Raw genomic sequence first — 57,671 nt, forward strand, 5'->3', positions numbered from 1 at the left:
CCGCCGGGGCGGCCGCGGGACGCGGCGCCCGCGGCGTCGACTGCGAGGCGCGGGAGCGCTGGGCGGTCGGCCGGCGCTTCTGCGACGGCGGCGGCACCGGGTGCAGCTCGACATAGACGGGGTTCGGCTCGAGCTGGACCACCGAGGTGGTGAACTCGCGCTCGCCGCCGCCGATCGACTCGGAGCGCATCGGGCGAACCGGCACGGTCTGCGGCTGGTAGCCGGGCAGCGAGAAGGCCACGGTCAGCTCGCCGTCGAGCGGCGCCGGCAGGGTGCACGGTGTGCGGCAGCTCGCGCCGCTCGGCAGCTTGGCCTCGGCGCCCGGCGGGTCGCTCTCGAGGTTGAGCGCCGTGGTGGCCGGGCCGCCAAGCCCGAAGCTCGGAATCTGCAAGGTCGACAACGACTCGCACCCCGCGAGCAGCATGCCCGCAGTTGCGACCGCCAGTACTCGATACGGTACGCTGCTCATGGTCGGCGTCCCCCAACGCCATCCCGGAGATTACGGAGGTGGGGCCGTCGACGCAACCTCCCCCGGCGCCGAAGGGCCCGGGGGCGGGGCAGGGTCGCGTCCGCCAGCGGCCTTTCAGGCCGGCGAACCAGCCGTCCAGGGCAGCCTCAGCAGCTCCGCGGCGGCGCCCGGCAGGTCGGCAAAGCGGCTGATCACCCGGTCGGGCCCGAGCGTCGCCACCGGCACCTCGGTGTAGCCGAAGTCGACCGCCACCACCGGAATCCCGGCAGCCCGGGCCGTGACGATGTCGGTCCGCGAGTCGCCGACCATCAGGGCGGCGGCGGGCGTGCCGCCGGCGGCCGCCACCGTCGCCAGCAGGACGCGGGGGTCCGGCTTCATCATCGCGAAGGTGTCCTGGCCGCAGATCACCGGGAAGCGGGGGGCGAGGCCGAGCGCCTCGAGCAACTGCACCGAGAGCCGTTCCAGCTTGTTGGTGCATACGGCGAAGCGGCAACCCTGGCCGGCGAGCGTGTCGAGCGCGTCCTCGAGCCCCGGAAACGGCCGCGACAGGTCGGCGATACGGGCGGCGTAGTCCTCGACATAGACGGCGTAGAGCCGGTCGATCTCGGCCGGCCCGCAGGCGCGGCCGTGCGCCATCAGGCCGCGTTCGATCAGCAGCCTGGCGCCGCCCCCGATGAACTGCCGCGCCTCCTCGAACGGCACCGTCGCAATCCCCTCGCGCCGCAACAGGGCGTTGAGCGTGTCGATCAGGTCCGGCGCGGTGTCGACCAGCGTGCCGTCGAGATCGAACACGACGAGGGGAGGCGGAGCGGGCTGATGCATGGTCTGGCTCAGGTCTGACCCGTCAAAGAGCGGCCTTAGCCGGGTGGGGGCCGTCGCGCAAGCCCGTGCGGCCCCCGAGGGGCCGGACCGCGGTTTCCGGAGGACCGGGGTTTCCGGAGGACCGGGGCCCTAGGCTAATCGGCGGATCGACGCTACATAACGGGCAACCGTCCGCTCACAGGCCACCCGAACGCACCGCCATGACACCCGATTCCCTCAAGCGCGAGGCTGCGGCCCGCGCCCTCGACTTCGTCGAGCCAGGCATGCGGCTCGGCCTCGGCACCGGCTCGACCGCCAAGCATTTCGTCGAGCTGCTCGGCGAGCGGGTGCGGGGCGGCCTGGACGTGCTCGGCGTGCCGACCTCGGAGGCCACCCGGGCCGACGCCGCGGCAGCCGGCATCCGCCTCTCGACGCTGGACGACACGCCGGCCCTCGACCTCACGGTCGACGGCGCCGACGAGATCGCCCCGGACCTCTCCGTCATCAAGGGCGGCGGCGGGGCGCTGCTGCGGGAGAAGATCGTGGCGGCCGCCTCGGCCCGCATGATCGTCATCGCCGACGAGTCGAAATGGGTCGAGATGCTCGGCCGCTTCCCGCTGCCCGTCGAGGTGGTGCCGTTCGGCCTGGCGCCGACCCGGCTCGCCGTCGAGGCGGCCGCCGAGGCGGTCGGCTGCCCCGGCCCGGCGCGGCTGCGGCGCACCCGCGAGGGCCACGCTTTCGTCACGGATGGCGGGCATCTGATCCTCGATCTCATGCTCGGCCGCATCCCGCAGCCCGCCGCGCTGGCAGCGCGGCTCGCCGCCGTTCCGGGCGTGGTCGAGCACGGGCTGTTTCTCGGGCTGGTGAGCGTCGCCATCATCGCGGGGGCCTCCGGCATCCGCATCGAAAACGTCTGAACACGCACAAAGCGTCCGCAACAGAGGGTTTCACCATGCAGCTCGTCCCGTTCCTTCGCGTCGCCGCCCTGGCGCTCGCCGTCGGCGCGCCCGGCCTCGCGCTCGCGCAGGCGCCCGCGCAGCCGTCGCCGTCCTCCCTCGCCATGGCGCGCGAGCTGATCGTCATCAAGGGCGGCAGCGCGATGTTCGACCCGATCGTCAGCGGCGTCATCGAGTTCGTGAAGAACACCTTCGTGCCGACCAATCCCCAGCTTTCCGGCGAGCTCAACGAGGTCGCCGTCAAGCTGCGCAAGGACTACGATTCCAAGCGCGCCGAGCTCCTCAACGAGGTCGCCACGGTCTATGCCCAGAAGTTCAGCGAGGCGGAGCTGAAGGAGCTCGTCGCCTTCTACAAGTCGCCGACCGGCAAGAAGATGGCGGCCGAGGAGCCCGTCGCGATCGACGAGGGCCTCAAGCGCGCCCAGGCCTGGGCCGACGCCTTCTCGGCCGAGGTGATGGGCAAGTTCCGCGACGAGATGAAGAAGAAGGGCCACGACCTGTGAGCGAGCCGGAGCGCCGCGTCGATCTGTTCGTGATCGGGGCGGGGTCGGGGGGCGTGCGCGCCGCCCGCATCGCCGCCGGCTACGGCGCCCGCGTGATGGTCGCCGAGGAGTACCGGGTCGGCGGCACCTGCGTGATCCGCGGCTGCGTGCCGAAGAAGCTTTTGGTCTATGCGGCGCGTTTCGGCGACGCCTTCGAGGATGCCGCCGGTTTCGGCTGGACCGCGGCCGCGCCGGTGTTCGACTGGGCGACCCTGATCGCCAACAAGGACCGCGAGATCGCCCGGCTCGAGGCGGCCTACATGGCGACGCTCGGCAAGGCCGGCGTCGAGATCGTCAAGAGCCGCGCCGTGCTGGAGGACGCCAAGACGGTCCGCCTCGAGGCGACCGGCGAGCGCATCCGCGCCGAGCACGTGCTGATCGCCACCGGCGCGACGCCGTCGCTCGGGCCGACGATCCCGGGCATCGAGCACGTGATCTCGTCGAACGAGGCGCTGCATCTCGAGGCGCTGCCGGCCCGCGTGCTGGTGCAGGGCGGCAGCTACATCGCGGTCGAGTTCGCCTCGATCTTCGCCGGGCTGGGATCGCAGGTGTCGCTGGTCTATCGCGGCGAGAACATTCTTCGCGGCTTCGACGACGAGGTGCGCCAGCATCTGCGCGCCGAGTTGGAGAAGCGCGGCATCCACGTGATCACGGGCAACACGGTCGCGGCCGTCGAGCCCTGCGGCAAGCATTTTACGGCGCATCTCTCCGGCGGCCTGCAGGTCGCCGCCGACGCCGTGATGTTCGCGATCGGCCGGCCGCCGAACGTGCGCGGCCTCGGGTTGGAGACGGCCGGCGTGCGGATCGCGGCGAACGGCGGCATCGCGGTCGACGACTATTCCCAGACCTCGGTGCCCGGCATCTTCGCGGTCGGCGACGTCACCAACCGCATCAACCTGACGCCGGTGGCGATCCGCGAGGGCCACGCCTTCGCCGACACGGTGTTCGGCGGCAAGCCGACCAGGGTCGACCACGCCAATGTGCCGACCGCGGTGTTCTCGGAACCCGAGGTCGGCACGGTCGGTCTGACCGAGGCGCAGGCGCTGGCCGAGATCGGCGACGTCGACGTCTACCGCACCAGCTTCCGCCCCATGAAGGCGACGCTGTCGGGCCGCGACACCACGATTTTGCTGAAGCTCCTGGTCGACGCCGCGACCGACCGGGTGGTCGGCTGCCACATCGTCGGCGAGGGGGCGGGCGAGATGATCCAGCTCGTCGGCATCGCGGTCCGGATGGGCGCCACCAAGGCCGACTTCGACACCACCATGGCGGTGCACCCGACCGCCGCCGAGGAGCTGGTCACCATGCGCCAGCCGAGCATGCGGCACCGCCGCAAGGCGGCCGAGTAGGGCAGGGAAGTCCGCCGCACCGGGGCACCCGCCACGGTCTGCAGCCCTTGATGGCGGTAGAATGGTTCCTTATCTTGGTAGAAAGGAACCATCGGAGGCGTCCATGGGCCTGAACATCAAGAACGCGGAGGCGCACCGCCTCGCCGAGGAGCTCGCGCGGCTCACCGGCGAGAGCATGACAGCGGCCGTGACGGTCGCGTTGCGCGAGCGCCTGGAGCGGGTTCGGAGCGCGCCGAAGGGCGGCCTGGCCGAGGAGCTGCTGGCCATCGGGCGCGACTGCGCGGCGCACATGACGGAGCCTTATCTGTCGATCGATCACGGCGACCTTCTCTACGACGAGAAGGGACTGCCCAAATGATCATCGACTCCTCGGCATTGGTCGCCATCCTGCGCGCCGAACCGGACGCGCCGACATGTGCGGCCGCGATCGAGGCCGCTTCGCCTCGTCGGATGTCGGCAGTGAGCTATCTCGAGGCTGCGATCGTGATCGACGGACCGCGCGATCCGGTCGCGAGCCGCCGCTTCGATCAATTCCTCGAAAGGGCCTCGGTGACGATCGAGCCGGTGACCGCGGAGCAGGCCCGCATCGCGCGCCAAGCTTATCGTGATTTCGGCAAGGGTAGCGGGCATCCGGCCAAACTGAATTTCGGCGACTGCTTCAGTTACGCGCTGGCGCGTGCGACCGGCGAGCCGCTGCTGTTCAAGGGCGAGGATTTCCGCCACACCGATATCGAGGCGGCCTTGCCGCTGCGATGAAGGGTCGTTGCGCGGTCGGCGTCACACCCCGACGCGACCTCGGCACCGGGCGTGGAGGTGCGACGGACATGCTGAAGCGCATTTGCTGGCGGGACATCTGCAAGTTTCTGGCGGTCGCCTTCTTCGTCAGCACGGGCGTGCTGTTCTATCTTTATCTCGCCGACGTCTCGGTGCCGCTTCTCGGCACGACCTTTATCGAGACACCGGACGTCAGCGGCGTGCGAGCGATCGTCCATGCGGCGATGTTCGTCGTGTTTTTCTACCTCGGCTTCTGTCGAAAGCGGAACGTTCGATCGGCCGACGAATGACCGGGAACGGAGGTCGGCGGGGCCCGTCCCCTGACGCCCGCCGCCCCCGCCCGCCGCTCTGGCCTGCCGGCGCCGGGCTCGTGTATAAGGCCCCGGCGCGACCCAAGAAGGCACCGGGACGAGACCCGGCCCGCGCGGAGAGGATGTGACATGCCTGAGCGGTGGACCCCCGAAAGCTGGCGCAGGAAGCCCGTCCAGCAGATGCCGGAGTATCCGGACCCGGACGCGCTCGCGGCCGTCGAGAAGCAGCTTTCGACCTTCCCGCCGCTGGTGTTCGCCGGCGAGGCGCGCAGCCTGAAGCGGCAGCTCGGCAAGGTCGCAGCGGGGGAGTGTTTCCTGCTGCAGGGCGGCGACTGTGCGGAAAGCTTCGCCGAGCACGGTGCCAACAACATCCGCGATTTCTTTCGCGTGTTCCTGCAGATGGCCGTGGTGCTCACCTATGCGGCCGCCTTGCCGGTCTTGAAGGTCGGCCGCATCGCCGGCCAGTTCGCCAAGCCGCGCTCCTCGCCGACCGAGACGCGCGACGGCGTCGCGCTGCCGAGCTATCGCGGCGACATCGTCAACGACAACGAGTTCACGGCCGAGGGGCGCCAGCCCGACCCGCGCCGCCAGATCGAGGCCTATCGGCAGTCCGCCGCCACCCTCAATCTGCTGCGCGCCTTCGCGCAGGGCGGCTACGCCAATCTCGGCAGCGTGCATCAGTGGATGCTCGGCTTCGTCAACGACTCGCCGCAGTCGCGCCGCTACATGGAGCTCGCCGATCGCATCTCCGAGGCGCTGGGCTTCATGCAGGCCTGCGGCCTCGACCTCGAGCGTCATCCCGAGCTGCGCGGCACCGAGCTCTACACCAGCCACGAGGCGCTGCTGCTCGGCTACGAGGAGGCGATGACCCGCGTCGATTCGACCAGCGGCGACTGGTACTGCACGTCCGGCCACATGCTGTGGATCGGCGACCGCACCCGCCAGCTCGACCATGCGCATGTCGAGTACTGCCGCGGCATCAAGAACCCGATCGGCCTGAAATGCGGGCCGTCGATGAAGCCGGACGATCTGATGCGGCTGATCGAGGTGCTCGATCCGGACGACGAGCCGGGCCGCCTGACGCTGATCTGCCGCATGGGCGCCGACCGGGTCGGCGAGCTGCTCACCCCGCTGGTGCGCGCCGTGAAGCGCGAGAACCGCCGCGTGCTGTGGTCGTGCGACCCGATGCACGCCAACACGATCTCGTCGGCGTCGGGTTTCAAGACCCGGCCGTTCGACCGCATTCTTCAGGAGGTGAAGGGCTTCTTCGCCGTGCATGCGGCCGAGGGCACGATCGCGGGCGGCGTCCATCTGGAGATGACCGGGCAGAACGTCACCGAATGCACGGGCGGCGCGCGGGCGATCTCCGACGAGGATCTCAACAACCGCTATCACACGTTCTGCGACCCCAGGCTCAATGCCGAGCAGTCGATCGACCTCGCCTTCCTGCTCGCAGAGCTGCTGAAGAAGGAGCGGCTGAGCCGCGCCACGCCGCTGCCCGCCGCCGCGAGCCTGTGAGCCGGCCGATACCGGCGGCAAGCGACTGACGGCCGTGCGCGCCTGCGTGCGGCCGTCTTCACATGGCGTTAACCCCCTCGACCAACTTGCCGCGACGGGGCGCGGAAAGCGGCAATGAATCGATAACAAGTCGGCTCAAATTGTCTTCATTCACGGCGGTGACGGGGGGCCGAGTGAAGAGGGACAGGAGCCTCTTTCTTCGCGCGACGACGGCGACCGCGGCACTGGCGGTCGGCATCGTCGTCGCGTCCGCCGCCGAATGGCCGAGCCTCTCCTCCGATTCGTCGGAGGGGGCGACGGTCTGGGATCCCGGTCCGCGCTGGCCGACCCTCGCGTCAGAACGACCCGAGGGCAGGCCGGCCGGGGCCGACGCGGAGCGGAGGCGGGCACAGCCGCCGCCGGCCGCCGCCGACCCCGACACCACCGGATCGATACGGCCGAGAACGCAGGCCCCGGCGCAGGACGCGGCGGAGACAGGCGATCTCGGTCCGCAATGGCCGAGCGTCGCGGCGGAGCGCACAGGCTCCGCGCCGGAGCGCCGCGCGACCACCGACATATCCGCCGTGTCGAGCCGTCCGGCGATGCCGGACGTGTCGGCTCCGGCGACCGTGCCGGCCGCGCCGGATCTCCCGGCGACGCCGGATCTGTCGGCCAGGCAGGGACGACGGGCACAGCCGTCATCCGCTGCCGACGCCGATACGACCGGATCGATCGGGACAGCCCAGTGGCCGACCTATGTCGCGCCGGCCCCGATCCGTCCGATCGTCGTCACGGTCGGCGGCCGCTACTGGTACTCGCGCGGCAAGACCGATTTCGGCTTCAGGAACGGAGTCTCCGGCTACGGCGATCCGACCTCGACGCTGGATTGGCGCGACACCACCGGCAATGCCGGCGAGGTGTTCGGCCGCATCGACCATCGGCCGACCGGCATTTTCGTCAAAGGGCTGATCGGTGGCGGCGTGCTCAACGGCGGCACCATCACGGATCGCGATTTCGTCGCCGGCCAGTATTCCTTCTCCGACACGTCGAGCGACATCAGGGGCGACAGCCTGCGCTACGGCATCGTCGATGCCGGCTGGTCCTTCGACGTGCCCAAGGCGGGATTCCGGGTCGGCGGCTTCGTCGGCTATCACTACTGGCACGAGAAGATGACGGCCTTCGGCCTGATCTGCAATCGCGACGACTTCGGCGGCGCCTTCTGCGGACCGGCCGGGTCCGTGCAGGTTCCCTATTCGACGGCCGTGCTCGCCTACGAGCCGACCTGGCACGCGCTGCGCCTCGGCATCGACGGGCGGTGGGAGTTCCTGCCCGGCTGGTCGGTGGCGGGAGAGGCGGCCTTTGTGCCGATCGCTCACCTCGAGAACAAGGACAGCCACCTGCTGCGCCAGAGCTACAGCGATCTCGGGCCAGTCCCCAACGTGATCTCGCGCTCGTCGAGCGGCTGGGGAGTCGAGGCGGAGGTGTTTCTCAACTACGCCGTCACGCCGAACATCGAGCTCGGCGTCGGCGGACGTTATTGGGGGCTGAACGCCAACGGCGGCACCGTGGCGTTCGGGCCGAGCTTCGTCGGCAGCTACGATCTGACCAAGTTCGAGCAGCAGCGTTACGGTCTGCTGCTCCAGGCGAAGGGGCGGTTCTGAGCCGCCGTGCCGCCGCCGCCGGTCGCGACCTCGCCTGTCTCACCGCCCGCGACCGCTGATCCGACGCCGCTCGCCGAAACGGATCGCTGCACTCGCGCACAAAAAAGGCCATACCGGCAGCGGCCGGTATGGCCCGAACCTGTTTCGCCATGGCCGGGCGTGCCCCGACCATTTCACGTCATTGCCGCGTGGACGAATGACCCGCTGATGCCCGACACAAGGCAGGGCCCGACGAGCGGGACGCCCGGACCGCGATCAGATCGCGTCCTTGAGCTCCTTGGCGGCGCGGAACGCGACCTTCTTGCTCGCCTTGATCTTGATCGGCTCGCCGGTGGCGGGGTTGCGGCCCATCCGGGCGGCGCGCTTCTTGACCTGCAGGATGCCGAGGCCGCCGATGCGGAGGCGGTCGCCCTTCTTCAGGTGCTTGACGACGAGGCCGACGAAGTCGTTGAGGATCGCCTCGGACTGCTTCTTCGCAATCTCGTGGTTGCCGGCGATGGTCGCCGCGATGTGCTTGAGCGTCACGGTCGGGGCCGTCGTCGTCGTCGCTGCCTTGGCCATCTGGAAATCCCTCCTCTGCTGGATCGATGGACGCGAAACTGCCCGTCACATATACGATTCTCGGCCCTTGGCCACCGGCAAATGTGAGAAACGCCCATGTTTTGTGGGTTTCTAAGGCGCGGCGCACCGATTCGGCCCGCCCGGCGGGCGTTTTTGGCAGCCGACGCGAGCGATTCTGCTCCTGGAGGTCGACAACAGGGCGGTTGGCCGGTCGGGAAGAGAGGGTGCGGCGGCGGTCGCCGGATGCCGCCGACGGGGGACGAATCCGCTGCTCCGAGGCGCGCTTGACTTCGTCCGGACAGGGCCTTATTGCAGCGGCTCCGAAGGTCCGGGGGCGTAGCTCAGTTGGTTAGAGCGTCGGCCTGTCACGCCGAAGGTCGCGGGTTCGAGTCCCGTCGCTCCCGCCAGTTATCAATGGGATAGCTGGCATTCCGGACACCGTTCCAACTTTCTGGACCGTCGCGTTCCAACTTTTGCGCATGGTCCGTTCTCTCACCGAAGCTTTGTTCGACCGGTGCGGCGCGCTTCGGTGACGCTCCGCAGGGTAGCCACGTTCACTGGCACGTAGGTGGCGAAGAGGGCATTGGACGACGACAGGGTGTTGCCCATCGCGTGGGACAGCGCCTCGGCACCGGCCCCGCCAACGATCGCCTCAACGGCGCCGCTGCGCCGGAAGTCGTGGCCGATCGTGCGTCGCTCGTTGATTCCGAACTCGATGATTCGCACGTCGCGGAAGTCGTCGCCAAGCGTATCGCTCGAATAGGGCGCGCCCGAGCGGTTCCGGAAGATGTAGGCGTCCCCGTGGAGCTCCACGCCGAGCCGCTCAAGGTAGGCCGTTAAGACTGCGATCGCGCGAATGCTGAGGACACCGCCAACTGGCTTTCCAGTCTTTCCTCGCTCAGTGAAGAACGCCTCTCCGGCGGCGCCGCGTGCGAGCTGAGAGGCTCTCAGATTGCGTACGTCACCGGGGCTCATCTGGGTGTCCCACGCCACGGCGATGACCGCCGCCAGCCCGTAGTAACCCGTCCTCCACGCTCGCTTTGCGACTCGGGCAATCTCGCCCTCGGCCCAGGTCGCCGATCGACCGGGCGCGGCGCGATTGCGGACGCCGAGCGAAGGGTCGGCGTCGCGAACGCAGTAGCCGAGCGCAGCCGAAACCTTCCAAAGGGCCCGCCAGATTTTGATGCACCGGTGCGCCTCTCGCAGCGAGACTGTGTCCTCGACCATGCGGCGGAAGGCCGAGATATCCTCCAGCGTCACCGTGCGCGGGTCGCAGTCGCCGAACACGGGTTTGATCCGGCGCCAGCACCGCCACCAGTCCTCCCGCGTCCGCGGCTTCTTGGTCGACCACTCGTCCGTGCGCCGATAGCGCCGGAAAGCCTCACCAAGCGAGCGCGGTGGGTAGACGGTCAGTTCCTCGGCCTGATCGGGGGACAAGTTCTCGGCCGACACCATCGCGGGGGAGGGCGCCTCGCCGCGGCGCGTCTGATCCCAGCGGCGATTCCATGCTTCGGCAATGGTCCACGCATCGGGCCCGTCCACGCCGCACGGCACCGCGTAGAAGCCCAGCCGCTTCATGGCTGCGGTCGGCTCCCAAAAGCCTCGGCGCGTCTTCCGCTTTACCCTGTAGTGCCGGATTTTGATGCGGGTCATCGTGCTGAGCCCCGCTGCATCGCCGCGATGCGATCTTGCACGACGGTGCTGGCATCGCGGGCCACCATGGCCGGGCCGCCGCTGAACAAGTGGGGATGTCGTGCGTCGCACCAACGGTCGATTGCGCTTAGGTCGAGATTGCCCGTGTCGGGATCAGGCCGCGGAAAGCCGCGAGCGACCAAGTTTGGGAGCGTCGCGCGGAACTTGTCCAGCGACATGCCGAGTCGCCGAGCGGCGATATCCGGAGGCACGTCGCGGGGGTCCACGCGAAAGCGCATGCCTTATAACCTCTCCGACGACCGGCTGATGGTCATCCGATTCGTCCTAAAATTCGGCTCTTCGGTCATCACCTCGTCGCCGGCCGGCTCCTCGGCGGATGCGAAGAACAGGATAATCTTGCCATGGTCGACCTCGACGCGATGCGGCATCACCCAGCTTTCATGGCCGCGCGCAGCATTCGGCCGAGGTCCGGCTTCCGATAGGCGGTTCACGACAGTAACGGTCATTTGGTCCTCCCGTTAGAAGACAGTTGAAAAATGCGTCCACTGTAACCAACCATAAGTTGTTATTTGGCGAGATGCTGATCTACCCAACGTCTTGCCGACCGGTTGGGTAGAGGCTATAAAAGACCATTGGTCTCTTTTGAACGATTCTGAAATATAAGGTAACTTGTGCAGTTCGTGCTGAAAACATTAATCTATTTCTCATTTGAGAAGCCCTTGAGGCAGTGGCTCTTTAGCGACATTGTTCCAGGAGGAGAGCGGTGAGCTGGGAGGGGTGCGAGACGCCACAGGCCCAGAATTTTTTTCAGCTCTCAAAGCTTGACGGCTACGCTTCGATCGGAACGTCGCGTAGCAAGCGCTGAGCCTCCCCACTTCCACAACCGGGAATGAGCGAAAGTACAATTTTTATAGAGTAGGGGTTTAGCTAGGCGGCGCCGAAACTCAAAAACCGGGAGCGATCGAAGCTCCACGCCTCACGCCGCCGCCAGCACTCGCTTCACCGACATCGCGTGCCACGCACCACCGCGGGGGGTCTCGACGCCATCCTGGTTGAGCTTGGCAGCGATGGCGCGCAGGCTGAGCCCCTGCTCGACCAGGGGCCGGATGGTCGGCGCGAGAGCGGCAGCGCGGGTTGCGGCCTCCGCCCGATACTTCGGCGCAAGCACCTCGGCGCCATGCCGGCCGAGCACCGTGCCACGATCCTTGGCGGCCCGCAGCGCCGCCTTCGTTCGTGCGGAAATCACGGAGCGCTCCTTCTCGGCAAGAGCGGCATATAGATGCAACAGGAACGGGTCTGTGTCGGCGCCGAGATCGGCGACGATGAACGGCACCTTGTGTGCCATTAATCCGCTGATGAAGTGCACGTCACGCGATAGCCGGTCGAGCTTGGCAACGACTACGGGGCATTTGCGCTTCCGCGCGTCCGCCAGCGCCGCGGCGAGTTGCTGGCGTCGGTCGAGCGCATCGGCGCCCTTGCCCGTCTCGATTTCGACGTAGCCGGCAACGATCTCGAATCCCTCGGTCTCGGCGAAACGCTTCAAGGCGGACTGCTGCGCCTCCATGCCTAGCCCAGACCTGCCCTGACGGGCGGTGCTGACCCGAACATACGCGACGAGTGGTTTGAGGTCGGTCGAATTGGGGTTCATGGCAGAGAGGTGTCACATGCATAGGAACGATTGCTTGTTACAGAACGCCGGATACCTGTCAACCGAGAAGTTATCCCCTCTCTGCCCGCCCCGGGTCCGACATGTGACTGTCATGCAGGTCACCTACGTTGGTGCCCTTGGTTTTCATGCCATGACGAGCGGGACAGGCTGTGATGCCGGATGCGCCTTGTCTTGCGCGGGGCCGGACGCGTTGGGTTTGTGGCTCGCTGGGTTTTGTTCTCGGACTGACCATGTTCGCACCCGGCGCCTTGTCACAGACGGCGATCCCGGTGCGATTATCGATCGCCGCCCAGCCGCTGCCTGCCGCTCTCGAGGCCTATAGCGCGGCATTCGGCCGTGAACTCTATTACGATGGTGCGTTGGCCGCCGGGCGAAAATCGAGCCCGGTCGAAGGGATGCTCGCCGCCGACGAGGCGTTGCGCGTGCTGCTCGGCGGAACCGGGTTGTTCGCCCGGGCGATTGGGCCGAACAGCGTGACGATCGCCCCCATCGCGCGCCGTCGCGCCGCGGAACCGACGCACCAGACCTATTTCGCCGTCGTCCAGACGACGGTCTCGCAGGCGCTGTGCGCACGGCCCGAAACCCGGCCGGGCGATGCCGACGTGCTGGTCCGGGTGTGGATCGGCCCGTCCGGACGGGTTCAGCGGGCGCAAATGTTCGACGGCTCGGATGTCCGTGGCAATTCGGCCGTGTACGAGGCGGCGCTCGAAGGCTTGCCGATTGCCGCGCCGCTCCCGGCGGATTTGCCGCAACCGATCTCCATCGCCATCCTGGCGCTGAGGCCCGGGCAACCGACCGGGTGCGCTCCCTCGGCAACCGCCGCTGCGCGCTGAAGGGCGCGGCTGCGACATGAGCAACTCCAGCCAGGATGTCTTGCGGCGGTTCTTCGTGCTCGGCTACGACGAACTGCGCGCCCGGCTGGCACGCCGCTTCGGGTCGACGGATCTGGCCGGCGACGCCTTGCACGAGACATGGTTGCGGATCGACGGCGCCGCGCCGGCGAAGGGGCTGCGCAGCCCGAAACATTACCTGCTCCGAATGGCCTATAATGCCGCGCTCAAGCGCCTGAACGCCGAGAGCGGACTCGTGACCCTGTCCGACGCCAAGGCGGCGATCGGCCTGATCGACGACGCGCCCGATCCCGAGCGCGCCGTCATCGCGCGTCTCGAGCTCGAAACGCTGGCGCAGGCTCTGAGGGAGTTGACGCCGCGCCGGCGGACCATCCTGATCGCGTCCCGCCTCGACGGCACGCCGCTCTGGCGGATCGCCGAGCAACTGGCAATCTCCCAGCGCCTGGTCGAGATCGAGCTCCGGCATGCGCTCGCCCATTGTGCTCTGCGGCTCGATCGCAAGGTGATACGGAGATTCGGTCCGAAGTCTTCAAAAGGATCTTCGGGGGGAGAGGATCTGGATCGATGGCAACGGGACGAGCCGTGAGCGACGAGCCGACAGCGGCGAGCGGCGAGTCTCCCGCCCATCCGGCCGGCTGTCTCGCCGAGATCGACCGACAGGCGCACGACTGGATGGTCTGTTTCTCGGTCGGCCGCGCCGGTCCGGCCGAGCTCGCGGCGTTCCAGGCCTGGTCGGCCCGCGACCCCGCCCATGTCGAGGCGTTCCGCCAGGCCTGCCGGGTGTGGGAAGGGATCGGGCCGGCGAGCGCGCGGCTGGCCGATCACGAGCGCGCGTCCCGGGCAGCGCCGGTCCGGCCTTTCGGGCGGCGCGCCTTCCTCGGCGGTGCGCTGGCGGCATCGGTCGGAGCAGGCGTGTTCCTGGCCGCCCGGCCGCCGCTGCGGCTCTGGCCGTCCTTGTCGGAGCTCGCCGCCGATCACCGGACCGCACCGGGCGAGCAGCGCCACGTCGCCCTCACCGGCGATGTCAGCGTCGCGCTGAACACGCGCACCAGCATCGCCGTGAAAGGGACGCCCGGCGGGGTGGAGACGATCGAGTTGATCAGCGGGGAAGCCACCGTGGCGGTTGGGCCGGCCCGGGGCGGCCCGGTCACGGTGCTGGCCGGCCGGGGCCGGGTCACGGCGCACGACGCCCATTTCAATCTGCGCTACGAGGACGGCACCGGGTGCGCCACCTGCATCGGCAACGTGCTCGAGGTCGCGCTGGAGGGACAGTCGGCGTGGCTGCGGGCCGGCGAGCAAGTCGTGTTCTCCTCGGTCGGGCTCGCCGCCGTGACGGCGGCGGATCTCGCGGCCGTGACGGCGTGGAACGACGGCATGCTGGTGTTTCATGCGACACCGCTCGCCGCGGCCGTAATTGAGATCAGCCGCTACCGCGCCGCCCCGATCATCCTCACGAATCCGGCGCTCGGTCGACGGCTGTTCAGCGCCCGGTTCCCGATCGCCAATGTCGAGGGCGTGGTGGCCCATATCCAGAGCGTCTTCGGCGCTACGGTGACGAGGCTGCCGGCCGGGATCGTGCTGCTCGGCTGATCCGGTCCGCGGCCGACAGCCGGCGGCGGCCGAGGTCGCATATTTTTTTTCGGTCTTCCGCGCTCCCACGGATCTACGGGCGGGCCGCGGACATCGGAACGGATGATCGCGCCAGAACATCCGCTGCCGTTCCCGTGCGAGGACCTCATGTCCGCCACCCTATGTTCCCGCCCCGAGCCGGTCCGGTGCCGATCCGTCCGCCGTGGTATCTTGCTGGCGGGCGTCAGCGCGGTGACGCTGCTGGCCGCGGGAGCCGTTCATGCGGGGGATCTTCGGTCCGGGTTTACCGGGGTGAGCCCGGTCGCGGCGGCGACGGCGGCCCAGGCGGCGACGTCGGCGCAAGCCTCGGCGGCGGCGCGGCAATCGATGGAATCGCTGGCGCGGGCCACGCAGGCGCTCAAGGCGATGCGCGACGCCCAGAGCGCGGCGAACGCGCTGGCACGCAGCGCCGCCGGCACGGTGCCGAACGGGCTCGTGCCCGGCGGGCTGATGCCGGTCGCGAACCCCAACAGCACCACAGACGGGCTGACCGCCTGGGTCGGCGCGGCGATGCCGACGCAGAGCACCGGCGCCGGCGGCGCCGTCGACGTGACGGTACGGCAGACGCAGAGCAACGCCATCCTGTCGTGGCAGAGTTTCAATGTCGGCAGAGCCACCACGTTGACCTTCGACCAGCAGGGCAATCCGAGCTGGATCGCGCTCAACCGCATAGTCGGCACGGCCGCGCCGAGCCAAATCCTCGGCTCGATCAAGGCCGACGGCACCGTGCTGGTCATCAACCAGAACGGCATCGTCTTCGGCGCCGGCGCGCAGGTGAACGTCAACGCGCTGATCGCCACCAGCCTCGACGTCGGCCGCGTGGCGGACTTCACCGCGAACACGGTGCGGACGATCGCCCAGCGCAACCAGGAGTTCCTCGACTACGGCCTGCTCGGTTACGCCGACTCCAACAGCGGCGCGGGCGTGACCTTCTCGACGACGAGCGCCGCCAAGATCGGAACGAACCCCTTCTCCTATCCGAATTCCGGGTCGGTGCGGGTGGAGAACGGCGCCAAGATCACCAGCGGCGACGGCGGCTATATCCTGCTGGCGGCGCCGAATGTCACCAACGCGGGCCACCTGGTCTCCACCGACGGGCAGGTGATCCTGGCGGCGGGCGACAGTCTCACGCTCACCCGCGCGACCGGCGCGTCCGACAGCGCGGACCCCGGCATCCGCGGCTTCTTTGCGAGCGTCGGCGACCTGACCTCGTCGACCAAGAGCGTTGTCAATCTCGCCACCGGCCTGATCGAGAGCCCGCGCGGCTCGATCCTGATGACAGCGACGGTGTCGAAGGGCAACGGGGCGGTCGTCAATGCCGGCGGCCTGTTCTCGACCACCGGTGTGTCGCGCAACGGCGCTATCGAGATCCTGGGCGCGAGCGTCGAGATCGCGCCGGGCAGCGTGCTATCGATCCTGCCCGACGACAATGGCGAGACGATCCCGCAGGACCAGACCTCGCTCGCCGCCTTCAAGCGCTCGCAGGTCGTGATCAGCGGCTCCTACGACAACGCCTCCGGGCTGGCGCCCACCACGGTCGGCGGCCCGGCCCTGATCGACATCGGAGCGAATGCGCTCGTCTACGTGCCATCCGGCAACGTCACGATCGGGGTGTCGGCGGGCCAGTACACGGGACTCGGCTCGCCGGCGGGCTCGCGGGTGTTCGTCGACACGGGCGCCGTGATCGACGTCTCGGGGCTCCAGAACGTGCCGATCCCGGCGTCGCGCAACACCATCGACATCAAGGTGACGACCAACGACCTCGCCGACACCTCGGCCTATCGCAACAGTTTCCTGTACGGGACGACCGTCACGGTCGATCCGCGGCTGTCGGGCGTGCGCTCCGACGGCGTCGCATGGATCGGCTCGCCGCTGATCAATGCGACGAGCTACTATCAGCAGGTCGGCGTCTCGGCGGCCGAGCTGATGACCAGGGGTGGCAACGTCACGCTCGGTGCGGCGAGCTTCGTCGCCGGGTCGGGGGCTGCGGCCATGGCGCCGAACGTGATCCTCAAGCCGGGCGCGGTCGTCAACGTCGCGGGCGGGTGGGTGACGTACCAGGCCGGGGTGGTTCACACCACCCGGCTGATCGATGCGTCGGGCCGCATCGTCGACATCGGCAAGGCCGATCCCAACGCCACCTATGTCGGCGTCTACGACGGCTCGGCCGTCAAGCATGCGCATTGGGGCGTCACCGACACCTTCACCAACCTGCTGCGGCCCGGCGGCACCTACCAGGCGGAGTACACGGAAGGACGCGACGCCGGCTCGCTCGCTCTCGTCGGCTCGGCGGCCGCCTTCGACGGCACGCTCCTGGCGGAGGCCTTCGCCGGCGTGAGGCAGATCGCCGCCGGGACGAAAGGCACCGGCACCGCGTCGGTCTATGGCGACTCGCGTGCCGTGCAGGCGGCGCCCTCGCAGCTTCCGGCCGGCGGCTACCTGCTCGTCCAGGCGCAGGGGATCGGCGGGGCCGGCGCTTTCGGCGGCGACATCGTGGTTGTGCCTGCGTCGGACTATCAGGCCAACACGGCGGGCCTCCGCTACGGGCAGGTCCTGCAGGTCGCGGCCGACGGCTCGGTGACGATCCCGACCCGCGACCCGGCTTCCTATCTGTCTGCCGAGCAGATGTCGACGATCCGCCTGTCCGACGCGCTCCTGTCGGGCTCGGGCCTCGCGGCGGTGTCGCTCGGGACCTCGGGCAATGTCACGGTGCCGAAGCGCGCGACCGTGAGCCTCGCGGCCGGCGGCGTCTTCACGGTGCTGGCGGGCCGCAAGATCACCATCGACGGTACCGTCTCGGTGCCGTCCGGCCAGATCGCGCTCACCACCTACGACAGCAATTTCGGCATCACCGGCGGCTCGGTGTTCGCGCCGAGTGCTGCGCAAATCGGCGACCACGACATCGTCGTCGACGGCACGCTGTCGGTCGCCGGCCGCTGGGTCAACGATTTCGGCGCCGACGCGGCTGGCATGGCCGGTCCGGGCTGGCTCGACGGCGGCTCGATCACGCTCTACGCCGCGCCGCGGGTCACGCAGGGGATCGCGGGCGCGACGACCACGGCCGACCTCTCCGGAAGCATCCTGATCAATCACGGCGCGCTGCTCGACCTGTCGGGCGGCGGCCGCGTCGACCGGAACGGCAAGCTCAATCTCTCGGCCCACGGCGGCAATCTGAGCCTCTATGCCGAGACGAGCTGGTTCGAGATCGCAAGCTGGGTCAATCTCGGCCTCGAAGGCACGTTGAGCGGCTTCCGCATCACCGGCCAGACCTATTCGTCGAAGTCCAACGGTATTCAACCTTTCCTGCAGATCAACCCCGACACGATCAATGCGCGCGTCTCGATCGACGCCTACGCGATCCGGGCGCAGGGTTTTGCCGGCGGCGGCACCTTCACGTTGACGACGCCGGAGTTCGCGTTCAGCGACGACACGGCCAGCACCGCGAGCGCCAAAGCCACGCGGCTGCCGCTGTCGTTCTTCTCCAGCGCCGGCTTTTCCAGCTACAAGATCACGTCCTACAAGACCGATCTGTTCACGAATCCGTTCAACAACGGGCTGGGTGGTACCGACGCCATTCTGGCGACGCAGACGCTGACGGTCGGTGTCGGTCAGACGCTCAATCTCGTGCAGTCGGTGCTGCCGGCGCAGACCGCCGCCCAGCTCACGGCCTTGCGCGCCCTCGGCACCGGCGGCGATCTGTTCTCGGTGCTGACGCCGGGCGTGCCGGCGGATGCGTACGACCAGAAGCCGGTCAGCCTCACGCTCGGCGGCCTGCTCGAGCTGCATGTCGCCCAGGGCGGCAGCGTGACGGGTGCGGCGGGCGCGAGCCTCGGAATCTCCGCCCTTTTCAACGAGGGCACCATCCGGCTGCCGGGCGGCACCATCGTCCAGCAGACGATCCTGCCGCCGCTCTACACGATCGCCGGCACGCTCGGCATCCGTGCGCTGTCGGACGCGTTCACAATCAATCCCGACGGCAGCATCAGCGAGGCGACGCTCAGCAAGGTGGCGGGGCTGACCAACGCGCAGCTCGCCGGCGCCGGCTCGCCGGCGGGCCAGACCCATCCGATCTACGAGCTCGGCCTGCTCGACCCGGGCGAGGGGATCAGGCTGGCGTCCGGCAGCGTCACCGACCTGTCCGGCGTCAGCCTACGCAATCCCGATGCGGTCGGTTCTCTCGGGCAGCCGATCGTCACCGGCCGCATCGTCGCCGGCGGCACGCTCGCGACCCTGCCGGTCGCCGCGCTCACCGGCCAGACGCTGTTCCGGGCCGCGCTGCTGTCGCCCTATCTGGATCTGTCGGTCGAAACCTCCGTCCAGAACGGCACGACGACGACGGCGCTCGGCGTGGTGCAGGCCGGCCGCAGCCTGGTGGTGGCGCCGGGTGCGGTCGTTGATCTGTCGGGCACCTCCGACCTCTACGAACAGCCTGTCGTGGGCGGGACGCTGGGCCGCGCCGGCGCCACGGTCGCGACGCCGGTGTGGAGCGATGCCGGCACGCTGTCGGCCGGTGCCGGCGCGACGTTGACGGGCGCCATCATCAAGGCCGTGGGCGGCGCCGCGCAGGCCGAGGGCGGCACGCTGGTGATGCTCGACCCGGTGCTGACCCAGCACGACCCGGCGACGCCGGCCGCCAATCTGGTCTCGGCCGACATGATCACGGCGGCCGGCTTCACGACGCTGGTCGCGCTCGGCAGCGTCAGCAATGCGGGCGACGCGACGATCACGCTCGGCCGCGCGTTCTTCCTGGAAAGCCGGCCGGTGGTGGCCACGGGCTCGACCATCTCCCCGGAACTGAACATGCCGACGATCAAAACGGGCGGCGGCACGCTGACGATCGACGCTCCTTACGTCGCGCTGGTCAGCCCGTTCGAGACGATGACGACCCCGGCGCTGGGAGCGCCGGGCAGCGGCCGCGTCGTGTTCGACGCCGAGGCGATCGACGTCACCGGCACGGTGCTGATCGACCGCTCGGTCGGCAGCGCCACGTTCAATGCGAGCGGCGACATCCGCCTCACCGGCGTGGTGCCGTATGTCACCACCACGACGCCGACCTTGACGGGCCGCCTCGCCGCCAACGGCGATCTCGCCTTCACGGCCGCCCAGCTCTATCCGACCACCGGCTCGAGTTTCGCGATCACCACCACGGGCACCTCGTCGCCTTCGACCTCGAACGGCGGCCTGATCACGTTTGCCCGTGCCGGCGACGCGGTTCCGGTCGCGCCCTATTCGGCCGGCGGCAATCTCACGGTGGAGGCGGCCAATATCGTCCAAGGCGGCGTGATCCGGGTGCCGCTCGGCACCCTGACGCTCGGCGGCAGCAGCGCCACGGTCTTCGCGCCGGCGACCCAAAACCTGACGCTGGCGGCGGGCGGCATCACCTCGGTGTCGGCCAACGGCCTCGTCATCCCCTACGGCACCACCACGGACCAGACGGAGTGGTACTTCGCCCCGACCGCGACCGATGCGCTCGCGGCGCCGCCACAAAAGCTGCTCGGCCTGTCCGGTCGCAACATCAGCATCCAGGCCGGCGCCACCGTCGATCTCACGGGCGGCGGCGACGTCTACGCCTACGAGTTCGTGCCCGGCACCGGCGGCTCGCGCGACGTCCTCAACCGCCTCAACCCCGACGCCTATACGAGCCGGACCGGCACGCAATATCCCGACGGCCGGCAGGTCTATGCGATCGTGCCGGGGCTGTCGAGCAACCCGGTCGCCGCCTACGATCCGATCTATTCGGCCGGCTATGGGAGCCTGTCGTCGGTGACGGGAGCCGGGACGCGGGTGTGGCTCGACGGCGGCAACGGGCTTTCGGCCGGCTGGTACACGCTGCTGCCGGCCCAGTACGCGACGCTGCCGGGCGGCTTGCGGGTGGTCGAGATGACCGGCGCCGGGACCATCGCGGCCGGCACCACCGCCAGGCTTCTCGACGGCTCGGTGCTGACCACCGGGCGGTACGGCAGCGCGCTGTCGGGCGCGGCGCAGTCGGCCCAGCGCGTGTTCGAGGTGATGCCGCGGGACGTGATCGACGCCAAGTCGAAGATCACCCTGACCACCGGCAACAGCTACTTCGCCACGCTGGCGGCGCATGCCGGCGCGGTGGTACCGCGGCTGCCGCTCGACGCCGGGCGGCTGGTCGTGAACGCGAGCGCGACCCTCGAGGTCGACACCGTGGCCTCGACGACGGCCGCAGCCGGCGGCCGCGGCGCCCAGGTCGACATCACCGGCCCGAGCATCGACATTCTGGCGAGCCTCGCCGGCGCGCCGGCCGACGGCGCCCTGCACATCACGGCGGCGAGCCTGTCGAACCTGAATGCCGACAGCCTCCTGGTCGGCGGCACCCGCACCGACAACGCCGACGGCACCACGACGCTCCTGGTCGCGGCGCAGACCCTCCTGCTCGCCAACGACGCGGGAAGCCCGCTGAAGGCCGGCGAGATCCTGCTCGCGGCGACCGGCACGCTGACGCTCGCCGACGGCGCCGCCGTGACGGCCACCGGCACGCTCTCCGACCGCCGCACCGGGGCCTACAAGATCGGCTCCGACACGGTGGCTGGCACCGGCGCGCTGGTGCGCGTCGCCAACGGCCCGCAGCGCCTGGTTGCCCGCACCAACGCCGCGACCACGGCGCGCCTCGCGGTCGGCGCCGCGACGCTCGACGGCACGGCCGTGATGTTCGACTCGAGCGGCGCCGACACGATCGATCCCGGCCTGGTGCTGCGCAACGCAAAGTACGTGGCGCTGGGCGCGCCACGGATCGGCTTCGGCGCCAACCCAGCGAGCTACAACGGCCTGGTCGTCACCGACGCGCTGGTGGCGACGCTGACCGGGAGCGGCGCGGCGCTCACCGTGCGCTCGCAATCGTCGATCGACTTCGCCGCCGGCACCTACAATTTCGCCGACATCGGCTTCGACGCCGCCGCGCTGTCCGGCCTCGACAACGGCGACGTCGTGATCAGCGGCAACACCGTCAGCCTCGGCAATGCCGGCGCCGCCGGTACGGTGTGCACGACCTGCAGCGCCGGCACCGGCACGCTCGCCATCGCGGCCAAGGACATCGTCTTCACCGGCGGCGCGATGGCGACCGTGGCGTCCAAGCTCACCACCAGCGTTCCGGTCAAACTCGCCGCCGACACGACGGTGATGCTGCCGGCCGGCACCGTGATCGTGACCGGCACCTTAAATGGCCAAAACGTCACCGCGACGCTCCGGGCGCCGACGGCGATCATCGTGCCGGCCGGCACGGCGCTCACCGCCACGGGCGGCACCGGCTTCGTGCTGCCCGACGGCGCCGACGGCACCGTGGCGGCCGGCAGCACCGTCACGTTCGCCGGCCTGACCCTGAGCCTGCCGGCGGGATCGAGCTACTACTTCCCCAACGGGTTCAGTTCGACGTCCGGGGCCGGCAGTTTCGGGCTGATCACCGCCGTAACGACGACCGTGCCGGTCGGCACCCAGACCGTGCTCGCGGCCGACGCGACCGCGCAGGCGACCAGCTTCTTCCGCGGCGTGACGCTGGCGGCGTCGAACGGCGTGTTCGCGCAAGGCGCGGGGAGTGCGCTCAGCGTCGGCGCCGCGCCACTCACGATCCACACGCCGTATCTCGGCGATCGCGCCACCGCGCTCGCCTCCGGCGCCACGGCCGCGATCCCCGACCTGACGCTGACCTCGGCCGCCGCCGTGACGATCGACACGCTCCGGGTGGGCGCGCGTCCGGTCGTTGCCGGCATTCCGGGCAGCGACATCGCGATCAGCGGGCAGTCCGTATCGGTCGCCGGCACCGATATCCGCGCCACCGCCGGCCGGCTGTTGATCAGCTCCGCCACCGGCATCGCGCTGTCGGGCGGCGCGATCCTGGAGGCGCCGGGCTACACCGCGCGCTTTGGCGACAGCGCCGACCCGGTCTATGCCGATGCCGCCGGCGGCGCCGTCACGCTCGCCGCCAAGGCGGGCGCCATCAGCCTCGGCGATGCGACGCTGTCGGTCGGCGGCGGCACCGGCAATGCCGGCACGCTGACGCTGTCGGTGCCGAACGGCGCGATCGACCTCGGCACCGCGACGCTGAACGGCACCGGCGGGCCGAATGGGGCCGGCGGCACCTTCGCGCTCGACACCAGCGGCAACGTCGATCTCGTCGCGCTCAATACGCGCGTCGGCGCTTTCGGCTTCACCGGCGGCTTCAACGTTCACACCGACGCGGGCAATCTGGTGCTCGCCGCCGGGCAGAGGCTGCGCTCCGGGTCGGTGAACCTCACGGCAGATGGCGGTTTTGTCGATATCGCCGGCACCATCGACACCTCGGGCGTCAACGGCGGCGACGTCGCGCTGTACGGCCGCGCCGGCGTGCGGCTCGCCAGCAGCGCGGTGATCAATGCCTATGCGACCGGCTATGCGGCCGACGACACCCGCCAGGCCAAGGCCGGCAATGTCACGCTCGGCACCGACTTCGTCACCTCGAGCATCAATTCGGACGGTTCGGTGTCGGGCAGCAGCGGCGCGATCAGTATCGCGCGCGGCGCCGTCATCGACGTCGCGGCCAAGCGGCCGGGCGACCGGCTGGTGCCCTATTATCTGAACGGGGCGAAATACTATCATTACGTCGAGGGCGACGTCGGCGGCACACTGACGCTGCGCGCCCCGGTGACCGGGACGGGGGGCAACCGCACCGTCGCTATCACGGTCGACGACGCCTCCAGCGTCAGGGGCGCCAGCGCCGTCAACCTGGTCGGCTTCCAGCGCTGGGATCTCGGCAAGGTCGCCGACAGCACGCTCTACACCGGCGTCACCCGCGTCGGCACCACCGTCACGCTCGATGTCAGCGCCGGCCTCGACACCGCCAACACCGACGGCACGCTCACCACGGTCGCCGGCATCAACTTTCTCGGCGACAAGGGCAACGGCGCCGTCACGACAGTGGTCGACTTCGTCCAGGGCTTTGCGCTCTCCGCCGGCAGCTATGGCGGGCTCGGCGGCCTGGCGTCGCTTCCCACCTTCCACGCCCAGCCCGGCATCGATCTGACCTACGCCGGCAACGTCACGCTGGCGTCGAACTGGAACCTCGGCGCCGGCATCGTCAACCAGACCGCGGCGGTCGCCGGCAACGCCATGGCCTACAACGCCGGGCTGCTCAAGAACACGGTGGTGACCGGGCAGGAGGCCAACCTGCTGCTGAACTATACCCAGATGCTGTATCGGGTCGACGGCAGGATCACGGGCGAGCCGGCGGTTCTCAATCTGCGCGCCGGCGGCACGCTCGACCTCAAGGGCTCGATCACCGACGGCTTCTTCACCTTCCGCGACCAGACCGATCCCGCCTATCTCAACAAGCTCGGAACCTCGGTCGGCAGCGTCGGTCTCACGGTCCAGGGCGGTTGCAGCGGCCTAACGTCGGGTGTCTGCAAGGTGCTGACAGAGTGGAGCGCCTTCACCGCCGTCTCAGGTAACCCGAGCTCCTATTTAGCCGTCACGTTCTCGCCCGGAGTCAACTCCTTCAACTATCTTGCGACCCCCAGCGCCGCCGTTGTCAATGCACCGCCCTACAATGCAGCCGCGAACTCGCCGGCCGCATTGGGCTCGTTCCCATCGGGAACGGGCGCCGGCACCAGCAGCGTCGCGAATGGCGGCGATCCGATCGGCAGCGCCGTGGTGTTTCCGCTCTTGGACAGCAGCGGGCGCGTCGCTCGCTCGACCTCCTACGACCTCGTCGCCGGCGCGGACGTTGTGACCGGTGGCATCGCTGCGCCCAGCGCCGATCCGAGCCGGACCGCAGCCGCGACGACGGCGAACCTCATCGTCGAAGGCTTGTCGAGCTACACCTATGCGCGCAATACCGGTAGCTCCATCAGTGGCGTGGATTCGAGTGTTCTTTATATCGATGGTAACGCAACCTTCGGGGCTGCGACCAAACCGGCGACGACGGACGGCACCGTTGCGGTCGATCAGTGGATAACGAGACTGCAGGCGAGTGTGGCGGGCGCCAACGTGAAGTCTACCGGCGCGGCCGAACTGATTCTCAACTCCGCTAGCTCCAGCGGAACCGCGTTCACCCAATATATCGACAGCCTTTTCGTATCCTTCGCTACCGCACGGGGATTGACCCAGCTTACGACGGCTGGAACGGTGCCCAACAGCAGCAATTATAAGTATTACTACGCCAAACCGTACTTCCAGTACGTCATGTCGGTGAGTACATTAAATGACTTTCTGACCAATTACATCAAGCCCAACGCAGCCACGATCGCGAGCTATTTCACCTACACGCCGCCCGCCGCGGGCACCACCACCCAGCCGGTGACGGCCTACACCAAGTCGCTGGTCCGCACCGGCACCGGCAACATCACGCTCGCTGCGACCGGCAACATCGATCTGACCAACGGACCTGTGACCATGATCGGCGGCTATCAGGTCGGCGGCACGTCGGTTTACACCGCCGGCCATCCGGTCGTCGCTGCCACCAGCATCGTCGCCGACCCGGAGACGGGGCAGCTTGTCGCGATCAATCTGGCGAATGCGCTGCCGACCAGCAACAATCTCGCGGCCGCGAGTTCCTACGCTTATGGCATCAGCACCACGGCCACCGCGCCATCGGCGTGGAGCGGCGTGCTGGTTGCCGATCCGGTCGCTCTGGAAGGCGGCGGCGCCATCACCGTCAGCGCCGGCGCCGACGTGCTCGGGCGACGCGACGCATGGCTGCAGGTGTCGGGCGGCCTCGCCTGGACCGGCTCCAACGCCGAGCCGTGGCGGATCGGCGCCACCGGCGCCAATACCTACGCGGCGATCAATCCGCAGGTGTTCACCGGCGGCGTCGCCACCCTCGGCGGCGGCAACATCGCCATCACGGCCGGCCGGAGCGTCTCCGATCTCGCGGTGGTCGCCACCGATTCGCTCGCGACCGCGACCGCGACCGGAGCGGGCGTCTCGACCAAGGCGATCGCGGCCTTCGGCGGCGGCGACGTGACGATCGCGGCCGGCGGCAACATCTTCGGCGGCCGGGTCGACGTCGCCTCCGGCGCCGGCCTGATCACGGCGGGCGGCGACATCACCGCAAACGGCCGCATCCCTTCGAATCTCGGGCTCCTCAATCTGCTGCGGCTCTACATGTCCGATGCGACCATCGACATCGAGGCCGGCGGCAGCCTGACCCTGCAGGGCGTCGCCGCGCTCGGACCGAAGAAGTTCGAGAGCAACAGCGCCGACAACACCGTGATCATGAACAATCTCGCGGCCTCGACCTTCTACTCGGACAGGGCCGCGCTGAGCCTCGCCGCCAACGGCAGCGTCACCGTGACCAACCGGGACGACTATCTGCTCACCTACAGCGCCGGTGCGATCACGCCCGGCGGGCAGCAGGCCGTCTATCCGGGATCGCTCCGTGCCGTCGCGCTGACCGGCGACCTCGCGCCGGTCGCCGGCGGCGCCTACACGGCGAAAGCCATCCTGCTGGCGCCGAGCCCGGCCGGGCAGTTGTCGCTTTACGCCGGCGGCGACATCGCCGCGTCGACCATCGCCATGCTCGACACCGATCCCGGCTGGCTGCCGGGGGCGCTGTCGTCGTTCCAGGGCAGCTACACGGTCGGCATCGGAGCCATCACGTCCGGCACGGCGCTCGCCTTCCCGGCCGTGCTGCCGAGCACGAGCGACATCACGAAGCGCCAGCAGCACGCCAAGACCATCACCCATGCGAACGATCCCGAGCCGGTGCGGATCTATGCCGGCGGCGACATCGGCGGGGCGAGCGGCGGGGTGATCCTGTCGGTGCCGAAACAGGCCCGCGTCTTCGCCGGCGAGGACATCGTCAACATGATGTTCTTCGGCCAGAACCTCGCCTCGACCGACATCACCCGGATCGTCGCCGGCCGCGACATCACCGCCACCACGGTGCTCACCAAGCCGGGCGGCGCGAACGGGATCGGTACGCCGGAGCCGGCCCTGCAAGGCAACACCTTCGTGATCGGCGGGCCCGGCGATTTCACCATCGAGGCCGGGCGCGATCTCGGGCCGTTCCTCAATTCGGCGACCGTGACCTCGTCGGGCAAGACCGTGAGCTATGGCGGCGGCATCCTGTCGATCGGCAACGAATGGAATCCGTGGCTGCCGGCCAAGGGCGCCGACATCACCGTGATGTTCGGCGTCGCCAAGGGCGCCGACTTCGCGGCGCTGCGCGACGCCTATCTGGTCCCCGGCAGCGCCGCCGCCGTGCTCGGGCGCTACAGTGCGGTGCTCGACGACTGGATGAAGAAGAACGCGGCCGACGTGCTCCTCCGGCTCTACGGCACGACGGACGTCTCCGACGCCCAGGCCTACGACGCGTTCAAGACGCTGCCCGAGCTGCGCCAGCGCATCTTCCTGCTCGGGCATGTCTATTTCGACGAGCTGCAGGCGGCCGGCGACCCGAACGGCCCGTCCTATCTGCAATATTCGCGCGGCTACACGGCCGTGAACACGCTGTTCCCGGCGGCGCTCGGCTACACGGCCAACAATCTGTCCGGCGGCAGCAACGGCGCCAATGCGCTGGTCCCTACCGGCAATCTCGATTTGCGGCTGGCCACCATCCAGACCGAATGGGGCGGCGACATCCGCATCCTCGGCCCCGGCGGGCGGGTGATCGCCGGCTCGACGGTGCGGACCGACGCGCAGGCGGCACGCCGCACCTATGACGGCTCCCGGCTGTTCTACGGGAATACCGGACTGGGCGATCTGCCCTCGGCCATCAAGGCGATCCCGGCCGGCTACGAGGGCGTGCTGACGCTGCGCGGCGGCGCCATCTCGACCTTCACGGACCAGGACTTTTTGCTCAACCAGAGCCGGCTGTTCACCGAGCAGGGCGGCGACATCCTGATGTGGTCGTCGAATGCCGACCTCAATGCCGGGCAGGGGCCGAAAACCTCGTCGAACTTCCCGCCCGTGCTGGTGAAGATCGACCCGCTCGGCTATGTCCGCGAGGACAAGGTCGGCGCCACCACGGGCGCCGGCATCGCCGCGCTCCAGGCGACCCCGAAGAGCCCGCGATCGGACGTCACGCTGCTGGCGCCGCGCGGCGCGGTCGATGCCGGCGCGGCCGGCATCCGGGTGTCGGGCAATCTCAGCATCGCGGCGCTGTACGTCTTCAACGCCTTCAACATCCAGGTGCAGGGCACGACCACGGGCGTGCCGGTCGTCCAGGCCCCGGCCATTGCCGCCCTGACGGCCGCGACGAGCGCGACGGCGGCGACCCAGAAACTGGCGACGCCCACCCAGGGCAACGGCGGCGACCGCCCCTCCGTCATCATCGTCGAAATTCTCGGCTATGGCGGCGGCGAGGGCGCCGAGCCGCCACGCGAGGACAAGCCGAAGCCGCAGTCCGGTCTGTCGCCCGGACTGCGCGTCCAGAACCCGGCGAGCGCGTTCCAGGTCCTCGGGGCCGGCGAGATGACGATCGACGAGGCGCGCCAGCTCCTCGCCGAACGCCGCTCACAGTCCGGAGACCGGGGCGATGGCGCTCGCTGACCGGACAGACCGCGACCTGAACGCAGGTCGTGCCTGTTCTCTCCCCCTCCGGGACGTATGTCTGTGTCGAGTGCTTGCGCCGCGGTCACCACGGAACCATGGATGGCAACATGTTGGTCCGGTGCGGGCTGCCGGCAGACGTGAGCCTGGCACAGCTGTCACGAATGCTCATCTGTCAGGTCTGCGGCAGTCGGGCCCACGAAGGCGTTCCGCAGCGCAGAAGATCTAGCGACATTTCTGGCGGGGCGTAAGACGATGCATCCGCTCGTTGCGAGAGGGCCCTACAGGGGGCGGCTGCAGGCTTTCGGAGGCTTCCGCCGCGTCGGAGTCGGTGGAGGTCTCGACGCGCCCCTGGGCGGAGACGGCAGCCCGGCCGCATTGCTTCGCAACGCCTCGGGCAAGTGCTCGTCAGAACGGTCTGACGGCCAAGCCACCAAGAGCGCCAGTGGACCGCCGCCCAATAGGGCCGCCGAGAGGGACGGGGAACTGTTCGCCTTGCCAGTCCAGCCCGTAGCCCCTCATTGAATTAGCTGGCTATTTATGGGGCACTCCGGGGTGCTGATCCCGGCGGTCAGACCGTGAGTGTCATCGAGCAACAGGGGCATTCTGATGTCTCACTAAAACTTCACCCCCAACCTGCTTCAGCCCTTGCAGCCCCAAACCATCGATCCGTCTGAGTGGCCCCGATCCACGCCGAAAGAACAATTCAACGAAGCTCTTAGCTTCATTCCAGGCTGGACCATTGGTCTCTCGCGCGGCCGCCCTTGAGCCGGGCCCCCGTCCACCGCAGGAGGCTGTGCACGAGCACGACGAGCCGGAAACTCGGGACCGCCCGCTCAAAACGGTCGAGACGTTTGCACGGACTCATCGGCTGCCCCCACCCTCTATCCGCGCTTTGATTGCGACCAGGTGAGCGCCGAGCCGAAGCGGGAGGCGGCCGACCGGGTGGTCGGTTGGGGGTAGACTTCGAGCGGTCGGTCATGCCCAAAGCCCTCTAGCTCGCCAAGTGATCATCAAATCGGCGATGGGGTCGTCGGCCGGCGGAAGCTCGGTGTCGAGCCCGGCGAGGCTGCGTGCCGCTCGGGCGTTGGCCTGGCGGCGGAGCGTGTCGGCAAACTCATCACGAAGGTCGGGCGAAGTTGCTATCCGGTCTGCCAGAGCGCCGATGCTGGCCACCGCCCGTTCTCGCGCAGCGGCGCGCCGCTCGGCCGCCGTCGCGGCGAGGTCGGCCTCGACCGCGGCCCGAAGCCCTGAGATCTGCTCTCCCGGCCACAACTCTTCGGAAAGGCGGACCGCGTCGATCTCGGACGACTTCACGTCGTGCACGGCCAGCGGCGGGCGCGAGCGCGCGAAGGCACCGAGAATCTCGGCGCGGGCGGCGACGGCCTCCTGCTCGGTGTCGGCCTCGACGTGGACGATGTCGGCCCGGCACCCGTGGCCGGCCTCCGACGAGAAGATGTCGAAGTGCCAGACGCGGGCCCTGGTGCCATCGGAGGGCCGCCACACCAGCGGGCCGACCACTAAATGCGGGCTGTCGGTACTGGCGATAAGACCACGGACAATCTGGTCCGGGGTCGTCTCTCGGGGTGCATAACGGGTGAAGTCCTCGTGTTCGGTCATGTCTGTTCCTCTAGGTGATCAGATTTCGACTACGAGCGCCGCGCCGGCCGTGATCCCGGCGAGATCCGCCGCGACGCGGTCACGGCCTCGCCGGTAAGCTGCAGCTCGCGCCGCGGAAGTCGACGACGGGAAGTCGGGGGACGACTCGGCGACCCCGTGCAGGGGGATACCGGGGTCGGTTTCGGAGCGGTGGAAGTCCGTCAACCGACGCGAAAAGTTCGCACCAGGGCGAGGCGTTTCGGCTGGCATAGCTTCTCTCCCGGGGTTGTTGGGTTGGGTAAGCAAAACCGTCGTCTGTCGCACCGTCGCTTCGCGTCGCAAATCGTCGCAAGTGCGACGGGTCTTACTGTCGCGTCGTGTCGCACCTCCTTAAAAGGTGCGACACATGCGACACCTGCGATAGCTCAGGCAGCGGCACGCCAGACGAGGCCGTCCCGCTCACCGATGAGACCTCGGGCCGCAAGGCTGTTCCGGAGCCTACGGAAGTCCTCCCGTGGGTTCTTGGCCTCGCGATCAAGGTCGCCACGCGCGTAGATCTTGCTCCGCCAATCGTCAGTTCTCACGACGGTGAGTCCAGGCGGGAGACCGAAGCTAGCGGGGGGCGGGGTGCCGCGATCGATCGCGGCATCCGCCAGTGCTTCGAGGGCGAGCCGCTGTCGATCTGACAGCGATCGCCCGGATGACTGCTTTCGAAACGGTCCGTCTACTGCCACCACGACGCACGAAGTGATAGGATCGCCGTCCGCGTCGAAACCTACCGCCACCGGCTCCAGACGGCTGGCGATCATCTCACCCTCCGGGCCGTCCTTCATCCACTCGACAGTGACCGTGATGTTGTCGGCCGCGTCGCGCTTCGCCGCGAGCTGGGCGTCGGCAGCTCCGGTGAGGCTGGTGTGACCACGGGGGCGGGTGGTGTCGAGCCCGCAGTGGTGGACGATGACAACAGCGCAACCCAGGGCGTCGCGGATCGCGTCCGCTGCCGCCACGTAGGCAGCCATGTCCCGATCGTCCGACTCCGACCCGCCGATCGAGCGGTTCAGGGTGTCGATGAAGACGACGGCCGGGTTCTCGCCGCGGAGTTCGTTCCAAATCGCGTCGACCAACGCGGGTTGGTCCTGCACCAGCTTCATCGGCGAGGCGACGAGGTAGAAAGGAACATCCCGGTGCCGGTCGGCGAGGTGTCGCGCGCGGAACGCGTCGAGCCGCGGGCCGTAGCCCGACGCACCTTCGAGCGCGCAGTAGACCACGGGGCCGCCCCGGACACGATGGCCGCGATAGTCCCAGTCCAGTGCGATGTGCAGACCCAGGTCCGTTGCCCAGAAAGATTTCCCGCACTTCGGGGGGCCCCACAGTACCGTGAGGCCGGCCTGCGGGATGAGTCCCTTCACCACATACCTGGGTTTCGGCGAGGTCTGGATCTCGTCGAAGGGGATCAGCTTGAAGCGCGGGGCGCTCGCATTCCGGCGGTCGCCGGGAAAAGGCGTCACGTTCGTCATGTCGCACTCGGGCTGCCCTAGCCGCCGGGGTTCTTGGACTTCCATCGTGTACGAGTTCGGATCGACCATTACGCAGCCTCCCGCACGACGTCGTTCATGTCAGAGCCAGACTTCACCGGCCGGAGGAGCCGAACCTCTACGCCGGCTCGGTGCCAGCGGTCGGCAACGGTGCCAGCCGCACACTGACCGTGGCCGTTCTCGTCATGGTCGACCGCGATCCACAAGCATTCGACGCCTGGAAGGACCGGGAGCGCAGCGACTTGGCCAGCCGAGAGTAGCGGCCAGACGGGCGAGGCCACGAACTCAGGCAAGCGCCGCAGAGACAAAGTGGTTTCGATGCCCTCGCCTACGCCTAGGCATTGGGTCACGTCCGCGTCCGGCGTGATCTTGACCGCGCCGCCGCCGACAGGGCCGAGCGACAGGCGAGACGCGCCGTCGACCTCGGCCTTGCGACCGTCGAGCGTGATCGCCGTGCGATGGATTGCCTTGGGCGCGTCCATGCGCACATCGTGGACCAGCGCCACCATGGCCGGCACGCGTCGGCCTCGGAACGGACAGGCAGGATGAAACCGGATGGCCTGGCCGGCGGCCTCGGTCGGGAGCGTCAGCCCGCGGTTGGCCAGATATACCTCGACCGGCGTGCCGGCCGGGTGCTGCGCCTGACGCCAAATGGCGAGCGCCTGCTCGGTCCGTCCTGCGTCCTCAAAACGGACCGGCTCCGGACGCATCCGGTGGATCGCCTGGACGTTCGATTGATCGCGCCGGATCCCGAGCAGAGCGCGGACATGGTCCCGGCACAGCGCGAAGTCGTCGCCGGCATAGCTGTGGACGACGAACCCGTCAGGCGCCCGGTGATCCAACCGGACCGCGAGAGAGCGATCCTTCGGGGAATGACCGGGGCCGGGGCAGAGGATTTGTCCGTGGTAGATGTCGCCGCCGAGCGCACGCGCCGCGGCTTCCAGGGCGGCCATCAGCATGGTGCACCCCCGATCCGCTCGGCCGCGAGCCCCCGATGCTGCGGGCTAATTCGTTCGGCGACAAGGGACAGAATAATCGTTCCAACTTTGCCCCGATTTGCCGCAGCTTTCGGGGGGGCAAAAATCGGAACACGCATTGTTGTGGCGGTAAAATCCTCGGGCCTGTCACGCCGAAGGTCGCGGGTTCGAGTCCCGTCGCTCCCGCCAGTCGGATCAAGGATTTAGCCGAGGTCGATCCGGCCGGTTCAGACTTCGGGACGAGACCAGTCGAGGCTTTTCGCGCCGTTTTGGTCTGGTCCGGCACCGCGCGGGCGATACTCCAACCGAGCTTCGTCCACAGCCCTCGCCGCCTTCATGTCGACCGGCTGACAAACCCGCGGGAGTCGGTTCGAGGTGGCGATCGTGTTCGCCATTCTGTTCGACAGCTTGGCCAGCCGCACGTCGCTGATCGGCGTCTCCATGGCGCCGGAGCGCCGGAGGTCCTGCCCCTGGCGATCCTCGGGCGCGCCGACCGCCTCGATCCAGGCCCGCACGGCGTTGCCGCTACGTCACGAAGCGATCGCGACTGCGCTGCGTGAGAACGTCTTCGACGACCGAGCAGAGGCGGACGACGCCCTCGTCGATCTCCTCGGGGGTATTCAAGCCGAAGCTGATGCGGAGCGACCGCGATCTCGGCCGTGACGCATGGAAGACCTCGCCCGACACGAATGCGACGCCGCGGTGCACGGCGCGGAAGTAGAGCTCGGCCACGTCGGCGCCCTCCGGCAAGGTCAGCCACAGGCTCAGCCCGCCCTCCGGCCGGCTGATCAGCGTGCCGTCCGGCATGCCACGGACCAGGCCATCGTAAATCCGCTGCTGGCGAAGGCCGTAGGTGCGACGCATGCGGTCGAGCGCACCCGAACAGCTCTGCTTCTGCAGGAAGTCGGCCATCGCCTCCTGCATGACACCGTTCGTATGCAAGTCCGCACACGCCTTCGCGCCGAGCAGCCGTCGCCGCAGAGCCTCCGGAAAGACGAGACAGCCGAGCCGCACCCCGGGCAGGAGCGTTTTGCCGAAGCCGCGCGCGTAGAGCACCGGGTCGTCCGGGGAGGCGAGGGCGCGAAGGGCCGGAACCGCGGTGCCGCGGAAGCGCAGCTCCGGGGAATGATCATCCTCCAGAACGACCGCGCCGTAGCGCCGCGCCAGCGCGAGAAGGTCGGCACGCTTCTGCGCGCTCGTGGTGATGCCGGTCGGATTCTGGAAGGTCGGATTGACGCAGATCAGCTTCGCCCGGCGGCGTACGATCGCTGCCTCGCAGGCATCGAGGTCGATCCCGTCGTTGTGCAGCGGAACCTCGACGATGGCGGCGCGGACGCCGCGCAGCGCGCCGATCACGCCGTGATAGGCGGGCTGCTCGATGACGACGGGATCGCCGGGCCCGAGCAGCGCGCGAACCGCCAGGTCGATCGCCTGCTGTCCGCCCGCAGTGATCAGGATGTTGTCGGGATCGGTGGTGAGCCCTTGCCGCGTCAGGTACGCCCCGATCTGGTGCCGCAGGCTCGGACGCCCCAATGGCGGGTCGTAGCGCAGGCAGTCGTCCAGCCGGTCCCTCGCGACCGCCGTGAGGCTCTTGCGGAAGTCGCGGCGGATCGCGTCGTCGACCGCCGGATAATTCGCCGTGAAGGCGATTACGCCGGGCGCGCGTCCAAGCTCGGACAGGCGTTCGGCGAGCAGGGGGCGCGTGTCGGTCTCGGTGGGGCCGTCCGTCTCGCCGGCCGCGGTTGCCGTGACGAAGCTGCCGCCGCCGTGCCGGCCTTCGAGCACCCGGGCCTCGGCGAGCTCCCGATACGCCCGGGCGACCGTGACCGGGTTGACGCCGAGCTGAGCAGCCAACCCGCGGACCGGGGGGAGCCGCATGCCGGGCGCCAGCACGCCACGGGCTACGAGATCCCGAATTTGGTCGCGGATCTGGGCGAAGCGGGCTGGGCCGTCCGGCAAAAGCGCGAGCGACAGCGTCTCGGCCGCGATCGCACGCGGGCGCTTGCGGTCGGCCGGCGACTTCGTTCTGCCTTTCACGGTGCGCGATCCAATAAATGTATGTTTGTTTGTATGCGTTCAAATCAGGGTCAGCAAGCCGTAGATATCAGCAAGAAATGGCTTAATTATCAGCAGAACATGGTGGTCCACGCGTTGAGAGGTGTACAAATATCTGCTTAGCTGTCGGACAGCGGACGATGGGCGGGGCTGAAAGGGCGGTGATGGCGGCTGCGGCGGGATTGAGGGTCGTCGGGTATTTCGATTGTCCGGGCGGCGGCCAAGTGGTCGTGCGTGACGGCGTCGCCTATGTCGGGCACGTCAAGCCGCCGAACGGAACATCGCTGATCGACGTGAGCGACCCGAGCAAGCCGCGCCTGCTCGCGAGCATCGCGGTTCCGGACGGGACTCTGTCGCACAAGGTGCGGGTCGACGGCGGCATCATGCTGGTGAACCGCGAGGTCTATCCGATCGGCCGCAAGGACCCGGAGTTCCAGGGCGGTCTCGAGGTTTTCGACATCACCACGCCGTCGTCGCCGCGCCGGATCGGCGCCTGGCCGACCCGCGGCATGCACCGCTTCACCTTCGACGGCCGTTACGTGTACGGCTCGCCCGAGCTCGACGGCTATCTCGGCAACATCGTCTCGATCATCGATTTCGCGAAGCCGGACCGGCCCGAGGAGGTCGGCCGCTGGTGGATGCCGGGCCAGTGGGCCGCGGGCGGCGAGACCCCGACCTGGGAGGGCACGGCGCATCGCTGCCACCACCCGATGCGGGCCGGCGACCGGCTCTACGTCAGCTACTGGCACGGCGGCTTCGTCATCCTCGACATCTCGGACATGAGCCGGCCGAAATACGTCTCCGGTTTCGACTGGAGCCCGCCGTTCCCGTGGCCGACCCATACGGCGCTGCCCGTTCCGTTCCCGCTGCGCGGCCGTCGGGTCATGCTGGTCGCCGACGAGGACGTGGTTCGGCTGCCCGGACCGACCGCGCCGGCCTTCCTCTGGCTGGTCGACATCACCGACGAGACGCGGCCGATCCCGTTCGCGAGCTTCCAGGTCGACGAGGAGGACGGGACGCCGAAGTGCGACTACACCGGGCTTCATCAGTTCTGCGAGGACATCCGCAGCACCGAAATCCCGATCGCCTGGTTCGCGCGCGGCCTCAAGATCGTCGACATCGCCAATCCGCACGCCCCCAAGGAGGTCGCCTCGTTCATGCCGCCGGTGCCCGACGGGGCCGCGCGGGTGCAGAGCAACGACGTCTGCTTCGACGACCGCGGCCTGATCTATCTGATCGACCGGACGCGCGGGCTGCACATTCTCGAACGGATCTGACAGCGACGACAGGACTGCGGACATGGATCTCGTCATTCGGAACGCCAGGGTGCGGGGGCAGCAGGATCCGGTCGACATCGCCGTGGCGAAGGACCGGATTTCCGCCGTCGTCCCGACATGGACCGGTATGGCCGGCCGGGAGATCGACGCCGCCGGCAGCCTGGTGCTCCCGGGCCTGTTCAACCTGCATCTCCACGCCGACAAGGCGCTGCTCGGCGCGATCATGCGACCCAACGTCTCCGGCACGCTGCCGGAGGCGATCGAGATCACCAACGAGTTCAAGCGCGCCTACGATCCGGAGGAGGTCGCGACCCGCGCCGCGACAGTGCTGGCCGAAGGCGTGCGGAACGGCACGACGTTCTTTCGCCTGTTCGCCGACGTCGGCACCGTCGGCGGGCTGCGCGCCGCCGAGGGGCTGCTTCTGGCGCGGGAGAAATTCGCCGGTCGGTGTGACGTGCAGGTGGTCGCGTTCCCGCAGGAGGGGATCGTGCGCGACCCGGGCACGGCCGAGCTCCTCGACGAGGCGATGAGGCTCGGCTGCGACATCGTCGGCGGCCTGCCGTGGTACGAATACACGGACGCGGAAGCGCGCCATCACATCGACATCTGCTTCGAGATCGCCGCGCGGCACGACCGCGACATCCACATGCTGGTGGACGACACCGACGACGCGAATTCGCGCAGTCTCGAATATCTCGCGCTGAAGACCATGCGCGAGGGATTCCAGGGCCGCGTCGCCGCGAGCCATTGCGGGGCGATGGCGGCCTACAACGACGTCTACGCGGCCAAGATCGTCGACATGGTGGCGACGGCCGGCGTCACCATCTCGTGCAACGCGCACATCAATCTGGTCTGCTCGGCGCGGCTCGACCGCGAGCCGAAGCGGCGCGGCATCGTCCGGGTCAAGGAACTGCTGGCGCGCGGCGCCAATGTCGTGACGTCGCAGGACGACGTGAACGATCCGTATTATCCGTTCGGCAAGCCGGACCCGCTCGAATGCGTCTCGATGATCGCCCACGTGGCACAACTGACACTGCCGCACGAGCTCGAGCAGGCCATGGACATGGTCACGGTGAATGCCGCAAAGTGCGCCCGCGTCGCCGATTACGGCATCGCGGCGGGATGCCGTGCCGATCTCGTCGTGGTCGGGGCGCCGTCCGTGCACGAGGCGATCCGACTGCAGCCGCTGCGACTACACGTGATCAAGAACGGGCGCGAGGTGGCGCGTTCGATCGTGACCCGCGAGTTGCTGCCGGCCTAAAAGTCTCGACGATCGTGGACAGGCCGTTCACCGACGAGGAGTCGATCCCGAGGCCCGCATGAGCGCTTCCGGTGAGGTTCGCTACGATCTGATCGTCCGCGGCGGCGCCCTGGTGATCCCGGGTGTCGGCCGGGTGCGGGCCGATGTCGGCATCGCCGGCGGGAGGATCGTGGCGCTCGCCGAGGCGCTTCCGGGCGAGGCCGCCGAGGTCTACGACGCCACCGGCAAGACGGTGCTTCCCGGCCTCTTCGATCCCCATACGCACATCGGGAACGAGCGGTCCTACGATGAAGAGGCCGAAACCGAGACCCGCGCCGCCGTCCTCGGTGGCGTGACCACGATCGGGATTTTCCTGCGCAGCCTCGACGACTCCTACACGAAACATCTGCCGGCGTTCCGGCGCGCCATGGACACGGTCAGCTACGTCGACTCGGTGTTTCATCCGCAGATCTTCACCGACGAGCAGATCGCCGAGATCCCTCGCTACGCCGCCGAGTACGGCATCCGCTCGTTCAAGTTCTACATGTCCGGCCTGCCCGGCATCGTCAAATCGGTGTCGGACGACGTGCTGCTGCGGGGTTTCCGCGCCGTCGCGGGTCTCGGACCGGACGCCGTCGCCTGCGTGCATTGCGAGACCGGTGCGCTGATCGAGCTGGCCCGCCGGGAACTGCAGACGAAGCCGGAGGGCACGCTCGCCGACTGGGAGCTCGCGCACCCCGCCGAGGCCGAGGCGCTGGCGATCCAGACCGCGCTCCACCTCGCCGGGACGGCCGGCGCGCATCTCTACGTGGTGCATCTGTCGAGCCGGCAGGGTCTCGACGTCGTGCGCCGGGGCCGCCGGCAGGGACTGCGGTTCACGGTCGAGACGACGACGCCGTATCTCGGGATCGCCAGCGACGACCCGAACGGGTTCCTGGCCAAGGCGGTGCCGCCGGTCCGCACCAGGGACCATCACGATGCCTTGTGGCAGGGTGTGCTGGAGGGGTCGATCAACACGGTGGGGACCGACAACACGTCGCGCTGCCGGGCCACCAAGCAGCCGGAGGCCGGCCTGCACGGGGCGCGACCCGGCCTTCCCGTGCTCGGCACCCATCTGCCGGTGCTGCTGCATCACGGCCGCGAGCGCGGCGTTCCGCTGGAGGTTCTGGTCGACTGCGCGACGCGCGCGCCGGCGAAGGTGTACGGCATCTATCCGCAGAAGGGGACGATCGCGGTCGGCTCCGACGCCGATCTCGCCATCGTCGACCTCGACCTCGAGCGGGTTGTGCGCGCAGATGAGTTGCTGGGGATGTCCGACTTCTCGCCGTTCGAAGGCAAGCGCCTGCGCGGCTGGCCGGTCGCGACCATCAAGGGGGGCCGGATCGTCGCCCGGGACGGCCGGATCGTCGGTCCACCGACGGGCCGCTATCTTCCTCGCGAGGCCCGCGACCGCGCCCCCGAGGTCGATTGGCTGCGGCGCCCGGGTTGACCCCGGAGGGGCCCGGCAAACCGCCGGGCACGCCGTGCGAGGCATGCCCGGCGTCGTGTCCTCACAGCTTGCGGTCGGAGGCCGGCGGCAGGAACTTGTCGGTGAACGCGTCCACCGCCTTCGCCTTGTTCTTGAACTCGTAGGTGACGGCGATCTGCTCGATCGACTTGGCGTATCGCACGGGGTCGATGTCGCCGAACCCGTTCTGCTTGGTCCAGGGCGTCACGATGTTGTCGCGCAGAATGAGCTTGAGCCGTTCGAGCTCGACCTTCTCGTCGGCGGTTTCGTTGCGCTTCATCACCGATTTGATCGCCGTCTCGGGATCCTTGATCGTATCCTTCACGGCTTTGGCGAGGGCGCGCACGAAGCCCGCGACCGCCTCGGGATGCGCTTTGGCGAAGTCGGGATTGACGATGACGCCATTGCCATAGAGCAGCAGGCCGTGATCGGCCATCATGATCATCTTGATGTCCTCCGGCGCGATCCCCTTCTGCAACAGGTTGAAGTACATCGAATAGGTGAAGCCGGCGATGGCGTCGACCTTGCCGTCGGCCAGCATCGGCTCGCGCACCGGGAAACCGATGTTCTCGATCTTGACCTTGGTCTCGTCGATGTTGTTGGCCTGGACGAAAGCCTTCCATTGGGCGAAGGCGCCGTCGGCGGCGGGCGCCCCGAGAATGCGGCCCTCGAGATCCTTTGGTTTGACGATGCCGGTCCGCTTGAGCGTGCCGATCGCGAAGGGCGGGCGGTCGTGCAGCATCATCACGACCTTGAGATCCTTGTCGGGAGTCTGGTCGCGGAACCGGATCACCGAATTGATGTCGAAGAACCCCATTTGATGGGTGCCGACCGCGACGCGCGGAATACCCGACACCGAGCCGGCGCCCGAGTCGATCGTGACGTTCAGGCCTTCGGCCTTGTAGTAGCCTTTGTCCAACGCGACGAAGAACGGCGCCGACTGCCCCTCGAACTTCCAGTCGAGCGCGAACTTGATGTCCGTCTCGGCCAGGACGGGTGTCGCCGTAACGGCGGCGATGGTCACGGCGACGGCTCCGGCTAAGAACGATCGGATCATGTCTCGCACTTCCTCTCCTGGGCGGGTCATCGCCTGGAGCAGGCAAGTGGTGTGCCAGCGGCCCGGCGATCTCCGAGCCGACATGTCCAATCGACCCTCGATCGGGGCGAGCGGGCCCCCTCCCGTTGCCACAACCGGACATACGAAGGTGCCGTCCATCCTGCGTCACTTCAGCCGGACGTCGACCGTGGCGATGGTGCCGTCGAACCGGAACGGCCGGCGGTCGAAATAGTCGAGCGAGACGGGCGATCCGAGATCGATGCCGACATCGAAGGTCTCGCTGGCCGTGAACGCCGCCGGCACGGTGCGGGAGACGGTGGTGCGCGCGACCTCGCGGCCGTCGACGACGAGGCTCACCTCCGCGGGCGCGCCGGGCTTGGCGATCGTGGTGTCCACCTCGATCCGGTGCCGGCCGGGGCCGAGCGGCCGGTCCGACTTCGCCACCGTGCGCTCGATCACCATCATGTTGTACTCGTAGACCAGCGTGCCCTTGTCCATGTAGAGCGTCAGGCCCCCGGAGGCGCCGCCGAGCGCATAGAGCACGCCCGAGGCGTCGGTGCCGAGCTCGGCGTCGATGGTGACGTGGTTGCTCTCGCGGCCGAGGCCCGGGGCGGTGAACTCCGGCATGCGAGTGGTCGTCGTGTCGAAACGCCAGCTCGTATAGGCCGTCTTGATGCGGTCCTCGGGATGGAGGCGCAGCCAGATGCCGGCTCCGATCGGGAACGCCTTGTTGGCCTTCGCCTCGTCGAGGAAGCGCGCCTTCATGGCGGCGAGGCGCTGCGGCTCGCGCGCCGCGAGATCCTCGGCCTGCGAGAAGTCCTTGCCGAGATCGTAGAGTTCCCACACGTCCTTGCTCGAATCCCACGACGCCAGTCCCGGGCTCACCGTGAGCCACGGCGTCAGCGGGCCGAACGTGCCGGCGAACCAGCCGTCCTGATAGAGGCCGCGGCTGCCGTTGTTGTCGAAGTACTGGAGCGCCTTGCGCCCCGGCGCTTTGGCGTCGGCGAACGTGTAGGCCATGCTGACGCCGTCGATCGGGTCCTGGGCGAATCCGTCGACGACCTTCGGCGGCGTGATGCCGAGGATGTCGTAGATGGTCGGCGCGACGTCGTTGACGTGATGGAACTGCGATCGCGGCGTCTTGTCCGGGCGGATGCGCGCCGGCCAGGAGATCGCCACCGGATTGCGGGTGCCGCCGAAATGCGAGGCGATCAGCTTGGTGTGGTGAAACGGCGTGCTGCCGGCCCACGCCCAGCCGGCGTGGTACATGTTGTCGACCTTCGGGCCGCCGAGCTGGTCGAGGCCGCCCAGCTTGTCCAGCGCCGCGAGCTGCTGGGCGATGGTGTTGGGGATCTGGTTCTGCGCCAAGAGCTCGCTGATGCTGCCGTTCTGTCCCTCGGCGCTCGAGCCGTTGTCGCCGACGATGTAGATCACCATGGTGTTGTCGCGGATGCCGAGCCGGTCGAGCTCGTCGACCACCTTGCCGACCTGGGTGTCGACGTGCTCGACGAAGCCGGCGAAGACCTCCATGAGCCGCCGCTGGAACGGCCGCTCGGCCTCCGGAATGCTCGCCCAGGCGGCCATGCTGTCGGCCCGCGGCGTCAGCCTGGTGTCGGCGGGAATCCAGCCGAGCTCCTTCTGGTGCGCGAAGGTGCGCTCACGCAGCGCGTCCCAGCCGTCGTCGAACTTGCCTTTGTACTTGTCGGCCCAGGCCTTGAAGATGTGGTGCGGCCCGTGACCGGCGCCCGGCGCCCAGTACATCAGGAACGGCTTGTCGGGGGCGAAAGCGCGATGCTTGCGCATCCAGCCGATCGCCTTGTCGGACAGGTCCTCGCTCAAATGGTAGGTCGCGTCGTGCGGCGGCTCGACCGGATTGAGATTCTCGATCAGCCGCGGCTCCCATTGCGAGGTCTCGCCGGCGAGGAAGCCGTAGAAATAGTCGAAGCCGATGCCTTCGCCGGTCGGCCACAGGGTGAACGGCCCCATTGCGGTGGTCTCGGTCGCCGGGGTGTTGTGCCACTTGCCGAAGGCGGCGGTCATGTAGCCGTAGGCGCCGAGCACCTTGGCGAGCGTGGCGGAGCTGCGCGGGATGACGCCGGTGTAGCCGTCCCAGTCGACGGCGCGCTCGGCGATGGTGCCGGACCCGACCCGCTGATGATTGCGGCCGGTCAGCAGCGCCGCGCGGGTGGGCGAGCAGATCGCCGTGGTGTGGAAGGCGTTGTAGCTGATGCCCTGGGTGGCGATGCGCGAGAGCGTCGGCGTGTGGACCGGGCCGCCGTAGGTGTCGGGAACCCCGAAGCCGACATCGTCGAGCAGGACGATGACGATGTTGGGCGCATCCTTGGGCAGCCGGCTCGCTTCGGCGCGACGCTGATGCGTCGAGTCCTGCAGCCGCGGTGCGGCCACGCTCGCCGACGGCACGGTCGGAAACGGCAGGACGGAGCCGTCGGCCGGCACAGCGGGCGCTGCGGATTGGCTCAGAGCGGGCGTCGCAATTCCGAGCGCGAGAAATAACGCCACGCCCGAGCGGGCGATCGCCTTTTGTGACGGCATCCCATGTCCTCCCGCAAAGCCGAGGTTTCCGACCAGCCGAAAGGCACGCTCACTTCGGCAGCTTGGGCTTCACGGTCGGCAGGCCGCCGTCGTCGATGTCGAAGTCCGGATCGAGCACGGTCTTGCCCTGCGCACCCAGATAGTCCGGCTGCGCCTTCAGCCACTCGCTCATGGTCTGCTGCCTGGCATACGCCATCAGCCGGCCTTCCAGATCGCGGACGATGTCGGGGTTCTGCTCGCTGACGTCGGTCTTCTCGCCCGGATCGGCGCTCAGGTCGAACAGCTCGGTCTTGCCCGGCAGCAGCGCGATCTTCACCAGCTTCCACTTGCCCTTGATGACGGCGCCGCGGAACGCCTCGACGTTGACCAGGATGTCGTCGTGCGGGGTGGGATTCCCGTCCGCGAGGGTCGCCCATATGTTCTTGCCGTCGAGCGGCTTGTCGGGGCTCGCCTTGCCGCCGGCCAGCGCGAGCGCCGTCGGCATGATGTCGACCATGTGCAGCGGCTCGTTCACGACGCGCGGCGCCAGCTTGCCGGGCCAGTTGAAGATGGTCGGCACGCGGACGCCGCCCTCGTGCAGGCTTCCCTTGCCGCCGCGCAGATCGCCGTTGCTCGCCGGCAGCGATTCTTGCGTGACACCGCTCGCCTCGCGCTCCGCCTTGGAATGCGCGCCGCTCGCGACCACGGCGCTGCGCGGGCCGCCATTGTCGCTGGAGAAGACGATCAGCGTGTTGTCGCGCATGCCGCGCTTGTCGAGCGCGGCGACGATCCTGCCGACCTGATCATCGAGCGACGTGATCATGGCGGCATAGGTGCGCCGCGTCGGGTCCTTGATGGTCGATGCGTAGCGGTCCTCGTCGGCCTTCTGGGCCTGGTAGGGAGCGTGCGGGGCGAGCGACGCGAAATAGAGGAAGAACGGCTTGGCCTTGTCCTGCGCCTCAATGGTGCGGACCGCCTCGTCGCCGATCAGCGGCAGATAGTAGGTCTTCTCCTGGAAGAACTTGCCGTCGCGCTGCCAGTCGACGATCCCGCCGCGCATTTTCGTGAAGTAGTCCACCTCGCCGACGAGATTGCCGTAGAAGTGGTCGAAGCCGCGGTTCTGCGGCCAGAACTTCTTGTCGGCATGGCCGAGGTGCCATTTGCCGACCATCGCGGTGCTGTAGCCGACCTCCTTCAACGCCTGCGGCAGCGTCCGCTCGTCGGTCGGCAGGCCCCAGGTGTGGTTCGGGAAGATCACCAAAGTCTGCAGGCCGTAGCGCATCGGATACCGGCCGGTCATCAGCGCGGCCCGGGCCGGCGTGCAGACCGGCATGCCGTGAAACGACTCGAGCCGCACGCCCTCGGCCGCGAGCTTGTCGATGTTGGGCGTGCGGATGTCGCTGCCGCGATAACCGAGATCGGCGTTGCCGAGGTCGTCGGCGAGAATGACCACGATGTTGGGACGCTGCGCCTGGGCATGGGCGGACCCGAACCACGACAGCGCAAACAACATGGCGAGGACGACAACTCGTGCCTTCATGGCGTACCCATCCGTTATCGATCCGAGCCTTAACTGGCCTGCCGGATCCCGAACCTCTGCGATGCCAAACGCCCGCGCCGCCGCGACCTGTCGGCGTCCGGCGAGGAGCTTGGCCGCTCCCCGCCGGATCGCAGGACGATGCGCGTTCAGTTCTCTGTGGTTCCTACGGACTCGATCTGCTTCCTGACGCTGTCGAGATTGAACGAGCCCGGTGTCTGGCTCGGCGGATAGTCCTTCAGCGTGAGCAGGAACTGCAGAACCTGGTCGTTCGCCCCGAACAGGATGAAGACGCGGCTGAGGAACCAGTCGTGATAGACGTTGGCGTTGTGCTGTGCCCGCTCGTAGGGATCACGGCGCAGGTTGAAGAGGAGCGGGACCCGAAGGTTGGTGAAGGGCTCGCGCCACACGCCGAAGGCCTGGCCACGGTTCTCCTTGTACACGATCTTCCAGTCGCCCCAGCGAGCCGCGACGATGTCGCCGTCGTCGTTGACATAGACGAAGCCCCGGCGCGGCGACTCCGCGGTCTTGCCGCTCAGGTAGTCGAGCAGGTTGTAGCCGTCGATGTGGTTCCGGTAGGTGCGGCCGTTCAGCTCGGCTCCCTTGAGGAGGCGCTCCTTGATGTCCGGGGCGCCGGCGATGGCCGCGAAGGTGGGCAGCCAGTCCTGGTGCGAGACGATGCCGTTGAGCGTCGCGCCGGCCGGGAACACGCCGGGCCAGCGAACGAAGGCCGGAACCCGATAGGCGCCTTCCCAATTGGAGTTCTTCTCCGAGCGGAATGGCGTGTTGGCGGCGTCCGGCCAGGTGTTGTAATGCGGGCCGTTGTCGGTCGAGTACTGGACGATCGTGTTGCCGGCGATCCCGAGATCGTCGAGGAGCTTGAGCAGTTCGCCGACATGCATGTCGTGCTCGATCATGCCGTCGGTGTACTCGTCGTGACCCTTGGTCCGCCGGTCCGCCCGCACATGCGTGCGGAAATGCATGCGGGTGCCGTTCCACCACGCGAAGAAAGGCTTTCCGGCCCGCACCTGGCGGGTGATGAAGTCCTTGGCGGCCGCGATCGTCTCGTCGTCGATCGTCTCCATCCGCTTCTTGGTGAGCGGTCCGGTGTCGTCGATGGTCTGGCCGCCTTTTCCGTCGGCAACGGCCTTGATGACGCCCCGCGGCCCGAACCTCTTGCGGAACGCCGGATCGCTCGGATAGTCCTCGTTCTCCGGCTCCTCCTCGGCGTTCAGGTGATAGAGATTGCCGAGGAACTCGTCGAAGCCGTGCATCGTCGGCAGGTGCTCGTCGCGATCGCCCTGATGGTTCTTGCCGAACTGACCGGTGGCGTAGCCCTGCGCCTTCAGCACGGTCGCCATCGTCACGTCGGTCCTCTGCCATCCTTCGCTGGCGCCGGGAACGCCGACCTTGGTCATGCCGGAGCGCAGCGGGTTGCTGCCGCCGATGAAGGCGGCGCGTCCGGCCGTGCAGGACTGCTGGCCGTAGTAATCCGTGAAGGACAGGCCCTCCCGCGCGATACGATCGATGCTGGGCGTGCTGTAGCCCATCAGGCCGCGATTGTTGAAGCTGATGTTGGTCAGGCCGATATCGTCCCCCCAGATCACCAGAATGTTCGGTTTCTGGGACGACTGTGCCGGCGGTTGCGCCGGCTGCTGGGTTTGTGGCTGCGCTTGCTGAGGCGGCGGCGGTGCGGGCCGCGCCGGCTGCTGCGCCAGCGCCCCCTCCGCCGCGACGATGCCGAGAGCGCACCCGGCGAGCCCCACCACGAACCTGCGTAAACCTCTCATGTAATAATTCTCCTGAGCTGAATCCTGATCACGACCAACGTCGAGCAGTTCTCATGTCCTTGAAGGACATCCCTCCTGCTACCGTTGCTCTTGCGCATCCAGGAGATGCGATCACGCGCCGCGCCGGACCTTACGCGCGCAGCCGTCATTGGAACGCCGAGTCCCGAGGCCGGTCGTTCTTCATGTCCACGACGTCCAGGCGATTCCGAGCACTGCGGAGGTGCCGATCGAAGAGCGTTGTGGGACGAACGGTCGAATCAAAACAATTACCTCGGCGAGGGGGGCCGCGGCTATCGCCCGGCCCGTGATGCGACTAGGCTTTGCGGACCGGACGCAACATGCATAGATCGCTCAGGTTAGTCCTCATGCGACGACTGCTTCGCAGCTCACGACGGTATTTGAGCGTGTATCGATTGCAAGTGAAAGTGCCGCGACGGCGGCTCCGGCAGTGGTTCAAATTCGCGGCATGTGATTTCAGTTCATCGACACGCCGAGGGGCGCGAGTGCCGGTCATCATCACCGAAACGAGGCCAAGATGACGCGCAAGCCACTCCGGCCCGCTCGCAATGCCGGCGCCCGCAAGGAGGCCGTCGGCGGAGTGGCGGCGCCGGCGCCGCGCAGCGATCGGCCGGGCACGGCCGGCGAGATTCGGGCATCGCGACGGCGGCTCTGGGTTGGCGCCGCAATCGGTGCCGTGATCATCGTCGCCGCCGGTCTCGGCGCTGCCTGGCATCTACAAGGCAACAGCACGCGACAGGCGTCGGCTCGCCCAGCGGCGAGCTTCGTCGGCAGCGAGGCGTGCGCCGAGTGCCACACGTCCGAGACTGCGCTATGGCGTGCATCGCAGCACAAGCATGCGATGGATCACGCGACCGAGAAGACGGTGCTCGGCGATTTCGGCAACGCGACTTTCGATCATTACGGCATGCAGTCGCGGTTTTTCCGCAAGGACGGGAGGTTCATGGTCGAGACCGACGGGCCGGACGGCAAGCCCGGCGTGTTCGAGATCAAGTACACGTTCGGCCTCGATCCGCTGCAGCAATATTTGGTCGAGTTTCCCGACGGTCGCCTTCAAGTCCTCTCGGTTGCGTGGGACAGCCGCCCGAAGCAGCAGGGCGGGCAGCGCTGGTTTCATCTCTATCCGGACGAGCCCATCCGGCACGACGATGTTCTGCACTGGACCAAGCTGAGCCAGAACTGGAACTTCATGTGCGCCGAATGCCATTCGACCGGCGTGCGCAAGAGCTACGACGCGACGAACGATCGCTTCGCCACGACGTGGGCCGAGATCAGCGTCGGCTGCGAGGCGTGCCACGGCCGCGGCTCGCGTCACGTCGGATGGGCGCGCGACCGGCAAAGCTGGTGGCCGTTCGGGAAGGACGAGGATCCGGCCAAAGGACTGGTCGTGCGTTTCGACGAGCGGTGCGACGTGACCTGGCCGATCAACGTGCGGACCGGGAATGCACAGCGCAGTGTTCCGCCGGCGCTTCTTCGCAAGGAGGTCGAAACCTGCGGGCTCTGTCATGCCCGCCGCGGCGTCTTCTCGGAGGACTGGGTTCCCGGCCGCTGGCTGTCCGACACGCATGCGGTCTCGCCGATCACGCAAGGTCTCTACCACGCCGACGGCCAGATGCTCGACGAGGTCTACAATTACGGCTCGTTCAAGCAGAGCAAGATGTTCGCGGCCGGCGTGACCTGCAGCGACTGTCATGATCCGCACAGCGCCAAGCTGCGATTCCCCGGCGACAACACCTGCCTGCAGTGCCATTCGTCCGACAAATATTCCGACGCCGCTCACAACGGACACGCAACGACGAGTCCACCGCTCGCTTGCGTGTCGTGCCACATGCCGGCGCGCACCTACATGGTGGTCGATCCGCGGCACGATCACGGCTTCCGCGTTCCGCGGCCGGACCTGTCGGCGAAGCTCGGCACGCCCAACGCCTGCAACGACTGCCATACGGACAAGTCGGCTGTGTGGGCCGCAGATGCGGTCGAGCGCCGGCACGGGTCGGACCGGAAAGGCTTTCAGAGCTTCGCCGAAGCTCTGAAAGCGGCCTGGACCGGAAAGGGCAATTCCGCGGCGCTCCTCACGTCCGTGGCGAGGAACAGCGGCGCACCCGGAATTGCGCGGGCGAGTGCGCTCGCCGCGCTGGCCTCGGGCGTCTCCCCGTCGACAATCGACCTGGCGCGGGCCGGGCTGAAGGATGCCGATCCGATGGTGCGGATCGGAGCCATGGACATGCTGGAGAACGTTCCGGCGGCGCAGGCGTGGCCGCTGGTGTCGCCGCTGCTGTCCGATCCGGTTCGCGGCGTTCGGATCAGGGCCGCGGCGCTACTGGCGGCCGTCCCGAGCGCCACCCAGCCGCCAGCAGACCGCGATCATTTCGAGCGGGCAGCCGCGGAGCTCGTTGCCGCCCAACAGATCAATGCGGACCGGCCGGAAGCGCGCACGACCCTCGGCAACTACCTCGCGCACCGTGGTCGTTTCGGCGAGGCCGAAGCCGAGTACAAGGCGGCGCTGCGGCTCAGTCCGCAGTACGGCCCCGCAGCCACCAATCTTGCGGATCTCTACCGCGGGCTCAAGCGGGATGATGACAGCGAGAGCGTGTTGCGTGCAGCGATCGCCGCTTCACCCGGCGATGCGGGATTGCATCACGCGCTCGGACTGGCGCTGATCCGTCTCGATCGACGAAAGGACGCCCTCGACGAGCTGCGCAAGGCGACCGAGTTGGCGCCGGATCAGCCGAGATACGCGTATGTTTATGCAGTCGGACTGCATTCCGCCGGCCGTGTCGCAGAGGCTATGGCGATCCTCGAGGAGAGCCTCAAGAAGCGTCCGGAGGATCGCGACATGTTGCGGGCCGTCGTCAGCTTCAGCCGGAATGCCGGTGACGCTGCGGTTGCCCTCGACCATGCCGAGCGGCTCCTCCGGATCACACCGGACGACCGTGAACTGGCGATCCTGATCGAGAACCTTCGCCGCGCCGCGAACCCGGGTGGTTCCAAGTCGATGCATTCGCCGTGACGGGCTCCCGGCCAAGCTGTCTCAGGGGTGCGCTCGGCTTCGTGATCGCGTAGCTCCGAGGTGCCGCTGATTGTGCCCGTGACCCGAGCCTCGCAGTTCTCCTCGAGAATGGGTGTAGCCCGCCACAGCGGATGAGGATGGACCATGAAGCCGAGGCGGCTCACGGAAGAGCAGATCATTGGAATCCTGCGCGAGCAGGAGGCGAGGGCGACGACGGCCGACGTCTTCCACAAGCATGGGGTCAGCAGCGCGACCATCCACAACTGGAAGGCGAAATGCGGCGGGATGGACGTCTCTGACGCCAGGTGGCTGACAGCGCTGGAGGACGAGAACACCAAGCTCGCGAAGCTTTCTGGCCGAGACGATGCGACCCGCCTGGCGCACCTTCACGGAGGTGGCCCGCATGTCCGCGGTCGGCGAGAGCAAGTGTTCCATTCCTCCTGCCGAACAGAAATCCGGCGAACCGGATTTGCCTGCGGTTCAGCAGTCTTTCGATCGGATTCCCGCACTGGTAACAGGTTCCGGAATATTCTAGTCTGCAACATATCCGTCGTGTCCCGAAATGGTTTGGCCTCTCCGTGGTCACAAAAACCGGCTCTTTGCCTCGGCTCGAGTTCACAGGGGACTCGGATTCACGAGGACGGAGACCGGATGTCTCATGGTTTGCGGCTTTGGCCGACGGCGCCGGACCGCGCGGGTCTCGCGCCAAGAATGCAAATGCGGCATCCGGCGCGCAGGCCGCGGGCCTGCACCCCGGTCAAGCCCCATGCGAGTCCGAGGAAGAGGTGCTAGACGCTGTCCCGAGCATGTCCCGGTGCGGTGGGAACCGTTTCGCATAAGGACATGCGACCACGAATGAACGACGAGAGCGCCGCCCGACTCCATCGGGACAGAATGCGCTCCGGTTTCCGGACCTTGGTCCGACCGATCTCCGGTGGTGCTTGAAAATGCTCTATGTCGATGTTTCGGACTTCTTGGAATACGCCCGGTTCAATTCTACCCTGACGGGAATTCAGCGCGTCTCGGCGGTGCTGATCAATCGCCTCACCAAACGACTCGGCGTCGATGGCTTTCGCCTGATCGCCTATCATCCGAACAAGAGGACGGTTCAGACATATTCTCCGGAACACTTCGCCGGAGACTACGTCTACGATCAGCTCCGGTATTGTGCCTATTTCGACTTGCTTCTCGAATACGGCGATACGGTGCATGCTGTCAGCTTGCGGGCCTATGTCAGGAAACGGTACGGCAAGGGACTGCCGAGTCATCTTCATACATTGCGGCTGTTGATTGCGAATGCCGTTTCGGGTGGGCAGGCGTTCCAAAGACGAAACATCGTCAGGAATCCGGGCGCATCGGCAGCGGAGGAGCCAAAGCTGGTTCCCGGCGATACCGTGTTCGTTCCCGGCGCAATCTGGAACATGCCGGCCTTTCGCGATCATCTCACTGCTCTGTCGGAGCGCGGCGTCGAGATCATCCAGTTGTTGCATGATCTCATTCCGCTGGTGACGCCGGAGCACGTCTTCGAGTCCGTGCCTCGACAGTTTGCCGAGTGGCTGGATTCGATGGCGCGGATCGTCAGCGTCTTCGTGGTCAGCTCCAGGGCGACGGAAGCGGATCTGAGGGTCTTTCTCGATCGCAATGGTCACACGAAAGCGGCCATCCGCGTGGTCACGCTCGCCCACGAATTCCTCCGTGCGCCTGCGGCCGACGAGGCTCCATTCGCACCGGTCGCGGTGTTTCGTCCCGAATTGGCAGGGCGGATCCGTCAATGGGCCTTGAACGAGAGCCGCCTGCCTTACGTCCTCGTCGTCGGGACGATCGAGTCGCGCAAGAACATCTGGACGCTCGCCCTTGTCTGGAAGTCGCTCTACGACGAGCTCGGCCACCGGCTGCCGCGGTTGATCTTCGCCGGGAAGCGCGGCGGCATGAAGGACGACTTCGACGCCTTCATGCGGGCGACGGGCGGCCTGTACGGCTACATCCGCATTCTCGAAAGGCCGAACGACGACGAGCTCGCCTATCTCTACGAGCACTGCTTGTTCTCGGTGTTCGTGAGCTACTACGAGGGCTGGGGGTTGCCGGTCGGCGAGTGTCTGTGGTTCGGCCGGCCGGTCATCGCGTCGTCGGCCAGCTCGACGCCGGAGGTGGGAGGCACGTTGGCCGACTACGCCGATCCGTACGACTTCGTCAGCATCCGGCAGGCGGTGCGTCGGATGATCGTCGACGACGAGTACCGCGAACAGCGGGCGTCTCGGATCGACCGCGCCAACCTGCGGACCTGGGCCGATTTCGCGGACGAGCTCTGGTCGGTTCTGCAAGCGCATGCCGGGCCGGTGCAGAGCCGCAGCGCCGAGCCTGCCGAGCCCATCTCGAGCGGCAACGGCCTCGGCTGGTCTGGCGCGGCGCTGCCGCGGCCCACGCCCGGAGCGGGCGATCGAGCGGAAAGTCCTGCCCTGAACTGAACGACTATGGCGAGCCGTCGCCGCCGACCGCGGGGGCCGGATCGAGGGCCATCCAATAGCGGTCGGGCAGATGGTCGCCGAAGGCGGGCGGCAGGATGCGGGAGAGCTGGCCGATCGGATCGGGCCGGATCGCCGGCGCGACCGACAGCGACCAGAGCTGGCGCAGCCCTTCCTTCAGGCCGCCGAGCAGGCCCGGAACGAACGCCGGCTCGTCGGTCGGCGCCGGGCGCAGCGCGGCGGCGTCGAACCGGGTGTGGCGCGGGCAGGGGAGAAACCGCCCGACATGGCAGAAGGTGAGCTCGGACGGTGGCACGGTCGGCACCACGTCCTCGCCATGCACCAGCCGGTAGGTGCGCTCGCCTGCGGCAGCGTTGTAGGCGGCGGCGAACTCCGGGCTGCCGACCCGTGGCATGCCGAACGTGTAAACCTCGGACTCCAGCCCGAACTCGGTGCGGATGCGATGCGCGGCCAGCACGGCGAGCGCGCCGCCGAGGCTGTGCCCGACCACGAGCAGCGGTGCGGCCGGATCGGCCCCGCGCAACGCGCTCGTGACATCGCCCCATGCCGCTTCGAGGGCGGTGTCGAAGCCGCGATGAATGCCCTCCTGGTTCTGGACGAAATTGATGTCGGTCAGCCAGTGCGCGAGATTGAGCGGATCGGTGCCGGCGAAGGCGAGCACGCCGATGCCGCGTGTTTCGGCGACGAGCCCGCGCGTGCCGGTGATCGGCAGCACGCTCGTCGCCGGCGGATCGAACGCCGCGATCCGCTGTGCCGCCCACAGGGTCAGCACCGCGTCGATCTTGTCGATCTCGTCCTCGTAGGCGAGCTGCGAGAACCAGGCCGCCGCCCGTGCCGTGCCCAGGCTGAACCGGCCCGGCACGCAGGCGCCGAGCGCATCCGGCGGATAGAGCTCGACCGGCAGCCGGGTCAGGAACGTCATGCCGGACTCCGTTTGCCCGATACTTGGAGGGTGCATTGCCGGCGCATTCGGCGTGGCAGCGGCCATCGCGCGACACTGTCGGACTAGCGCGCTGCCGGACCCCTGTCGATCAGGATGATCCCGCTGGGGTCCGGACGGTGCATAATGGGCAGGGTTCGGCGGCGTTCCGAGGCGCATGCGCCGGCCGGACCACAGGAGGGCGCATGACGGCGGTGATCGATCCGCGCAGCGGCGACGTCGAGGACGATGCCTCGAGCACAAGGCGGCATTCGCTGCTGTCGCTCGCCGGCAGCCTGCTGGCCGAGATCAGCCTGCCCAAGCTGGCGGTCGCCTGGACCCTGCTGATCGGCCTTCCAGCGCTGGCGCTCGGCCTGGCGCCACTGGTCGTGTCGCTGTGGTTCGCCACCCTGTCGACCAAGGCGGCGACCGTGCTGTCCGGCGCCGGCTCGGTGATGCTGCTCGCTGCCGTGCTGGTCGCCGGCTGGTACGGCGGCCGTCGCCTGCTGCCGATCGCCGAGCGGAGCTTCTGGTCGCTCAACGCGCTCGCCGTGCAGCCGGCCTATGCGTTCGTCCGCGAGCTGTTGCGCCACCTCGTCGAGAAGGCGCTGCCGGGCCGGGTCGGTGCCGACACGCGTGCGACCGTGCGGGCGACCACCGCGGCGCTGGCCGGCGTCGTCGTCTGCGTTCCGACCTTGTGGCTGATCACGGCCGTGTGGCCGTCGACCCGGTGGATCGGCACGGCGGCCGATCTCGCCTCTCCCTGGAGTCTCGTCGGCGTCGCCGTCGCCAACAGCACGGTCGTGGTCGCCGCCTATTTCGCCGCGGCGGCGCTCGCCTGGGGCATCGCCGATGCGACCATGGGCCAGCCGCGCACGATCGCCGATTTTCCCGCCGCCACGCCGGGGCGACGGCGGTGGCGCATCGCGCATCTCTCCGACATCCACATCGTCGGCGAGCAGTACGGCTTCCGCATCGAATGCGGGCGCGCCGGCCCGCGCGGCAACGACCGACTGCAGCGGGTGTTCGCCCAGCTCGACTTGATCCATGCGAGCGAGCCGCTCGACGCCGTGCTCGTTTCCGGCGACGTCACCGATGCCGGGCGCTCCGCCGAATGGGCCGTGTTCTTCGATACGCTCGCGGCGCATCCGCGGCTCGCCGAGCGCGTGCTGATCCTGCCGGGCAATCACGACGTCAACGTCGTCGACCGGGCGAATCCGGCTCGCCTCGACCTTCCGTTCAGCCCCAACAAGCGGCTCCGCCAGGCCAGGATGATCTCGGCCATGGCGGCCGTGCAGGGGTCTCGCGTGCGGGTGATGGACGCCGCCTCCAAAGACCTCGGCCCGACGCTCGACGAGGCGTTGCAGCCGCACCGCGACACGATCGAGATCTTTGCCGACACCGGCTCGCTGCGGCTCGCCCGCGACGTTGCGGCGCTGTGGGCCGGCCTCTTCCCGATGGTGCTCCCGCCCGACACCGCCGACGGGCTCGGGATCGTCGTTCTCAACTCGAATGCCGACACGCATTTCTCCTTCACCAATGCGCTTGGGTTGGTGTCGACCGAGCACATGGGCGCCGTCACGCGGGCCTGTGCGGATTATCCGAACGCAAGCTGGCTGATCGCGCTGCATCACCACATGGTCGAATACCCGATGCCGGCGAAGCAGTTCTCGGAGCGGGTCGGCACCGCGCTGGTCAACGGGAGCTGGTTCGTGCGCCGGCTGCAGCAGATCGTGCCCGGCGCCGTGGTGATGCACGGCCATCGCCATATCGACTGGATCGGCGAAATCGGCTGCCTGCAGATCGTGTCCGCCCCGTCGCCCGTCATGGAGGCGACCAATGATTGCACGACGCACTTTTACGTCCACGTCCTCGAGGCCGGCCCGGACCGGCTCCACCTGCTCGAGCCGCAACGGATCGACGTCGCCGGCGTGGATGCGGCGGAGTCGGATCGCACGGCGCGTCTGGTTGCAGGGATCGGGGCCTGATACTGGATCAGGTTGATCCCTTCGGTGGTCATTCCGGGACGGCGCGGAGCGCCGGGCCCGGAATCCAGCCACGTCCTCGGCATCCGTTGCTGGATTCCGGGTTCGCACCTTCGGTGCGCCCCGGAATGACAGTGAACCGATCAGCCGGATTTCCTATGGCGTCGATCGGGAGAACCGGGCGGCCGCTCAGGTCTTTTCGGGCATGCTGCCGCCGAGGAGCTGGGCGACCCAGCGGCTGCCGCGGAATTGCTCGCAGATGGTCAGGATCGCGATCACGATCGGCACGCCGATGAAGGCGCCGGCGATCCCCCACAGAAAGCTCCACAGGAAGACGGCGAACAGCACCGCGAAGGGCGACAGCGACAGGGCGCTGCCGGCGATCCGCGGCTCCATGTAGCTCCCCACCACGAACTGGATCAGGTTCAGGCAGGCGAACACCAGGATCGCCGTCTCCCACGATTCGAAATGGGCGAAGGCGAACAGGGTCGGGGCGAGCGTGGCGACGAACGGGCCGATGAACGGGATGTAGTTCAGCGCGAAGGCGATGACGCCCCACTCGACGGCGAGCGGCAGCCCGACCGCCAGCGCGAAGCCGGTGACCAGGGCGCCGGTGACGACGCTCATGGCGGTGCGCACCAGCATGTATCTCTGCAGCTTTGTCGCGGTCGCGGCGCCGGCGCGCAGCAGGCCGGTCCCGATCGTGTGGTTGTGCAGGGCGCGCAGCTTGGCGGCGGCCAGCTCGACCTCCAGCAGGCCCAGGATCGTGAACACGAGCGTGACGATTGTGAAGCTCATGATGCTCTGCAGCCGCGATCCGACCCGCTGCACCGCGCCGACCAGCCAGCTCACGCTGAAGAGATCCCCGAACACGCCCGTCACGGCGAAGCCGTGGCCCTCCAGCCAGGTGACCGCCTGCAGATACATGGCCTGGAACCGCGCCGTATCGGCGATCAGCCAGCGTGCGGCGCGTCCGAATCCCCAGCCGATCAGGGTCGCCAGGACGCCGATCACCACGGCGACGAGGACGACCGTGACGACCACGGCGAGAAGCTTCGGCAGGCGCGCCTGCAGCACCGTTTGAAGGGGCCACACCAGCGCGATGATGAACACCGTGAAGACCACCGGGGCCAGCACCACGCTGGCGTAATAGAGCGCGATCAGCACCAGGATAGTGGTGCAGATGCCGAGCATCGTGAGGTGTCCGCGCTCATTGACCATCGCCGTCGTGCCGCCTCGCCGTGGGACCCAGCCGTCGGGCGCCATGCATCCGACAGCCCCCTACGACTACGACTACGACGGCGGCGGCGGGAATGCCAAGCGCCGGGCTTCGGATTCCTCCGATCGGTCGCGGGCGAGCGCCGATACCACGCGGGCCGCATTGAGGAGCATCAGGCGACCTCGTGCGGCAAGCCGGTCATTTCTTCTCGATGCCGGCGTCGGCGGCCACCTTGGCCCATTTGACCACCTCCCGGGCGATGCGGGCGCGGAATTCCTCGACCGAGCAGCCGCGCGCCGTCATGCCGAACTTGGTGGCGGACGCCTGGATGTCGGGCAGGGCCAGCACCTCGATCACGGCGCGATTGAGCACGGCGACCACCTCGGGCGGCGTCGCGGCCGGAGCCGCGAGCCCGTTCCAGCTCGTCACCTCGTAGTCGGGAAGGCCGCTCTCGGCGACGGTCGGCACCTCCGGCAGGGCGGCGGCGCGCTCGCTCGCCGTCGTCGACACTGCGACGATCTGGCGGTCCGCGAGCGCCCCCTGCAGGGCGGCCTGGTACTCGAACAGCACGTCGACATCGCCCTGGATCATGGCGGTGACGAGCTGTGGCGTCGTCTTGAACGGGATCGCCGTGACGGTGATGCCGGCCATCGACTTGAACAGCTCGCCGGACAGATGCTGGTTGCTGCCCGGATTGATGCTGCCGAAGTTGAGCTTGCCGGGCTCGGCCTTGGCGGCGGCGATGATGTCGCGCACCGATTTCAGCGGGCTGCCTGCCTTGGTCGCGACGACGAGCCCGTAGGAGGCCGTGGTGGAGATCGGAACCAGGTCGCGCTCGAGGTCGTAGGGCAGCGACTTGAACAGCGACTTCGCGGCCGTGAGGCCGCCGCCGATCATGGCGAGCGTGTAGCCGTCCGCCGCCGACGTCACCACGGCGTTGATGCCGACCACGCCGGCGGCGCCCGGCCGATTGTCGATGATGAACTGCTGGCCGAGCTTTTCGGAGAGCTTTTGCGCCACCATCCGCATGGTGACGTCGGCGATGCCGCCGGCCCCGTAGGGCACGATGATGCGCACCGGCCGGCTCGGATAGGCCTGGGCGCGTGCCGGCGTGCCGCCGGCCGACGCCAGCAGGGCTCCGGCGACGCCGCCCAGCAGCAGGCTGCGCCGGTCCGGCTGCGCCGATGCGCCGTTCCGCTCGATCCCGCGCGTCATGGTCGTTCCTCCGTCTCGTCTCAGCATAGCGCCGTCAGGGCAGGATCGCTGCGTGCCTTGCCGGTGCGGCGCCCGCGGGCTCGGCGAGGGCCGGATAGAGGCGGCGCGCCGTGCCGGCGAAGATCGCGGCGCGGTCGGTCTCGCTCAGGCAGGCGAGGCTCCTGCGGGCCTCGTCGAGGATGCGGCTCATCGGCCCGGCCTCGGCCGGGAAGTTGGAGCCCCAGGCGATGCGGTCCGCTCCGAAGGCGGCGACGAGACGCGGGAAGAAGTCGTCCGGCCGCGACGCGCCGGCCGAGGCCTCGCGCACCGTACGGCTGGTCAGCTTCAGCATCACGTTCGGATGCTCGGCGAGGGCGAACAGCCAGGCGGCATTGCGGTAGGGCGCGCCGTCCGTGAGATCCACCCGGGCGAGATGATCGAGCACCACCGGGACCTTTCGGAATCGGTCGAGCAGGATCAGCAGTGCGTCGACGCCCTCCGGGCGCATCTGGATGCACACCGGCACGTTGGCCGCCTCGGCCCGCTCCCACACCGGGAAGGTGCGCGGATCGGCCAGCCAGCCGGCCTGGCCGGGCTGGGTGGTGCCGGTGGTGAACAGCCGCATCCCGGTGAGACCCGCCGCCACCCACCTGTCGAAGATGCGGTCGGCGTCCGCTGCGAACAGGTCCATCGAGAAGACGCCGGTGAAGCGGTCCGGAAACGCCGCGACCGACCAGGCCAGATAGGAATTGTCGAAACCGTAGGCGGTCGACGCCTGCACGACGGCTGCCTTCGCCACCCCGGCTTCGTTCATGGCGGCGATCAGGGCCTCGGCCGGGGTCGGCCGCGCATGCGACCAGTCGGACTGCTTGCCGCCCAGCGGCGCCAAGGGATAGCGGACCGTGTCGGGCGAAATCACATGCGTATGGATGTCGATGATGTCGTGCATGAAGGGCCTCCACATTGCCGCCCATTCAGCACTTTTCTCTGCAGCGGAGCCCATTACAACGCTGACGGGTACCATGCTATTCTGCTAAGTGAAGTACTAGTTCCACGCTTCTGGAGGGAGCCTTGGGTCCTCGTCTCGGCCGCCTGCGGGCGTTCCGCCATGTCGCCGTCGCGGGCGGCATGACCGGGGCAGCGCGGGCGTTGCGACTCACCCAGCCGGCCGTCAGCCGCGCCGTGCAGGGGCTCGAACGGGATCTCGACGTCGCGCTGGTCGAGCGCCGCGGGGACGGCAGCGTGCTCACCGAGGAGGGGCGGGTGCTGGGGCGGCGGGTCGAGCGCCTCTTCGCGCAGCTCGCCGCGGCAGTGGCGAACGCCACGGGGCGCGATCCGGAGGCCGACACGGTCGTCCGCGTGGTCCGGGCGCTCGGCGACGGCCATCTGCGCAGCCTCGACGCGATCTGGACGGCGCAGACCTTCCGCCGCGCCGCCGCCGCGCTCGACGTCGCCGAGCCGACCCTGCACCGTGCCGCCCGCGACCTCGAGCGGCTCGTCGCGGTGTCGCTCTATCGGCGCACGCGCGA

At 68.3% G+C, this 57,671-nt stretch carries 39 protein-coding genes, 1 tRNA gene and 1 pseudogene (1 of these 41 running past the window's edge); 21 read left to right on the forward strand and 20 right to left on the reverse strand.

Features of this window, described 5'->3' with window-relative positions; all coding sequences use genetic code 11:
* A partial coding sequence (locus HXX10_RS05650) for a hypothetical protein (protein ID WP_296520572.1) occupies nucleotides 1–469 on the reverse strand: 469 nt, incomplete at its 3' end.
* Between the two features lie 114 nt (nucleotides 470–583).
* Nucleotides 584–1,291 carry a phosphoglycolate phosphatase gene (gph, locus tag HXX10_RS05655; RefSeq protein WP_296520573.1) on the reverse strand — a complete coding sequence of 236 codons (708 nt, stop codon included), beginning with the start codon at nucleotides 1,289–1,291 and terminating at the stop codon, nucleotides 584–586.
* Nucleotides 1,292–1,491: 200 nt separating this feature from the next.
* Between gph and rpiA the strand changes: the two genes are divergently transcribed.
* From rpiA to HXX10_RS05695, 8 genes are all read left to right on the forward strand, one after another.
* Entirely contained in the window at nucleotides 1,492–2,187 is a 696-nt protein-coding gene (gene rpiA, locus HXX10_RS05660; RefSeq protein WP_296520574.1) for a ribose-5-phosphate isomerase RpiA, read from the forward strand.
* A gap of 35 nt (nucleotides 2,188–2,222) precedes the next feature.
* A complete protein-coding gene (locus HXX10_RS05665) occupies nucleotides 2,223–2,729 on the forward strand; it encodes a DUF2059 domain-containing protein (RefSeq protein ID WP_296520575.1) in 507 nt (168 codons plus the stop codon).
* The gene (gene gor, locus HXX10_RS05670; protein ID WP_296520576.1) at nucleotides 2,726–4,117 is read left to right on the forward strand and encodes a glutathione-disulfide reductase; all 1,392 of its coding nucleotides are present in this window, start codon (nucleotides 2,726–2,728) and stop codon (nucleotides 4,115–4,117) included. The genes HXX10_RS05665 and gor overlap by 4 nt, the downstream gene beginning before the upstream one ends.
* 103 nt (nucleotides 4,118–4,220) lie before the next feature.
* The gene (locus HXX10_RS05675; RefSeq protein WP_296520577.1) at nucleotides 4,221–4,475 is read left to right on the forward strand and encodes a type II toxin-antitoxin system VapB family antitoxin; all 255 of its coding nucleotides are present in this window, start codon (nucleotides 4,221–4,223) and stop codon (nucleotides 4,473–4,475) included.
* Nucleotides 4,472–4,873 carry a type II toxin-antitoxin system VapC family toxin gene (locus HXX10_RS05680; protein ID WP_296520578.1) on the forward strand — a complete coding sequence of 134 codons (402 nt, stop codon included), beginning with the start codon at nucleotides 4,472–4,474 and terminating at the stop codon, nucleotides 4,871–4,873. Before HXX10_RS05675 ends, HXX10_RS05680 begins: the two co-directional genes overlap by 4 nt.
* Nucleotides 4,874–4,941: 68 nt before the next feature.
* The gene (locus tag HXX10_RS05685) at nucleotides 4,942–5,181 is read left to right on the forward strand and encodes a hypothetical protein (RefSeq protein WP_296520579.1); all 240 of its coding nucleotides are present in this window, start codon (nucleotides 4,942–4,944) and stop codon (nucleotides 5,179–5,181) included.
* A gap of 150 nt (nucleotides 5,182–5,331) precedes the next feature.
* Nucleotides 5,332–6,720 carry a class II 3-deoxy-7-phosphoheptulonate synthase gene (locus HXX10_RS05690; RefSeq protein WP_296520580.1) on the forward strand — a complete coding sequence of 463 codons (1,389 nt, stop codon included), beginning with the start codon at nucleotides 5,332–5,334 and terminating at the stop codon, nucleotides 6,718–6,720.
* A gap of 173 nt (nucleotides 6,721–6,893) precedes the next feature.
* Complete coding sequence (locus tag HXX10_RS05695; protein ID WP_296520581.1) at nucleotides 6,894–8,360, forward strand: hypothetical protein; 1,467 nt, start codon at nucleotides 6,894–6,896, stop codon at nucleotides 8,358–8,360.
* A 255-nt stretch (nucleotides 8,361–8,615) separates the two neighbouring features.
* On the opposite strand, the gene HXX10_RS05700 is transcribed toward HXX10_RS05695, so the two are convergent.
* Nucleotides 8,616–8,921 carry an HU family DNA-binding protein gene (locus HXX10_RS05700; protein ID WP_296520582.1) on the reverse strand — a complete coding sequence of 102 codons (306 nt, stop codon included), beginning with the start codon at nucleotides 8,919–8,921 and terminating at the stop codon, nucleotides 8,616–8,618.
* A gap of 330 nt (nucleotides 8,922–9,251) precedes the next feature.
* On the opposite strand from HXX10_RS05700, the gene HXX10_RS05705 reads away from it, so the two are divergent.
* Nucleotides 9,252–9,328 (forward strand) — tRNA-Asp (locus HXX10_RS05705).
* An 85-nt stretch (nucleotides 9,329–9,413) separates the two neighbouring features.
* On the opposite strand, the gene HXX10_RS05710 is transcribed toward HXX10_RS05705, so the two are convergent.
* From HXX10_RS05710 to HXX10_RS05725, 4 genes are all read right to left on the reverse strand, one after another.
* Nucleotides 9,414–10,574 (reverse strand): tyrosine-type recombinase/integrase, encoded by a 1,161-nt coding sequence (locus HXX10_RS05710; protein ID WP_296520583.1) that lies wholly within the window; start codon nucleotides 10,572–10,574, stop codon nucleotides 9,414–9,416.
* The gene (locus HXX10_RS05715; protein WP_296520584.1) at nucleotides 10,571–10,852 is read right to left on the reverse strand and encodes a hypothetical protein; all 282 of its coding nucleotides are present in this window, start codon (nucleotides 10,850–10,852) and stop codon (nucleotides 10,571–10,573) included. The genes HXX10_RS05710 and HXX10_RS05715 overlap by 4 nt, the downstream gene beginning before the upstream one ends.
* 3 nt (nucleotides 10,853–10,855) lie before the next feature.
* Nucleotides 10,856–11,080 carry a hypothetical protein gene (locus HXX10_RS05720; protein WP_296520585.1) on the reverse strand — a complete coding sequence of 75 codons (225 nt, stop codon included), beginning with the start codon at nucleotides 11,078–11,080 and terminating at the stop codon, nucleotides 10,856–10,858.
* Between the two features lie 470 nt (nucleotides 11,081–11,550).
* Nucleotides 11,551–12,222 carry a recombinase family protein gene (locus tag HXX10_RS05725; protein WP_296520586.1) on the reverse strand — a complete coding sequence of 224 codons (672 nt, stop codon included), beginning with the start codon at nucleotides 12,220–12,222 and terminating at the stop codon, nucleotides 11,551–11,553.
* Nucleotides 12,223–12,473: 251 nt separating this feature from the next.
* Here HXX10_RS05725 and HXX10_RS05730 point away from each other — a divergent pair, with 251 nt between their 5' ends.
* The 4 genes from HXX10_RS05730 to HXX10_RS05745 all read left to right on the forward strand — a co-directional run bounded on the left by HXX10_RS05730 (nucleotide 12,474) and on the right by HXX10_RS05745 (nucleotide 28,208).
* Nucleotides 12,474–13,076: an energy transducer TonB gene (locus HXX10_RS05730; protein WP_296520587.1), complete on the forward strand. Its 603-nt coding sequence runs from the start codon at nucleotides 12,474–12,476 to the stop codon at nucleotides 13,074–13,076.
* Between the two features lie 55 nt (nucleotides 13,077–13,131).
* Entirely contained in the window at nucleotides 13,132–13,680 is a 549-nt protein-coding gene (locus HXX10_RS05735; protein WP_296520589.1) for a sigma-70 family RNA polymerase sigma factor, read from the forward strand.
* Entirely contained in the window at nucleotides 13,659–14,684 is a 1,026-nt protein-coding gene (locus tag HXX10_RS05740; protein WP_296520591.1) for a FecR domain-containing protein, read from the forward strand. Before HXX10_RS05735 ends, HXX10_RS05740 begins: the two co-directional genes overlap by 22 nt.
* Nucleotides 14,685–14,975: 291 nt before the next feature.
* Complete coding sequence (locus HXX10_RS05745) at nucleotides 14,976–28,208, forward strand: filamentous haemagglutinin family protein (RefSeq protein WP_296520593.1); 13,233 nt, start codon at nucleotides 14,976–14,978, stop codon at nucleotides 28,206–28,208.
* 978 nt (nucleotides 28,209–29,186) lie between these two features.
* Here the strand turns inward: HXX10_RS05745 and HXX10_RS05750 are convergent.
* The 5 genes from HXX10_RS05750 to HXX10_RS05770 all read right to left on the reverse strand — a co-directional run bounded on the left by HXX10_RS05750 (nucleotide 29,187) and on the right by HXX10_RS05770 (nucleotide 34,356).
* Nucleotides 29,187–29,828 (reverse strand): hypothetical protein, encoded by a 642-nt coding sequence (locus HXX10_RS05750; protein WP_296520594.1) that lies wholly within the window; start codon nucleotides 29,826–29,828, stop codon nucleotides 29,187–29,189.
* A 404-nt stretch (nucleotides 29,829–30,232) separates the two neighbouring features.
* Complete coding sequence (locus HXX10_RS05755; protein ID WP_296520596.1) at nucleotides 30,233–31,324, reverse strand: AAA family ATPase; 1,092 nt, start codon at nucleotides 31,322–31,324, stop codon at nucleotides 30,233–30,235.
* A 68-nt stretch (nucleotides 31,325–31,392) separates the two neighbouring features.
* Complete coding sequence (locus tag HXX10_RS05760) at nucleotides 31,393–32,301, reverse strand: toprim domain-containing protein (protein WP_296520598.1); 909 nt, start codon at nucleotides 32,299–32,301, stop codon at nucleotides 31,393–31,395.
* A 245-nt stretch (nucleotides 32,302–32,546) separates the two neighbouring features.
* Entirely contained in the window at nucleotides 32,547–32,834 is a 288-nt protein-coding gene (locus tag HXX10_RS05765) for a hypothetical protein (protein ID WP_296520600.1), read from the reverse strand.
* A gap of 10 nt (nucleotides 32,835–32,844) precedes the next feature.
* Complete coding sequence (locus tag HXX10_RS05770; protein ID WP_296520601.1) at nucleotides 32,845–34,356, reverse strand: PLP-dependent aminotransferase family protein; 1,512 nt, start codon at nucleotides 34,354–34,356, stop codon at nucleotides 32,845–32,847.
* 158 nt (nucleotides 34,357–34,514) lie between these two features.
* Between HXX10_RS05770 and HXX10_RS05775 the strand changes: the two genes are divergently transcribed.
* From HXX10_RS05775 to HXX10_RS05785, 3 genes are read left to right on the forward strand one after another with little or no spacing between them, the layout of a single operon-like run.
* A complete protein-coding gene (locus HXX10_RS05775; protein WP_296520603.1) occupies nucleotides 34,515–35,651 on the forward strand; it encodes a hypothetical protein in 1,137 nt (378 codons plus the stop codon).
* Between the two features lie 22 nt (nucleotides 35,652–35,673).
* A complete protein-coding gene (locus tag HXX10_RS05780; protein ID WP_296520605.1) occupies nucleotides 35,674–36,912 on the forward strand; it encodes an amidohydrolase family protein in 1,239 nt (412 codons plus the stop codon).
* A 58-nt stretch (nucleotides 36,913–36,970) separates the two neighbouring features.
* Complete coding sequence (locus HXX10_RS05785) at nucleotides 36,971–38,380, forward strand: amidohydrolase family protein (protein WP_296520607.1); 1,410 nt, start codon at nucleotides 36,971–36,973, stop codon at nucleotides 38,378–38,380.
* A 61-nt stretch (nucleotides 38,381–38,441) separates the two neighbouring features.
* Here the strand turns inward: HXX10_RS05785 and HXX10_RS05790 are convergent, their stop codons facing one another.
* The 4 genes from HXX10_RS05790 to HXX10_RS05805 form a co-directional block, all read right to left on the reverse strand.
* Nucleotides 38,442–39,455: an ABC transporter substrate-binding protein gene (locus HXX10_RS05790; RefSeq protein ID WP_296520609.1), complete on the reverse strand. Its 1,014-nt coding sequence runs from the start codon at nucleotides 39,453–39,455 to the stop codon at nucleotides 38,442–38,444.
* A gap of 165 nt (nucleotides 39,456–39,620) precedes the next feature.
* Nucleotides 39,621–42,008, reverse strand: coding sequence for an arylsulfatase (locus HXX10_RS05795; protein WP_296520611.1), 2,388 nt, complete (start codon nucleotides 42,006–42,008; stop codon nucleotides 39,621–39,623).
* A gap of 49 nt (nucleotides 42,009–42,057) precedes the next feature.
* Nucleotides 42,058–43,527: an arylsulfatase gene (locus HXX10_RS05800; protein WP_296520612.1), complete on the reverse strand. Its 1,470-nt coding sequence runs from the start codon at nucleotides 43,525–43,527 to the stop codon at nucleotides 42,058–42,060.
* A gap of 146 nt (nucleotides 43,528–43,673) precedes the next feature.
* Complete coding sequence (locus tag HXX10_RS05805) at nucleotides 43,674–45,314, reverse strand: arylsulfatase (RefSeq protein WP_296520614.1); 1,641 nt, start codon at nucleotides 45,312–45,314, stop codon at nucleotides 43,674–43,676.
* Between the two features lie 598 nt (nucleotides 45,315–45,912).
* Here HXX10_RS05805 and HXX10_RS05810 point away from each other — a divergent pair.
* The 3 genes and pseudogenes from HXX10_RS05810 to HXX10_RS05820 all read left to right on the forward strand — a co-directional run bounded on the left by HXX10_RS05810 (nucleotide 45,913) and on the right by HXX10_RS05820 (nucleotide 50,807).
* The gene (locus HXX10_RS05810; protein ID WP_296520616.1) at nucleotides 45,913–48,342 is read left to right on the forward strand and encodes a tetratricopeptide repeat protein; all 2,430 of its coding nucleotides are present in this window, start codon (nucleotides 45,913–45,915) and stop codon (nucleotides 48,340–48,342) included.
* 144 nt (nucleotides 48,343–48,486) lie between these two features.
* Nucleotides 48,487–48,693, forward strand: a pseudogene (locus tag HXX10_RS05815) (transposase); the annotation flags it as partial.
* Nucleotides 48,694–49,289: 596 nt separating this feature from the next.
* Nucleotides 49,290–50,807, forward strand: coding sequence for a glycosyltransferase (locus tag HXX10_RS05820; protein ID WP_296520618.1), 1,518 nt, complete (start codon nucleotides 49,290–49,292; stop codon nucleotides 50,805–50,807).
* A 4-nt stretch (nucleotides 50,808–50,811) separates the two neighbouring features.
* Here the strand turns inward: HXX10_RS05820 and HXX10_RS05825 are convergent, their stop codons facing one another.
* On the reverse strand, nucleotides 50,812–51,747 hold the full coding sequence (locus HXX10_RS05825) for a lipase family protein (RefSeq protein WP_296520621.1): 936 nt from the start codon (nucleotides 51,745–51,747) through the stop codon (nucleotides 50,812–50,814).
* A gap of 203 nt (nucleotides 51,748–51,950) precedes the next feature.
* Between HXX10_RS05825 and HXX10_RS05830 the strand changes: the two genes are divergently transcribed.
* Entirely contained in the window at nucleotides 51,951–53,732 is a 1,782-nt protein-coding gene (locus tag HXX10_RS05830; RefSeq protein ID WP_296520623.1) for a metallophosphoesterase, read from the forward strand.
* Nucleotides 53,733–53,918: 186 nt separating this feature from the next.
* Here the strand turns inward: HXX10_RS05830 and HXX10_RS05835 are convergent, their stop codons facing one another.
* The 3 genes from HXX10_RS05835 to HXX10_RS05845 all read right to left on the reverse strand — a co-directional run bounded on the left by HXX10_RS05835 (nucleotide 53,919) and on the right by HXX10_RS05845 (nucleotide 57,091).
* A complete protein-coding gene (locus HXX10_RS05835) occupies nucleotides 53,919–54,923 on the reverse strand; it encodes an AI-2E family transporter (RefSeq protein ID WP_296520625.1) in 1,005 nt (334 codons plus the stop codon).
* 223 nt (nucleotides 54,924–55,146) lie between these two features.
* Nucleotides 55,147–56,163, reverse strand: coding sequence for a tripartite tricarboxylate transporter substrate binding protein (locus HXX10_RS05840; protein WP_296520627.1), 1,017 nt, complete (start codon nucleotides 56,161–56,163; stop codon nucleotides 55,147–55,149).
* A gap of 34 nt (nucleotides 56,164–56,197) precedes the next feature.
* Nucleotides 56,198–57,091 carry an amidohydrolase gene (locus HXX10_RS05845; protein ID WP_296520629.1) on the reverse strand — a complete coding sequence of 298 codons (894 nt, stop codon included), beginning with the start codon at nucleotides 57,089–57,091 and terminating at the stop codon, nucleotides 56,198–56,200.
* 122 nt (nucleotides 57,092–57,213) lie between these two features.
* Between HXX10_RS05845 and HXX10_RS05850 the strand changes: the two genes are divergently transcribed.
* A protein-coding gene (locus HXX10_RS05850; RefSeq protein ID WP_296520631.1) for a LysR family transcriptional regulator crosses the window boundary here: on the forward strand, nucleotides 57,214–57,671 show its 5' end (the start). It continues 751 nt past the right edge of the window; only the first 458 of its 1,209 coding nucleotides appear in the window; it begins with the start codon at nucleotides 57,214–57,216; the stop codon falls past the right edge of the window.

It is taken from the genome of Rhodoplanes sp. (genome assembly GCF_013377085.1).
GTDB lineage: Bacteria > Pseudomonadota > Alphaproteobacteria > Rhizobiales > Xanthobacteraceae > Rhodoplanes.

Excerpts from the sequence above, each read along its gene's own strand:
- gph (WP_296520573.1), bottom strand. The coding sequence starts at position 1,291 with ATGCATCAGCCCGCTCCGCCTCCCCTCGTCGTGTTCGATCTCGACGGC.
- rpiA (WP_296520574.1), top strand. The coding sequence starts at position 1,492 with ATGACACCCGATTCCCTCAAGCGCGAGGCTGCGGCCCGCGCCCTCGAC.
- HXX10_RS05665 (WP_296520575.1), top strand. The coding sequence starts at position 2,223 with ATGCAGCTCGTCCCGTTCCTTCGCGTCGCCGCCCTGGCGCTCGCCGTC.
- HXX10_RS05675 (WP_296520577.1), top strand. The coding sequence starts at position 4,221 with ATGGGCCTGAACATCAAGAACGCGGAGGCGCACCGCCTCGCCGAGGAG.
- HXX10_RS05680 (WP_296520578.1), top strand. The coding sequence starts at position 4,472 with ATGATCATCGACTCCTCGGCATTGGTCGCCATCCTGCGCGCCGAACCG.
- HXX10_RS05685 (WP_296520579.1), top strand. The coding sequence starts at position 4,942 with ATGCTGAAGCGCATTTGCTGGCGGGACATCTGCAAGTTTCTGGCGGTC.
- HXX10_RS05690 (WP_296520580.1), top strand. The coding sequence starts at position 5,332 with ATGCCTGAGCGGTGGACCCCCGAAAGCTGGCGCAGGAAGCCCGTCCAG.
- HXX10_RS05700 (WP_296520582.1), bottom strand. The coding sequence starts at position 8,921 with ATGGCCAAGGCAGCGACGACGACGACGGCCCCGACCGTGACGCTCAAG.
- HXX10_RS05710 (WP_296520583.1), bottom strand. The coding sequence starts at position 10,574 with ATGACCCGCATCAAAATCCGGCACTACAGGGTAAAGCGGAAGACGCGC.
- HXX10_RS05715 (WP_296520584.1), bottom strand. The coding sequence starts at position 10,852 with ATGCGCTTTCGCGTGGACCCCCGCGACGTGCCTCCGGATATCGCCGCT.
- HXX10_RS05720 (WP_296520585.1), bottom strand. The coding sequence starts at position 11,080 with ATGACCGTTACTGTCGTGAACCGCCTATCGGAAGCCGGACCTCGGCCG.
- HXX10_RS05725 (WP_296520586.1), bottom strand. The coding sequence starts at position 12,222 with ATGAACCCCAATTCGACCGACCTCAAACCACTCGTCGCGTATGTTCGG.
- HXX10_RS05730 (WP_296520587.1), top strand. The coding sequence starts at position 12,474 with ATGTTCGCACCCGGCGCCTTGTCACAGACGGCGATCCCGGTGCGATTA.
- HXX10_RS05740 (WP_296520591.1), top strand. The coding sequence starts at position 13,659 with ATGGCAACGGGACGAGCCGTGAGCGACGAGCCGACAGCGGCGAGCGGC.
- HXX10_RS05750 (WP_296520594.1), bottom strand. The coding sequence starts at position 29,828 with ATGACCGAACACGAGGACTTCACCCGTTATGCACCCCGAGAGACGACC.
- HXX10_RS05755 (WP_296520596.1), bottom strand. The coding sequence starts at position 31,324 with ATGACGAACGTGACGCCTTTTCCCGGCGACCGCCGGAATGCGAGCGCC.
- HXX10_RS05760 (WP_296520598.1), bottom strand. The coding sequence starts at position 32,301 with ATGCTGATGGCCGCCCTGGAAGCCGCGGCGCGTGCGCTCGGCGGCGAC.
- HXX10_RS05775 (WP_296520603.1), top strand. The coding sequence starts at position 34,515 with ATGGGCGGGGCTGAAAGGGCGGTGATGGCGGCTGCGGCGGGATTGAGG.
- HXX10_RS05780 (WP_296520605.1), top strand. The coding sequence starts at position 35,674 with ATGGATCTCGTCATTCGGAACGCCAGGGTGCGGGGGCAGCAGGATCCG.
- HXX10_RS05785 (WP_296520607.1), top strand. The coding sequence starts at position 36,971 with ATGAGCGCTTCCGGTGAGGTTCGCTACGATCTGATCGTCCGCGGCGGC.
- HXX10_RS05790 (WP_296520609.1), bottom strand. The coding sequence starts at position 39,455 with ATGATCCGATCGTTCTTAGCCGGAGCCGTCGCCGTGACCATCGCCGCC.
- HXX10_RS05795 (WP_296520611.1), bottom strand. The coding sequence starts at position 42,008 with ATGCCGTCACAAAAGGCGATCGCCCGCTCGGGCGTGGCGTTATTTCTC.
- HXX10_RS05800 (WP_296520612.1), bottom strand. The coding sequence starts at position 43,527 with ATGAAGGCACGAGTTGTCGTCCTCGCCATGTTGTTTGCGCTGTCGTGG.
- HXX10_RS05805 (WP_296520614.1), bottom strand. The coding sequence starts at position 45,314 with ATGAGAGGTTTACGCAGGTTCGTGGTGGGGCTCGCCGGGTGCGCTCTC.
- HXX10_RS05820 (WP_296520618.1), top strand. The coding sequence starts at position 49,290 with ATGCTCTATGTCGATGTTTCGGACTTCTTGGAATACGCCCGGTTCAAT.
- HXX10_RS05825 (WP_296520621.1), bottom strand. The coding sequence starts at position 51,747 with ATGACGTTCCTGACCCGGCTGCCGGTCGAGCTCTATCCGCCGGATGCG.
- HXX10_RS05830 (WP_296520623.1), top strand. The coding sequence starts at position 51,951 with ATGACGGCGGTGATCGATCCGCGCAGCGGCGACGTCGAGGACGATGCC.
- HXX10_RS05835 (WP_296520625.1), bottom strand. The coding sequence starts at position 54,923 with ATGCTCGGCATCTGCACCACTATCCTGGTGCTGATCGCGCTCTATTAC.
- HXX10_RS05840 (WP_296520627.1), bottom strand. The coding sequence starts at position 56,163 with ATGACGCGCGGGATCGAGCGGAACGGCGCATCGGCGCAGCCGGACCGG.
- HXX10_RS05845 (WP_296520629.1), bottom strand. The coding sequence starts at position 57,091 with ATGCACGACATCATCGACATCCATACGCATGTGATTTCGCCCGACACG.